The 57,671-nt window shown below is 40.8% G+C and carries 44 protein-coding genes, 1 tRNA gene and 1 pseudogene (2 of these 46 running past the window's edge); 23 read left to right on the top strand and 23 right to left on the bottom strand.

Annotation, left to right across the window (positions count from 1 at the left end):
* Positions 1-1,168 carry the beginning of a family 43 glycosylhydrolase gene (locus BMW86_RS05895; protein WP_089779875.1) on the bottom strand. It extends 1,364 nt beyond the left edge of the window, so the window shows 1,168 of its 2,532 coding nt (coding positions 1-1,168); it begins with the start codon at positions 1,166-1,168; its stop codon lies off the left edge, out of view.
* 206 nt (positions 1,169-1,374) lie between these two features.
* Here BMW86_RS05895 and BMW86_RS05890 point away from each other — a divergent pair, with 206 nt between their 5' ends.
* Positions 1,375-1,845 carry a GNAT family N-acetyltransferase gene (locus tag BMW86_RS05890; protein ID WP_089779873.1) on the top strand — a complete coding sequence of 157 codons (471 nt, stop codon included), beginning with the start codon at positions 1,375-1,377 and terminating at the stop codon, positions 1,843-1,845.
* A gap of 20 nt (positions 1,846-1,865) precedes the next feature.
* Here the strand turns inward: BMW86_RS05890 and BMW86_RS05885 are convergent, their stop codons facing one another.
* Entirely contained in the window at positions 1,866-3,071 is a 1,206-nt protein-coding gene (locus BMW86_RS05885; RefSeq protein ID WP_089779871.1) for a WG repeat-containing protein, read from the bottom strand.
* Positions 3,072-3,078: 7 nt separating this feature from the next.
* Entirely contained in the window at positions 3,079-3,936 is an 858-nt protein-coding gene (locus BMW86_RS05880; protein ID WP_089779869.1) for a hypothetical protein, read from the bottom strand.
* Between the two features lie 140 nt (positions 3,937-4,076).
* Here BMW86_RS05880 and BMW86_RS05875 point away from each other — a divergent pair, with 140 nt between their 5' ends.
* Positions 4,077-5,672 carry a T9SS type A sorting domain-containing protein gene (locus BMW86_RS05875; RefSeq protein WP_143056498.1) on the top strand — a complete coding sequence of 532 codons (1,596 nt, stop codon included), beginning with the start codon at positions 4,077-4,079 and terminating at the stop codon, positions 5,670-5,672.
* A gap of 1 nt (position 5,673) precedes the next feature.
* Here BMW86_RS05875 and BMW86_RS05870 read toward each other — a convergent pair whose 3' ends face one another.
* Complete coding sequence (locus BMW86_RS05870) at positions 5,674-6,174, bottom strand: hypothetical protein (protein WP_143056497.1); 501 nt, start codon at positions 6,172-6,174, stop codon at positions 5,674-5,676.
* A gap of 272 nt (positions 6,175-6,446) precedes the next feature.
* Between BMW86_RS05870 and BMW86_RS05865 the strand changes: the two genes are divergently transcribed.
* Entirely contained in the window at positions 6,447-7,103 is a 657-nt protein-coding gene (locus tag BMW86_RS05865; RefSeq protein WP_089779863.1) for an alpha/beta fold hydrolase, read from the top strand.
* On the opposite strand, the gene BMW86_RS05860 is transcribed toward BMW86_RS05865, so the two are convergent.
* From BMW86_RS05860 to BMW86_RS05845, 4 genes are all read right to left on the bottom strand, one after another.
* Positions 7,100-7,564 carry an acyl-CoA thioesterase gene (locus tag BMW86_RS05860; protein WP_089779861.1) on the bottom strand — a complete coding sequence of 155 codons (465 nt, stop codon included), beginning with the start codon at positions 7,562-7,564 and terminating at the stop codon, positions 7,100-7,102. The genes BMW86_RS05865 and BMW86_RS05860 overlap by 4 nt on opposite strands.
* A gap of 61 nt (positions 7,565-7,625) precedes the next feature.
* On the bottom strand, positions 7,626-9,137 hold the full coding sequence (locus BMW86_RS05855) for a PfaD family polyunsaturated fatty acid/polyketide biosynthesis protein (protein ID WP_089779859.1): 1,512 nt from the start codon (positions 9,135-9,137) through the stop codon (positions 7,626-7,628).
* Positions 9,138-9,219: 82 nt separating this feature from the next.
* Positions 9,220-14,280 (bottom strand): hotdog fold thioesterase, encoded by a 5,061-nt coding sequence (locus BMW86_RS05850; RefSeq protein WP_089779857.1) that lies wholly within the window; start codon positions 14,278-14,280, stop codon positions 9,220-9,222.
* Complete coding sequence (locus tag BMW86_RS05845; protein WP_089779855.1) at positions 14,277-20,852, bottom strand: type I polyketide synthase; 6,576 nt, start codon at positions 20,850-20,852, stop codon at positions 14,277-14,279. Before BMW86_RS05845 ends, BMW86_RS05850 begins: the two co-directional genes overlap by 4 nt.
* Before the next feature lie 352 nt (positions 20,853-21,204).
* On the opposite strand from BMW86_RS05845, the gene BMW86_RS05840 reads away from it, so the two are divergent.
* Positions 21,205-21,750, top strand: a complete 546-nt coding sequence (locus tag BMW86_RS05840; RefSeq protein ID WP_089779852.1) for a dihydrofolate reductase family protein — start codon at positions 21,205-21,207, stop codon at positions 21,748-21,750.
* A gap of 136 nt (positions 21,751-21,886) precedes the next feature.
* A complete protein-coding gene (locus tag BMW86_RS05835; RefSeq protein WP_089779850.1) occupies positions 21,887-22,501 on the top strand; it encodes a hypothetical protein in 615 nt (204 codons plus the stop codon).
* A 35-nt stretch (positions 22,502-22,536) separates the two neighbouring features.
* Here the strand turns inward: BMW86_RS05835 and BMW86_RS05830 are convergent, their stop codons facing one another.
* From BMW86_RS05830 to BMW86_RS05810, 5 genes are all read right to left on the bottom strand, one after another.
* On the bottom strand, positions 22,537-23,160 hold the full coding sequence (locus BMW86_RS05830) for a hypothetical protein (RefSeq protein WP_089779848.1): 624 nt from the start codon (positions 23,158-23,160) through the stop codon (positions 22,537-22,539).
* Between the two features lie 207 nt (positions 23,161-23,367).
* On the bottom strand, positions 23,368-24,180 hold the full coding sequence (locus BMW86_RS05825; RefSeq protein ID WP_089779846.1) for a biotin/lipoyl-containing protein: 813 nt from the start codon (positions 24,178-24,180) through the stop codon (positions 23,368-23,370).
* 27 nt (positions 24,181-24,207) lie between these two features.
* A complete protein-coding gene (locus BMW86_RS05820) occupies positions 24,208-24,840 on the bottom strand; it encodes a pyridoxamine 5'-phosphate oxidase family protein (RefSeq protein WP_089779843.1) in 633 nt (210 codons plus the stop codon).
* 3 nt (positions 24,841-24,843) lie between these two features.
* Entirely contained in the window at positions 24,844-25,029 is a 186-nt protein-coding gene (locus BMW86_RS32455; RefSeq protein WP_143056496.1) for a hypothetical protein, read from the bottom strand.
* A 330-nt stretch (positions 25,030-25,359) separates the two neighbouring features.
* Positions 25,360-26,235 (bottom strand): hypothetical protein, encoded by an 876-nt coding sequence (locus BMW86_RS05810; protein WP_089779839.1) that lies wholly within the window; start codon positions 26,233-26,235, stop codon positions 25,360-25,362.
* 94 nt (positions 26,236-26,329) lie between these two features.
* On the opposite strand from BMW86_RS05810, the pseudogene BMW86_RS32980 reads away from it, so the two are divergent.
* The 3 genes and pseudogenes from BMW86_RS32980 to BMW86_RS05800 form a co-directional block, all read left to right on the top strand.
* Positions 26,330-26,719: pseudogene (locus BMW86_RS32980) on the top strand (PDDEXK nuclease domain-containing protein); the annotation flags it as partial.
* The gene (locus tag BMW86_RS33310) at positions 26,697-26,852 is read left to right on the top strand and encodes a PDDEXK nuclease domain-containing protein (RefSeq protein WP_410492541.1); all 156 of its coding nucleotides are present in this window, start codon (positions 26,697-26,699) and stop codon (positions 26,850-26,852) included. The pseudogene BMW86_RS32980 and the gene BMW86_RS33310, both read left to right, overlap by 23 nt.
* A gap of 427 nt (positions 26,853-27,279) precedes the next feature.
* Positions 27,280-29,481, top strand: a complete 2,202-nt coding sequence (locus BMW86_RS05800; protein WP_255372857.1) for a glycoside hydrolase family 65 protein — start codon at positions 27,280-27,282, stop codon at positions 29,479-29,481.
* 442 nt (positions 29,482-29,923) lie between these two features.
* On the opposite strand, the gene BMW86_RS05795 is transcribed toward BMW86_RS05800, so the two are convergent.
* Both BMW86_RS05795 and BMW86_RS05790 read right to left on the bottom strand, forming a co-directional pair.
* Positions 29,924-30,355 carry a hypothetical protein gene (locus BMW86_RS05795; protein ID WP_089779838.1) on the bottom strand — a complete coding sequence of 144 codons (432 nt, stop codon included), beginning with the start codon at positions 30,353-30,355 and terminating at the stop codon, positions 29,924-29,926.
* A 180-nt stretch (positions 30,356-30,535) separates the two neighbouring features.
* Complete coding sequence (locus BMW86_RS05790; RefSeq protein ID WP_089779836.1) at positions 30,536-31,636, bottom strand: GTP pyrophosphokinase; 1,101 nt, start codon at positions 31,634-31,636, stop codon at positions 30,536-30,538.
* Between the two features lie 807 nt (positions 31,637-32,443).
* On the opposite strand from BMW86_RS05790, the gene BMW86_RS05785 reads away from it, so the two are divergent.
* On the top strand, positions 32,444-32,665 hold the full coding sequence (locus tag BMW86_RS05785) for a hypothetical protein (protein ID WP_089779833.1): 222 nt from the start codon (positions 32,444-32,446) through the stop codon (positions 32,663-32,665).
* 126 nt (positions 32,666-32,791) lie between these two features.
* On the opposite strand, the gene BMW86_RS05780 is transcribed toward BMW86_RS05785, so the two are convergent.
* From BMW86_RS05780 to BMW86_RS05770, 3 genes are all read right to left on the bottom strand, one after another.
* Positions 32,792-33,316 carry a hypothetical protein gene (locus BMW86_RS05780; protein WP_089779831.1) on the bottom strand — a complete coding sequence of 175 codons (525 nt, stop codon included), beginning with the start codon at positions 33,314-33,316 and terminating at the stop codon, positions 32,792-32,794.
* The gene (locus tag BMW86_RS05775) at positions 33,309-34,220 is read right to left on the bottom strand and encodes a DUF6731 family protein (protein WP_089779829.1); all 912 of its coding nucleotides are present in this window, start codon (positions 34,218-34,220) and stop codon (positions 33,309-33,311) included. The genes BMW86_RS05780 and BMW86_RS05775 overlap by 8 nt, the downstream gene beginning before the upstream one ends.
* A 686-nt stretch (positions 34,221-34,906) precedes the next feature.
* Positions 34,907-34,980: transfer RNA gene (locus BMW86_RS05770), tRNA-Lys, on the bottom strand.
* A gap of 114 nt (positions 34,981-35,094) precedes the next feature.
* On the opposite strand from BMW86_RS05770, the gene BMW86_RS05765 reads away from it, so the two are divergent.
* The gene (locus BMW86_RS05765) at positions 35,095-36,270 is read left to right on the top strand and encodes a thiolase family protein (RefSeq protein ID WP_089779826.1); all 1,176 of its coding nucleotides are present in this window, start codon (positions 35,095-35,097) and stop codon (positions 36,268-36,270) included.
* 123 nt (positions 36,271-36,393) lie between these two features.
* Here the strand turns inward: BMW86_RS05765 and BMW86_RS05760 are convergent, their stop codons facing one another.
* The gene (locus BMW86_RS05760) at positions 36,394-36,987 is read right to left on the bottom strand and encodes a hypothetical protein (protein WP_143056495.1); all 594 of its coding nucleotides are present in this window, start codon (positions 36,985-36,987) and stop codon (positions 36,394-36,396) included.
* A gap of 453 nt (positions 36,988-37,440) precedes the next feature.
* Between BMW86_RS05760 and BMW86_RS05755 the strand changes: the two genes are divergently transcribed.
* The 4 genes from BMW86_RS05755 (at position 37,441) to BMW86_RS05740 (ending at position 43,595) form a co-directional block, all read left to right on the top strand.
* Positions 37,441-39,096: a DUF1800 domain-containing protein gene (locus BMW86_RS05755; protein WP_089779822.1), complete on the top strand. Its 1,656-nt coding sequence runs from the start codon at positions 37,441-37,443 to the stop codon at positions 39,094-39,096.
* A gap of 25 nt (positions 39,097-39,121) precedes the next feature.
* Positions 39,122-40,705 (top strand): DUF1501 domain-containing protein, encoded by a 1,584-nt coding sequence (locus tag BMW86_RS05750; protein ID WP_089779820.1) that lies wholly within the window; start codon positions 39,122-39,124, stop codon positions 40,703-40,705.
* Positions 40,706-40,781: 76 nt separating this feature from the next.
* Positions 40,782-41,108: a hypothetical protein gene (locus BMW86_RS05745; protein WP_143056494.1), complete on the top strand. Its 327-nt coding sequence runs from the start codon at positions 40,782-40,784 to the stop codon at positions 41,106-41,108.
* A gap of 51 nt (positions 41,109-41,159) precedes the next feature.
* Positions 41,160-43,595: a TonB-dependent receptor gene (locus BMW86_RS05740; RefSeq protein WP_089779816.1), complete on the top strand. Its 2,436-nt coding sequence runs from the start codon at positions 41,160-41,162 to the stop codon at positions 43,593-43,595.
* A gap of 39 nt (positions 43,596-43,634) precedes the next feature.
* Here the strand turns inward: BMW86_RS05740 and BMW86_RS05735 are convergent, their stop codons facing one another.
* The 3 genes from BMW86_RS05735 to BMW86_RS05725 are packed head-to-tail and all read right to left on the bottom strand — an operon-like array spanning position 43,635 to position 46,356.
* Complete coding sequence (locus BMW86_RS05735) at positions 43,635-44,087, bottom strand: hypothetical protein (RefSeq protein WP_143056493.1); 453 nt, start codon at positions 44,085-44,087, stop codon at positions 43,635-43,637.
* 42 nt (positions 44,088-44,129) lie between these two features.
* Complete coding sequence (locus BMW86_RS05730) at positions 44,130-44,546, bottom strand: DUF983 domain-containing protein (protein ID WP_089779813.1); 417 nt, start codon at positions 44,544-44,546, stop codon at positions 44,130-44,132.
* Positions 44,547-44,586: 40 nt separating this feature from the next.
* On the bottom strand, positions 44,587-46,356 hold the full coding sequence (locus tag BMW86_RS05725) for an ABC transporter ATP-binding protein (protein ID WP_089779811.1): 1,770 nt from the start codon (positions 46,354-46,356) through the stop codon (positions 44,587-44,589).
* A gap of 197 nt (positions 46,357-46,553) precedes the next feature.
* Here BMW86_RS05725 and BMW86_RS05720 point away from each other — a divergent pair, with 197 nt between their 5' ends.
* Complete coding sequence (locus BMW86_RS05720; RefSeq protein ID WP_089779809.1) at positions 46,554-48,683, top strand: elongation factor G; 2,130 nt, start codon at positions 46,554-46,556, stop codon at positions 48,681-48,683.
* Between the two features lie 45 nt (positions 48,684-48,728).
* Here the strand turns inward: BMW86_RS05720 and BMW86_RS05715 are convergent, their stop codons facing one another.
* Positions 48,729-50,477, bottom strand: coding sequence for a DUF885 domain-containing protein (locus BMW86_RS05715; RefSeq protein WP_177189165.1), 1,749 nt, complete (start codon positions 50,475-50,477; stop codon positions 48,729-48,731).
* A gap of 76 nt (positions 50,478-50,553) precedes the next feature.
* Here BMW86_RS05715 and BMW86_RS05710 point away from each other — a divergent pair, with 76 nt between their 5' ends.
* The 8 genes from BMW86_RS05710 to nuoG all read left to right on the top strand — a co-directional run.
* A complete protein-coding gene (locus BMW86_RS05710; RefSeq protein ID WP_089779805.1) occupies positions 50,554-51,381 on the top strand; it encodes an AraC family transcriptional regulator in 828 nt (275 codons plus the stop codon).
* 106 nt (positions 51,382-51,487) lie between these two features.
* Entirely contained in the window at positions 51,488-51,919 is a 432-nt protein-coding gene (locus BMW86_RS05705) for a CBS domain-containing protein (RefSeq protein WP_177189164.1), read from the top strand.
* An 86-nt stretch (positions 51,920-52,005) separates the two neighbouring features.
* Positions 52,006-52,443, top strand: coding sequence for an NADH-quinone oxidoreductase subunit A (locus BMW86_RS05700; RefSeq protein ID WP_089779802.1), 438 nt, complete (start codon positions 52,006-52,008; stop codon positions 52,441-52,443).
* On the top strand, positions 52,424-53,062 hold the full coding sequence (nuoB, locus tag BMW86_RS05695) for an NADH-quinone oxidoreductase subunit NuoB (RefSeq protein ID WP_089779800.1): 639 nt from the start codon (positions 52,424-52,426) through the stop codon (positions 53,060-53,062). Before BMW86_RS05700 ends, nuoB begins: the two co-directional genes overlap by 20 nt.
* 13 nt (positions 53,063-53,075) lie before the next feature.
* Positions 53,076-54,815, top strand: a complete 1,740-nt coding sequence (gene nuoC, locus BMW86_RS05690) for an NADH-quinone oxidoreductase subunit C/D (RefSeq protein WP_089779798.1) — start codon at positions 53,076-53,078, stop codon at positions 54,813-54,815.
* Between the two features lie 14 nt (positions 54,816-54,829).
* Entirely contained in the window at positions 54,830-55,294 is a 465-nt protein-coding gene (gene nuoE / locus BMW86_RS05685) for an NADH-quinone oxidoreductase subunit NuoE (RefSeq protein WP_089779796.1), read from the top strand.
* Between the two features lie 3 nt (positions 55,295-55,297).
* Positions 55,298-56,572, top strand: coding sequence for an NADH-quinone oxidoreductase subunit NuoF (nuoF, locus tag BMW86_RS05680; RefSeq protein ID WP_089779794.1), 1,275 nt, complete (start codon positions 55,298-55,300; stop codon positions 56,570-56,572).
* A gap of 11 nt (positions 56,573-56,583) precedes the next feature.
* A protein-coding gene (gene nuoG, locus BMW86_RS05675; RefSeq protein ID WP_089779792.1) for an NADH-quinone oxidoreductase subunit NuoG crosses the window boundary here: on the top strand, positions 56,584-57,671 show its 5' portion. Its footprint extends 1,606 nt past the window's final position; 1,088 of the gene's 2,694 nt are visible here — the first part of the coding sequence; its start codon is at positions 56,584-56,586; its stop codon lies off the right edge, out of view.

Here is a 57,671-nt window from a genome sequence, read left to right as displayed (position 1 = left end):
TTTCGTCGATATAGGAAAACACAGCTCCAAAGCGGGCTGCATCTCCTCCTCTCTCCATTTCCTTCATGTTAAATTCTGCCGTATAGTTAGCGGCAGAGATAGCCGTTGTAATCTGACGGTACCATTGTGTCGTTGTTCTGGTATCCTGCCACATCAATTCCTGGTTGTACATACCCCAAACACCACCATTGACATTTGTCCAGTTGCTGCCGATAGTTGCCCGGTCAAAGCGGTCATAAAAAGTGGGTAATAAAGGAGCGGGCTGAGTCCAGTTTGTGGGGCCATATACAAGTAACCTGTCCCCATTAAAGCCCATAGGATCGATATTAAGTTTTCTGTTGTAGACAGCTGTCAGGTTATGATAGGTCATGTACCAGGTATCCAGGTCAGGACCAATAAAAGAGCTGCTATGGCCCAGACCAAAGAAACTGCCCTCTGAACTGAGCAAAAGGGGGTTGTTAGCGCCTGGACTATAACTGCCTAATGCTGTTGCTGCAGTGGAATAGTTAACCCGGTATCCCTTGCTTTGAACATGGTTTCCGGTATAGGTAATGTAATAAACGCCATTGCGTTTAAAAATGGTGGGGCCTTCTGTCCAGCCGTTGAGCGATGTACCGGTTAACGTACTTCCTGTGCTGATGGACAAGGGACCGGACATAGTAGCTGCATCTATTCCGCCACCACCTGCATAGGTAAAGTACATTTGTGCATTATCGTCTGTAAATACAGAACCGTCGATACTGTGGCCGAGGTTACCTGTTTGTACGGAGAATGGCCCGGTAGGACTGGCTGAAGACAGAATGTAGTGACCATTGCCACCCGGAGATGTATACATATAAAATGTACCATTCCTGTAAATGACTTCGGGAGCATAGGCTGCGTTGATGGTGGTCTCAGTCACGGGTACACATAGCCCCTCATAGTTCCAGTCAGCAAGGTTCCAGGTACTCCAGCATTTAACACCGTAACCGCCTGAGCTACAGTATAAATAGTATTTGCCTCTGAACCTAAGGATGTAAGGATCTCCAATACCGTCATCCTGGGGGAGTGTACGAGGGTTAATGACCTGGCTGTTAGCTGGCAGGGAATACAGCAATACACTTAATAACAGTAGAGGCAATAGGGATCGGAAAACCGAAGGCATAGGGTTCATAGAAAAGGTCTTCATAACAATGATTTAGAGAATTGGGTTATTCCATTTTAGTTGTTATTAAGTTTCATTTAATAACTTTCATTTATTAAACGTAATCAGGTTGATATTTGATATAAATATAATACCTGTGCGAAAAGAGTTTCTGCAAAGCATTGATTTCTACATCTTCTTCATGGAACTAATTTTTATTTTTGTTTTATCCTTTATAAACAACTCTCCCAATGATTAAATGTATACGAACTACTTCGGACAATAAAGACTTTCAGCAGCTTGTAACAGCACTTGATGCGGATTTAAAAATCCGTGATGGAGAAGAACATTCATTTTATGCGCAATTCAACAAAATTGATGCATTAAAGTATGTAGTTGTTGCATATGATGATGATATAGCTGTTGGTTGCGGGGCGATAAAAGATTATTCAAATGATGCAATGGAAGTTAAGCGGATGTATGTATCAGTAAATAAAAGAGGGCAGGGAGTTGCTTCAACTGTTTTAAAGGAATTGGAGAAATGGGCAGTAGAATTAAAGTATAGTAAGTGTGTGCTGGAAACAGGGAAAAAACAACCGGAAGCAATAGCGCTTTATAAAAAAAGTAATTACAAAATAATACCTAATTACGGGCAATATGAAAATGTGGAAAACAGTGTTTGTTTTGAGAAAAAGTTGAAAGTTTTAGGAGAGGAAGATTGACTTCCTCTCCTAAGAATAAATTAGTCTTTAACACCCGGTATAAAAATCTTTCCGTTTTTCATATCCATAAATCCCTGTTTGCCATCCGGCATTTCTATATACCATGCGTTTATCTGGGAATCTCCCTCGAAAATGTGTTTAAGCACAGGAGGGCGTAGCTGCTTGAGATCGGTCGAGATCACCCCTTCCAGTTTATCCTGTATGGTTTTGTAGAAGTCGCCGTTGTTTTCTATGTCATCGTATACGCATGGCAGTACCTGACTGTTTTCAAGCGTTACCAGGCCGAACTTTCCATATTTCCCCACTTTAAGCAAAGCTTTGGGATTGCTGGATGGACTGTAGTAGAACTTTGCCACAGAATCGTAGCCGTTCAGTTCATAGGAAGGGGGAAGTTGTTCTCCCGGTACATTCTCCCGTGTACGGTATTCATAAGCCGCTTTCCAGGTCTTATCACCTGTTTTGTATACATACAGGTCTACACCGGGGGAGAAATAGTCGTCCTCAAAAATAGGTGGTTGTTCTACGAATGAAGACACATGTTCTGTAGCGGTTAGCCCTGTACTACTTACTAGTCGTGCTTTACCATCAGCTGTATAATTGATAATGGTGTCGCCGGCAATAGCTTCGATCTCTCCGTCATTCTTATAAACAAGGTTGTCGTATTTTATGGGCGCTATTACAGATCCGGTTTTGAGATCGATCACACCATATAGTTCGCCCTTCTTTACCATGCCCTGATAATGGTCCCCTGTTACGAACCCAGCCTCGTCATACCCTTTGGGGTTAATAAAACGGCCGGTCGCTATGTTCAAAAAGTACCATTTACCGCCTTCGGTAACCAGCAGTATACGGGGATCATTGTACCTGTAATTCAGCAGTTTATCAAACAACACAGTTGACAGCTTGCCGGTACTTAAATTAACCAGCCGGTATTTGCCTCCCAGTTTGGCCATCCCCGTCTCCTTTGTAAGAAGGCTGAGCGCTTCATAACGGCAGGGGAGTAATGGCTTCCCATCTGCAGTGATGGCACCATACAGCTTGTCTTTCCGCACAACGGCCATGCCCTCGTAGATCCAGAAGGCAGTATCATATTTCGGTGCGATCAATACTTCTTTGTTTTCATTGGTAAGTCCCCATTTGCTGCCGTCGGAATAGGGAAATTTTCGGTTTTGCGCATATGTAGATAGTGTCGCAAAAAGGAATAGCGAATAAAGTAGTCCCCTCATAGATTAATTATTTTTTCTTTTTCTTTTTTGAAAGTTCCATTGAGCCTGGCACGGTACTATCTTCCGAACCCAACCTGAAATCTCCGGTTATTACCAGTCTGCTTTTTGTTAATTCCTTCACTACAAATTCTTTGGAATCAAGGCCGGCATCAAAAAACAGCATCAATGTACGTTTACCTTTTATGGCAACTTCCTCTAATCTCCATGTAAATGACTGTTCCTCTTTTTTGCAGTCTTTTGTACGGGTACCTTGTGCCCATGATCCTTTATTGTCATCTCCAAGGTCAATCAGGATATCCTGTTGACAGCTGTTTAATTCTTCAGCATAACTGGTTGATGTTACTCCGTCTTTATTTATATCTCTTTTACTGGCAAAGGACAGCGTCATAAATTCGTAGTAACCTGCTATTTTTTCTCTTTCTTCCGAAATATTGATTTTCGGTTCTCCCGGAAATATATATCCAATTGGTGTGATGTTGGTGAGAGGAGTGAACATATACCATTCACCATATCCATTGATCATTGCTACGGTGCGGTCCGGGCCACCAACGCTGGACTCGTTGATCCGGGTGATTCCAATAGCCTTTTCTACTCCATTGAAATCAACGATGTACTTTGTTGCAAAGTCTTTACGAAGCTCAGTCACGCTCTTCACTTTATAACGGTATGTCTTGGTACCAAGATTTGCAATAATGGAATCTGCTGAAACCAACACTTCGGCAGGCTGATTGACAGGCTTCCTGTACATTGAACTGGTGTTTGTTTTATAGTCAAACCAGCGGCTATCCTTAAACGTTGTAACCTGGCTGTAAGATGTAAGGGAAGTCAATAACAGGCAAAGGCTGAATAGTTTTTTAATGCTCATATATATATATTACGGGAATAAATATATACATTTTTTAGTCTATATAAAAGCAGTGCCTCCTCTGAATTTCCATTGCTATGTGTACTGCATCAGAAGATGATATATTTATAGCATTGTATAATATGTAACCCACGTTTACTATGAAAACCCTTATCTGTGCAACAATGCTTGCTTTTCTCCCTTTCTCTGCTTATGCCCAAACACGTGCATTCCCGGGTGCTGAAGGATTTGGCCGTTATGCCTCCGGTGGCAGAGCTGGTGATGTTTATATAGTCACCAACCTGAATGATAGCGGTTCGGGCTCCTTCCGGGATGCAGTAAGTCAGCCTAACCGTATTGTAGTGTTTGAAGTAGGCGGTATTATCCATATCAGCTCACGGGTGGTGGTATCTCCGAACATCACCATTGCAGGGCAAACTGCACCGGGTGATGGCATCGTAATATATGGTAATGGCGTTTCTTATTCTGCTGCCAGCAACTCCATTTGCCGCTATCTGCGGGTAAGGATGGGTGTGGGTGGAGATAGTGGTAAAGATGCACTCGGCGTAGCTAATGGCGCCAATATGATCTTCGACCATGTATCTGTATCATGGGGGAGAGATGAGAACTTTTCCATCAGCTGGGACAATAAAGGTCTGGAGCCCGCCAATATTACCATCCAGCATTCCATTATGGGACAGGGACTCTGGAGCCATTCCTGTGGTGGTCTGATCCAGACCAATGGTGGTGTTTCGTTATACTGCAATCTGTATATCGACAATAAAACACGTAATCCGAAAGTGAAAGGGAAAAATGAGTTTGTAAATAATGTTATTTACAATTGGGGAAATGGCGGTGCTTATATTCTGGGAGACTCTCAGGGTACTTCGGAGGCTAATATCATTAACAACTACTTTATTGCTGGTCCCGCAGTGAATGATAATACAGCTCCTTTTACCAGAGGTAATATCAATTTCGGAGCTTTTGCTTCAGGAAATTATTATGACAGCTCCAGAGATGGTTCGTTAAACGGTTCGTTACTCGTGCAGGATGATTATGGTACCGGCGACAGAGCTATCAACTGGCAAAGCACTCCATATGCCTATCCTCTGATTCCTGATAGCGGCAATGTGTTAACTACTGACCTTGCCTATCAGACGGTATTACAACAGGTTGGCGCCAGCTATCCCCATCGCGATGAAGTAGATCAGTTTATGATCAATGAATTAAGCTCGCTGGGGACAGAGGGGGTTACTATCAACACCTTTACAAATGAGAATCTGTTACCTACAGGCGGCCCCGGCAATGTATCCGGAGGAGTTGCACCTACAGATACTGACAGAGACGGTATGCCTGATCAATGGGAGCTGGCGAATGGCCTTAACCCTGCTAATGCTGCTGATGGTAAAATACTAAATACGGATGGATACACGAACCTGGAGCATTATATTAACGGCATCATGGATTCAGTTACAATGGTTGCTAAGGTAAATGTCAAACCAATGTTGCGGGTAACACCAAATCCTATAGCCAATCAGGCAATTATACAATATATGTTTCCCCAAAAAGGTAACTATGTTCTTGAAATACTCAATATGAAAGGAGTGGTAATGAGAAACATAACAAACAGCAATACTACTGCTAATACCCTATTGACGCATACACTGGATGTCACGAATTTGCCCAATGGGATTTATATAGTGAGACTGGTTACTGCTTATAAAACGGTTAGCGTTAAAATGGTTGTGCAGCACTGATCTATTTCATCTTACTGCGAATCTTTTCCTGCGTGGAAGCAAGGAAGTTGATAGATTGCTGCAGGCGATCATATGGCATGCCATTATCAAGAGCCATATCCTTCTTAGTCACTTCCAGACCGGCCAGGAAAGCTTCAAGGTAGGACAGGAACTGGGTTCCCTCTCCGTTGAGCACGTTATAGATCTGATCGTTCAGGCGATCTCCTTCTGCCCGTAACTCATTATTCGTAAGGTCCGTAACATTGCGCATCTGCCGGATAATTTCTCCCATCTGTGTCTTCAGTAGTTCCAGGTTTTTCGGGTCTTTGTTCCCGGGAGCGATGTTTTTCCGGAAGATACTATCGGAGAGGTTTTTCCTTGTCTTCATATAAAGGGTGAGTGCTCCTTTAAAAGCTTCCAGATTGCGGATAAGTTCGTCTCCTTTTTCGCGTGTGAAGTATTTATCCAGGTTCGTATTGAGGTGTTGCGTCCAGTTGAGCATGCTTTTAGAGACGTCTTCCACGGGCGCGGATTGTGCGGATGCGGAAGTGGCACATAGCAAGGTTATAGTCAGGAGAAGGAGGGGGCGGAACATCATTTTTTTATTTGAAAATACGCAATCTTTTTTTGATGTCGGAGTTGTCAGCCATCCTTTATTTAAACCCATTAAGTTAGCGGAATAATTTTATATACCTTACATCTGAATCTTACTCGTTCAAATGGATTTTTTTATCATTTGACATATTGGAGTTAGCGGAGAAAGAGTGAGAAAGAAAACTATACACAAATTCGCCTATGAAAGCCTATTTTATTAGTGGAATTGGAGCAGATAAAAGGTTATTCTCCTATATTGAATTACCTCCGGGGTTCGATCCCGAATATATAGAATGGATTGCTCCGGGAGAAAAGGAATCGCTGTCAGAATATGCTATTCGCTTATTTACTCCATATTATTCAGATAAGCCATTTATTCTGATAGGTTTATCACTTGGAGGAATTGTGGCTGTTGAGATTGCAAAACAATTTTCCCCGGTTTGTACCATTATTATAAGTAGCGTTCCGGTTAGCAGCCAATTACCCCCGTATTATAGAGTTGCCAGGAAAATGAATTTACAACGCCATATTCCGGCTGGCTTGTTTAAGATAACTGCTACACTAAAGCATTATATTTTCATGAAATCCTGGGCAAATAAAAGGCTAATGCGGCGTGTCATTTGGGAAGGGGATAGCCGATTCATCAAATGGGGGATGAATGCGGTTCTTTCATGGACTAATGATGTATTGCCTTCACCGCTTAATCATATTCATGGTACGCGGGATGAAGTATTTCCCGTTAAGTATGCAAAACCTACGCATGTTATTCATAAAGGAGGCCACATGCTTGTAATCAACCGCGCGGAGGCAATCAACAACATACTTCAGGAAATACTGCTCCCGTATAAATCAATTTAAGGAAAACTATCACCTGATGACGGGATTTCTCCTGTCTCCTCAAATGATCTTACAATCTCACAATATTCCTCAGGATATGTTGTTGGCATTTTAGAGTGAAAATCAAATGCGGCCATTAATGAATGAGCTTTAGCAACAATTTCTGTTTTGTCCTTTTCCCTTCGTACAAACAGATTATGTACTTCAAAACTGCGTGCATCAACATTAAATAAACGTGAATAAATAGTTATGTCATCCCCAAATTCTATTGGTTTGATAAAGTCAATGGTAATTCTTGAAAGCACCGAATTGAAATTAAGACTGGTTTTATCCTGATTAAAGACATCCTGGAAGTATGCAATCCGGGATTCCTCCAGATATGTCTGATATTTGGAATTATTTAAATGACCAACAATATCCAAATCAGAAAAACGAACTTTGATCGGAAAAAGATGCTTGTAATATTTTAATATTTTAGGCATAATGAGTACAAAATTAGTGTGGTTACTTTAATCCTGCTTTGTCATTGGTGTTTTTAGAATGTTAATTAGTCAGGGATTTCAGGATGTTTTCCCTATAATAATAACAAGCTCCTTTCATTATTTCTTCTGCAACTCTCACCACTTTCCTGTTTTCAGTTTTCTCCAGATCTGTTCCCTTAACCCATGCATTAAATGCACCCATTGATGGCCCGCACCATATTTGATAATCCAGTTCCCTGCCTTTTTCTCCGCTATTTGCCCATCGGGAGGACAAACCCAAATACCATCGGAATATCAGCGCCATTTTAATCTTCGGGTCTGCCTCGGCAGAGTTTAATAAATCCATATTTCTTTCTCTGAAAAAGTCTTTAGTATCATCCCATACTTCTTCAAGTGAACGTCTGAAGAGTTGCTTCTCAATCTTTTCTTTTTCTTCTTTAGGTATAGCGTCAATTAAGTTATACGACCTGTATAATTCATACAACTTTTGTGCTCTTCCGGAAAACATAGTTCCTCTTTTTAAAACCTGGAGTTTAACCCCCATTTCAAACATATCCGCCGCAGGAGCCATTATCACATCCGTCATTTCTGCCTGCGCTAAAAGTTTTCTTACAATGTCGGAAGACCCTGACTCTATGCATGCCTGATTTACAGATCCCGTTACTATAAATGAAGCTCCCATCGAAAATGCAGCGTAAGCAGCAGTTGGTGTACCTATTCCGCCGGCTGCTCCAATATGAATTTTATGTTTGTAATCATGTTGCAAGGTAATTTCATCGCGGAGTGCAATGATGGCTGGCAGGATACAAACCAGCGGGCGATTATCTGTATGGCCTCCGGAATCAGCCTCCACGGTTATATCATCAGCAACTGAGATACTGGCTGCAAGTTGTGCCTGCCTGGGTGTTATTTTTTTTTCTTCAACCAGTTTCTCCAGCATTGCAGCAGGTGGTGGCTGCATAAACTTTCTGGCAACTTCCAACCTTGATACTTTGGCTATTACCTTATTTTCAGATTTTATAATTCCATTTTCTTCCGACAGACCAGCAACTTTATACCAAACGATATACGGAGTTAAATCCATATAAGCAGAAGCTTCAACCACCTTTATCTTGTATTTTAAAAACAGCTTTACTCCGTTTATTTCCAGGGCTTCTTCACTTGGGCTATGTATCAGATTACAGGCAAAAGTTTTATTTCCAAGTGCCAGTTTAATTTTTATTATTGCTGCTTCCAGCAGGGAAGGAACAAGACCTGCAGCCCCAAATGAACTTAGTATATCATTTTTCCCCAACTCAATTACCATTCTTTCTGAGGCTATTCCGTTAGCCATAGCTCCAGTCATGTAAGCGTATTTAACATTATAGCGTTCCCTGAATGTTTTGTCGCCTATATTTTCAGGACTTATTGCAGGAAGTTTTCCGCAATAATCTGATTGAGGTCTGTTGGGTGTTATTTTTATTTCTTCTGATACTTCTTCAAAATGTATTTGATTGTTGTTATCTGAAAAAACGTGATAGGCCTGTTTTATATTAAAAATCGCTGCATTGGATGTAGAAAGAAACTCCTTCATTTTGCAATAATATTTTAGTCAGTCAAAAATTTATGTGAGCATTTCCATAAAATGGAATGATTGGAATAGTTAGAAACAGCTTTTAATTTGCTTCTGTAATAGCAAATGCCAGGTTTTTTATTTCGTAAATCCTTATATTTTCTTTCCACAAGCTTCCTTCTCCAATAACAATAGTATGATTGTTATTATCTGTTATGGAAGTAATATGAATTTCAAGGCTCATGCATTTATTATCCGGCACAATTTGCCCTCTGTATTTCCATATTGTTTGATGGTTTTCCAACTGTTTAAAACAAGGGTTAGCATATTTTTTGCCTAAATTTTCGAGTATAGAAAAAGCCTGCATTGCCTGTATCATGGCTTCAGCACCCAAAGAGCCGGGCATTACCGGATCCTGATAAAAGTGGCAATTGTAAAACCAATCGGCCGGGTCAATATCTTTAAAACCATATATATAGCCTCTGCTGTGTTTTCCACCATTTTTTACGTAGGTTAATTTATCGAGGAAATTCAGTTGCCGGGTAGCTAAGCGGAAATGTTTTTTGCCGTTCTGTATCCTGAACAATTGTAATCCAACTTCCGAGGCTAAATCAATATGCAGGATATCTGCCGTTTGGGGCGTTGTTTGGAACCATGCCGGTATTTCTTCACCCCGGTCCAGCCCAACCTGATTTACCAGGCTTGATTTCGGGAACCAGCCGAATGTAGCAGTACCTCTATAAAACGTCTTAGCATCATATATCATTTCGAAGGTGAAATTTTGTATAATGTTGCCTTCATAGGCCGTATGGCTGGTAAGTACAGCTTTATTGGTAATGGTTTTTCCCCGTAAATCCATCATTTCGCTCAAAGTACCTTCTCCATCAAGATTTCTGAAGAACATATCATTTTCGGGATAAATAAATGCACTTCCTAAATATGCTGTTAGCCCACCACATGGTTGTAAGGCCATTTCCATTAAAACAGAATAGGGTATGTTTTCATTATAATACCATGGGGCTATAGGGACATCGTATTCGCAAACGATAGAAGGCTTGTTGTTGAAATGATGTCGTTGCCCACTAACCGACATTATTCTTGAGATAAACTGTAAATCAGTATTTGGAGAACGCGAAAGTGCCCTGTTTTCAAATGCTTCGAACTCACTACCAAAAACAGCCACCGGAGACCCTAACGCAAAATTGGCAATTTGTTCTTCATTAAGCAGGGGTATTGCATCGTTGGTATTTTTCGCCGTAATCAGATGTGAATTATTTTTTTCTTTTAACCGTAATCCCAGGTTTTCGAAATGAACTGCAACAAGCCCGTCTTCTGTCAATATTTCCACATCTGATATTACGTGTAGATCAGGAGTTAAACTTATTTCTTTGATCTCCATACGGTACGTTAGTTTGGTGTTTTCAGGTGTTACCTGTCTTCTGCAACGTACTTTTTGAGATAAGCCTTCTATTGGCTGAAAACGTGCATCTTTAACCAATCCGTGCATACCCAGGTAGAGCATAAAAAACTGCAAAAGTTGTCCTCCCCCTTCAGCCTGTAATGAACCGGCCAGTACTTCATCGTCCTTAAAGTGACAAAGGAAATACCAGTCATTGGGATGAAGGTCTTTTTCTGCGGTTATTAGTCCCAGGCCCCATGGACCACCTTCAGGATCGACTGCCGTTACCCTGTCGAGCATTAATAAATGTTCTGACGGAAGTCGTAATGAAGGGTTTCTCCACTGGTGGTGATATGATTTGCCAAAACACAGTTCTGGTCTGCCATTTACAAGGTGTAGCAAATCCTGCCTGGTGAAAGCAGTTTTAGAAGTGTTTTTTATTGGAACAAATCTTCTTTTTTTAATATTGCTGCGGAGCTCCAACTCTATTTTGGTTTTAACAACACCTTGTCCCTGTTCCAGTTCTTCATCACTAAAAAAACCGGCGCTGCCATTGGTCATCTTCAGGACCATCTTTTCACCTACATAGCAGTTGTAGCTGAAAAAGAATAACAGGTTACCGCCATTTCTTACATATGAATTTATAGAGATGTCGTATCTTAAGGTATCCCCTTCTTTAGGTAGCTCGTCCAGGAAAGTGAGTGTGCAGTCAAGCAGTCTGTAAACCCTTTCACCTTTGTTTTCAAAATCGATACCTAAATAACTTATCAGCATTAAGTCGCATTGACCGGATTCAACCGAAACAGCCCAGGGAATCTGACCATCCACAGAATACCATGCATTATAAGGAATGTCATATTCAGTGGTCATGGTGGATGGCTTGAATTCGCCGGTTTTTGCATTTATCCTGGTTACCCTGCTCACCAGTAAATAAGGAGGCAATGGCAAACGCACCTTTCGCTTATAGGAATCAATTATTGTATAATTCTCTCCAAATACTTTAGAGATACTGCCACCTGCAAAATTCAGCAGATCTTTTTCATTCCAGATAACATCTTCATTATTCTTTCTGTGCACAGGTAATTTTCCGGCGAGGGCTTCTTCAAACGAGTAAACCTCCTGATACGTTTTAGAGTTGGCGTTTATGCCTGAAAAATAATCAGCAAACCGAACCCCTCCGTTTACAATTTTTGTCAATGAAGCCGCTTTGTTCCCTGAAAGCTTATTTCCTTCTAAGGAAACGGGAGCCTTTCCGGCAGAAACAGAGATAAGCCCGGTAGTTGCTGAATGTCTGTTTAATGAAGCAATAATTACCTGATCCTTTGCATTTACAGAATGAGTTTTCAGCTGTATCAAAGCTTTTGCAAAACTGGCAGCAACAGAAACAGCATAAGTATACCCTACATTGGGAGTTACACTTCCTGAGTCTAAGGGTTTAAGGTCTTTTATAATATTTTTTACAAAATCATTGTTATATATGGAACTTCCAGAGAATTCGAGATATGAAACGTCCTTAAAACGTTTAATTTCTTTTTTATTTTCTTCTATTACAACATCATTAAGGTATCCAAACACCCTTTTTTCCGGCGATTCAACCATATTTTCATTTTGCAAAACAAAAGCTGCGGCGCCTTCTCCAACAGGGTAATCTGTTGATTCAAACTTATTGCGTAACAAAAGATGCTCATAACCTCCGGCAAGGTCAACTGCCCCAACAACTACTCCGTCGCAGGTTCCGGCCTCTATCATCAATTTGGCTATATCCAGCACTTTGGTAAATGAATCTTCTCCGCACGAAACGGTAAATGCCGGCCCGGTAAAATCCCATAAGGCTGCAACACGGGAAGCCATAATACTACCGACAATCCCTGTATGAATACTAACCGAAGGTTCTTCAAGAACAATATCATTAATAAAATCCTTGATGTTTTTTTGTACGTTAATCAACTGCTGTTTTGATACATGCTGGTTTTCCGACGCCTCATTAAATTGCCAGTTTAAATCCAGACGGCCAGTATATTTGTGCAAAGCCTGTTCTGGCTGCATAGCAATTATAACACCTATGTTATCTCCTTTTTGCAGACCTGATTGCTGTATGGCTTTGTCGGCAGTTTTTAGTAATAAAAGTTGTTGTGTAACTATTTTAGACGCTTCGCGTGGAGGTATTTTATAACGCAGTATGTCAAAATCAAAAGCATCTACAAAATTTCCTTCGGGAACTTCTTTTAAATTAAACCGCAGCAGCAATTCCTGCATTTCTTCAATGCCGTACCAGCGGTTTTGAGGCAGCCGTTTTTTTACAATTTTATTGGTAGTAACTATTTCGTTAAGTTGCTGCAGCGATGTGATTTCTCCCAAACAAACATCCATACCTGTAATGGCAATACGGCCAACAGGGTGCGATTTTTGAAAAAGCTTAATCTCATTTGCTGTTGATCCGGCGCCAAGAATTAAATGAGCATTTGCTCCTCCAAAGCCAAAGGAATTGATCGCTGCTAAACGGGGGCTTTCCTTTGGCCAGGTAATATTCCGGGTTACTATTTTTTCTTTTAAATCCACCGGACTTTCAATTCCAATAGTTGCAGGAATTATATCGTTATTTAAGCTGTTGATTACTTTCACTAAGCCGGCCATGCCGCCAGCCGTAAGCAAATGCCCGGTATTGGATTTAACCGTTCCCAGATATGGTGAGGATGCTTCTCCAAAAAACTCTTTAATGGATTCCATCTCGGTTGTATCTCCAACGGAAGTACCTGTTCCATGGCATTCGATGTAGGAAATATCTTTTGGTGAAATATTTACATGGCTGTAGGCTCTTTCAAAACATGTTATTTGCCCTTTTTTATTAGGACTTAATATAAACTTGCCTGAACCGTCGTTAGATAGTCCTGTGCTATATATAACCGATAATATTTCGTCGCCGTCTCTGAGTGCGTCTTCGTAACGTTTTAAGAGCACAAAACTTGCACCTTCCCCGGGGATTAATCCTGACGAGCTTTTGTCAAACGGTTTTGATTTTTTCCCCTGAGAAGGAAATGCATTAAAATGCGAAAACCCGATGTTTATAAATAGAGGGTCGGCGGAGCTTATAGCTCCGGCAAGCATCATGTCAGCTTTGCGGGTATTAAGATAATGGGATGCTATTTCGATGGCATGTAATGAAGATGAGCAGGCTGCATCCATCGCAAAATGCCTTCTTCCCAGTCCTAAAGCTTTTGATGTAAGCGCCGAAAGATTTTCAGCGGAAAAGGCATTATAAAAACTCCACAAATGAGGTTCATTAATGCGTGGTAATGAAAAAGAATCAACATTGTAAATGCTTTTTATGGCGTTTTCTGAAATGTCGGTATACAGTTCATTTAGTATAGAACGGGATGCCCTGGTAGGTAAGCAAAGGTTTCCTACAATTAAACCACAGCTTTCGAGTTGGGATTTGTTCCAATAGCCTGCTTTTTCCAGTGCATCACGGCTTGTAGAAAGTGCCCACTGATATGTTTCATCGAGATATGTTAATGCATCCTTATCAATTTTAAATCCTTCCGGATTAAATTTAAAATCTCTTAAGAAGGCTCCGTTTAAGCAATAGCTTTTGTCATTTGTATTGTTTTCGGGATGATAAAAATAATCAGTGTCTTTTCTGAACTCTTTTTCGGTAGGTGTAGAGGTAAGGCTTTGATTGTTTAAAATACACTCCCAAAATTCTTCTGCGTTCTTGTTTTCCGGAAACAAGGCAGAAAGGCCTATAATTGCTATTTTCTCTTTCATAAAGCCACAGTATATTTTTTGTTAGCGAATGCCTCATTCAACTCTTTGCTTAAAACTATTTCGGCTCCAATCAGGACTACACATATATTTCCATCTTTATCGCAGCTACAAATATCCGCGCTCATTATTACACCGTTGGCACTGCGTATTTTATACATCACAAAGTATTCGGTATTAAATTGCAGCGGTTTAAAGAACTCACATTTAATAACTTTAACAGGTAAACTGGCTGAATTAAAAAGGTGCTTTGCCCATACCACCATCCCCTGGAATTTTACATCCATTATAAAGGCATTGGTATCCGATACCGGGAACTGCCCCTGGATCTCCTCGTTTACAGGCTTTATAAGGCATTTTACAATGAGTTCGTTATTGTCTATTTTCAAGACTTCTGTAATACCCTTAAATGAAGGCCCATGAAACAAGGTGCCGTTTTCATATAAAACTTCGCCCTTAATCATCCCGGGTTTATCAATATTTTCAACAGGAATAACCGTTGATGGCTTTAAATATCTGGAGAGCAACACTCGGGTTTTATAGTGCATTAGCTTTTTCCCCGTTTTAGTCTGACTATATAGCGTTCCTTCAAACAAAACCTCATCGTTGTCCTTTTCTAATTCTGTTAATTCAAGCGCAAAATTTTCGCTGAATTTGTCGTCAAACACAATTCCTTTTAACACACGTGAATCTTCAACCGCAGCAACTTTTAATCCCGGATAAAATTGCCTGGTACCATCTATTATCATACCAATGGCATTAAGGGCTGGCAATACAGCATTTCCGGATATTACATGATCGTTGAGGAAAGGATTGTCTTCTAATTTTAATTTTCTTTCAATCGTATATTTCCTGAGTCGGGGCTTTATTTGCGTTGGAGGTAATGGAAGAGGACTTCCAACAATAACCAGCGTATTTCCTGTATAAGTACTGCTTAACTCCGAGACAAAAAGTTGTGCACCATAATCAGGTGGAATGATAGAAACATTCCTTTCTTCAAACGACCTTTTTAACTCGGGGCTCACCATTCCCGCATCCCATGGCCCCCAATTATACGAAACCGTTTTGCATTGCCTGTAACGTGCAGCAATATATAATGCCAGTTTGTTTAATATTTCGTTCGATAAAGCATAATCGGCCTGTCCCTGATTTCCGTAAAATCCTGCAACAGAAGAAAACAGCAACAGAAATTTCAACTTTTCCGGAGGTAATACTTCCAGTACAGACAACAAGCCCCCTACCTTAACAGAAAATACCTGTTCAAAATCCTCTTCTGATTTTTGTTCAATAAGTTTATCAGCAAGTACGCCTGCACCATGAATGATACCCGTTATTTCGCCCATTTTCAAACGGGTCTCTTTTACTATTTGCTCAAGTTGTTTTTTATCACGCACATCTGCCTGGAAATAAATTGCTTCAGATCCATTTGCCTTAAGTTCCGCAAGTGTTTGTTCTATTTCCCGTTTTGAAATAATCTGCTGAAAAATTTTCTGAACTTCGGCAGGGGTAGGGTTTTTTCCCTCATTCTTCAACTGTCCGGCAATTTTCTTTTTAAGCTCTTTCTCATCGGTTTCTCCTTTTGCCCAGGCTGGTTCAGGGAGATTTACGGATGATCTGCCCAACAATATAAATTTAGGCTTGCAATATTGTCCCAGCTTATTGATACAGGTACTTGTTATGCCTCTGCCTCCTCCGGTAACCAAAAATACATCCCCGGAAGTAACCGTTAAATGATGCAGGGAATCGGGATCAGGGGCAATCTCTTCTGCAACAATTGTGTTTCTTGTGTTTTCTGTAAGTGCTACTTCTTTTGTTTCCATATTGGGGTCGAGTAACTCGCCCATAATTAATGAAGCTGCCACCTGTGTATCCATGCCGGGCCGTATATCTATACTTCTGCAGAAAACATCCGGCCATTCCAGGCCAATAGTTTTTATCAGACCGCAGTTACCTCCCTGTATCAACGAAAGGTTGGAATTATTATTAAATCCAAGATAACCGTCTATTTGCGATACCGAAATAAAAAATGGCCTGGCCCCGGTAATATCCTGTTTGTTTAACCGGAGCTTAAAATGTTTGGCAATAAAAAATGCCGCTTTTAAATACAGCTGGTCGTTTATTATGGTATTAAGTGATGAAGCATCATGGTTTTCAAAAGTGCAGATAACACCTGTGATAGTGTTATACTTTTGAGCAGTTTCGTCAAAAGCTTGTTTTATTGCCTCATCAGAAACACTGCTTAAAGATACATGGGTGGCTTTTCCTGGTTTTGTATCAGGTACTTTTTTCCCAAGGCTTTCGGGTAAATGAAGTAATATAACATTTACAGACAGGTTTAAAAGGTTATCAACCAAATCTGTCAAGAGCTTTGAACCATTATCAGTTATGATGACCGTATCGTTTTTACTCCACTCAATTACCAGTTTATCAGGTCTAGGAAGAAATTTCAGGCGGGGCTCAGAACGTTTAACCTTATAATCAGTTAGAATTTTTTTTTCGGGTGCTGATTTTTTTACTTCTGAACTAAAAGAGTTTTCCCGGACTGTTCCATTCGACTTTGCCTCCAGGTAATCCGCAATTTGCCCCAGCGTTTTTAACGCTGCCATTTCCTTAAGATTTGCTCCTGTCATAGTAGGGAAGGCCTGCTGCATGGCACCGAAAATCTCCACGCGTTTTATGGAATCAATGCCTAAATCTGCTTCCATATCCATGCTTAATTCAAGCATCTCTGTTGGATAACCTGTTTTATCACTAACAACTTGTAATAGTGATTGTATGAGGGTATTTATATCAGCTCCGGATATAACGGTTGGTGTCGCCGATGCAGGTGCTGCGACGGAGGCTATACCCATTTTGGTCTCCAGGTAATCTGCAATTTGTCCCAGCGTTTTTAGCGCTGCCATTTCCTTAAGATTTGCTCCTATTATGGTCGGGAAGGCCTGCTGCATAGCACCGAAAATCTCCACGCGTTTTATGGAATCAATTCCCAGGTCAGCTTCCATGTCCATGCTTAATTCAAGCATCTCTATTGGATAACCTGTTTTATCACTAACAACTTGTAATAGTGATTGTACTACAGTATTTAAATCAGCTCCGGATGTAACAGTTGTTGTTTGTGTTGCTGTCGCCGGTGCAGGAGTTGGAGTTACGATGGAAGTCATACCCATTTTGGTCTCCAGGTAATCTGCAATTTGTCCCAGCGTTTTTAGCGCTGCCATTTCCTTAAGATTTGCTCCTGTTACAGTTGGGAAGGCCTGTTGCATGGCACCGAAAATCTCCACACGTTTTATAGAATCAATGCCTAAGTCTGCTTCCATATCCATGCTGAGTTCAAGCATCTCCGTCGGGTAACCTGTTTTATCACTAACAACATTCATCAGGGAATTTATGAGCTCATTAGGTGTTACTGATATTGTTGTTGAAGATGCAGGGGGCTGTTGCTCCGGAATAAGCAGCTTGGGTTTACTTTCTATGTGTTTATCGGTTATTGCATATTTTGGATGCAATGACTCCAGCAGTTTTACCTGCTCTGCCATCAATTGAGAAATGGCTTTAAAACCTTCTAATTGTTTTAGGAAAATATCACTGTAAAATGCATTTGTCTCTGGTCCGGTATCTCCGATACTTACAGCCGCAGCTTTTACTGGTTGTTGACTGTTTGCTATTTCCGGAGTATATTCTGTTTCTGCAGCAGCCTTTAATTTTTTTACTTTCTCAAGGCCTTCATTATAATATTTAATTGTAGCCTCGCTTTGATAATTAGCGGAGCTTAATACAACATTTAGCTTGTCGGCAACGATATTTTTTTGCGCCGGTATTTTAAATACGTCCGGCTCAGTAACAGGCAACCCTGCTATTTTCATTTTAATGACTGCATCCTTAAACTGGTATTCGCTGCCTTTTTCTTCCGATGGATTTATAGCAATGGCAATGAATTCTCTGCCGTTTAATATCTTCTTTACAAGATTGGTTAATATTCCTTTAGGTCCAAATTCAACAAATACCCTTGCATTATCCTTATACATTTGTTCTATTTCGTCTTTAAACAAAACAGGTTTCAGGATATGTGAAGATAATGTTGCTTTAATAGCCTCAACCGTTTCAGTGTATTTAGCGGCGCTCGTGTTGCTGTATACCGGAGTTTCGGGAGCTTTGAATTTGGTTTTGGCAACTATTGCAGAAAATGATCCTGCGGCATGTTCAACAAATGAAGTATGAAAAGCTGCTGAAACGGGTAGTTTAACGGCCGAAATTCCCAACCGCTGAAATTCGGCCAATGCTGTTTCTATTTCTTTAGTATCCCCCCCAAGTACAATCTGGTTATCCGAATTAATGTTGGCAACAACAAGTTTTTCGAAGTTGGTAATGATTTCCTTTACGCGTTTCAGCTCTGCACTAACGGCCAACATAGCGCCACGCTCTTCACTTGTATTAGTGCCCATAAAGCGGCCTCTTTCTTTGGCCAGTAAGAGATAGTCTTCTTCAGTTAAGGCTCCGGAAGCCCAAAGGGCTGTAAGCTCACCAAAACTGTGGCCTGCAACCATATCCGGCGAAAAGCCTGACTGCTTAAGCAATTTGTAATATGCCATGCTGATTGCTCCTATCGCTGGTTGTGCATATTGAGTTTGCGTAAGTTCCTGTTTCTGTTGAGCTTTGGTTTCTTCGTTAAATGCAGGTATTGGATATACAACTTTTGAAAGTGCTTTTTCCCCGCTTTTAACAAATAATTCGTCCAGCTTACCCAATACTTCTCTGAAAGGAGGGAAGAAACAAGTCATATCATTTGACATATTTACATACTGAGATCCCTGTCCGGAGAAGAGTGCAGCAGTTTTTCCTCCTTTTACCAAATCGTCTTCGGAATAATAAAATCCTTTAGGATGTTCAAAAAGAGGTTTTGCTGTACTGCTGATATATTGTATTGCTGCTGATAGTGTAGAAATTGCTTCCTGAACATCCACTGCTACAAAACCCAGTTTAGGTTGATCTCCTTTTAATTTGATCTTTAAAGCATTGTCCGAAATATCGGCTAATATTTCGTTTGCGTTAGGGGCATTCAACTGCTCAAGCAATTGGCCGGCGTTATGTATTAATTCGTTTTTTGTATCAGCCGTTAATACCACTGCATAAGAAGAAGTATAAGAACGGTATGGCTTAGTATGTTCGGATTGGTATTCCTCAAGTGTAACATGAAAATTAGTGCCACCAAAACCAAATGCGCTTACAGAAGCTCTGCGTGGTGTATGCAGAGGGTTTATCCATGGGCGTGTAAAGGTATTGATATAAAATGGCGTATTCTCAATATCAAACTTACGGTTCGGCATTGTTACGTTGATAGTACCGGGCAATATCTTATTGTATAAAGCCAGAGAAGCTTTTATAAATCCGGCAGCTCCTGCCGTTGATTTTGTATGCCCTATTTGCGATTTAACGCTGCTGAGTGCGATACTTTGTTTTTCGCTTGGTTGGTGGGCCATCTCTATTTTCAGCGAATCAAACTCTGAGGGATCGCCGGTAGGAGTGCCGGTTCCGTGGCATTCAATCAATCCTATGGTATTCATTGAATAACCAGCCTGTTCGTAAGTACGCTTTAAAGCCAGCGATTGCCCTGATGATTGGGGGGCATAAATGCTTTTATTTTTTCCATCACTGGAACTTCCGATACCTTTTATTACAGAATAGATTTTATCTCCATCACGTACAGCATCTGAAAGGCGTTTTAACACTACTAATCCTATCCCTTCACCGATGACTATCCCATCCGATTTATCATCAAATGGTCTTATCTGATTCTCTTTTGAGAAAGCCGGCGTTTTGCTGAATGAAAGGTACATTACGGGCGAGGTATCGGTATCTACTCCGCCTGTAATAATCATATCCACATGCCCCAGTTGCAATTCCATAACAGCCATTTTAATGGCAGAAAGGGATGTTGCACAAGCTGCATCAACCACACAATTGGTGCCGCCAAGATCAAAACGGTTTGTAATTCTGCCAGCTATAACATTACCAAGCAGACCTGGAAATGAGTTTTCTTCCCATTTTACAAATGCCGATTTAATATGCTCAATTACTACTGTCAGATCTTTTTCGGGAATTCCGTAAGCTCTTAAGGTCTTTTCCCAAATAGGGTATTGTAATCTTGAAATAAGCGTACCCAGTAGCTTTTGTCCACCCCCAACACCTAAAACAACTCCGGTGCGTTGGCGTACTTCTTTATTAAACTTTTCGTTTTGCCAATAGCCTGCATCTTCCAACGCGGCTTTGGCTACTACAAGCGACAATAGTTGTGATGAATCAGTAAGCTCTAAGATATTTGGGGGCAGCCCAAATTCCATAGGGTTGAAATTTATATCCGGAATAAACCCGCCAACTTTACTGTAGCTCTTGTCGGGATCGGTTGGATTGGAAGAGTAATAATCGCTTATTTTCCAACGATTTTCCGGGACTTCCGTAATGCAATTTATTTCTTCAACAATGTTTTGCCAGTATTCGTCAAGGTTTTTTGCTTTTGCGAACAATGAAGACATTCCTACTACTGCAATGTCTTTTTCTATTCCAATTGGTTTATTCATATGGTTATCAATTATCGTTTAATGAAGGGTTTTGTTTACGAAGGTTTAGGAGATATATAAAGCTTATGGTAAGACAAGTTTACCCTAAGTTTTAATCAGGATTTATAGAAAAGTTTCTAGTTTGGAGATAGCTTAAATGAAAAAAGCGCATTTTGATACGCGCCATCATACAGATAATTGTTATTTTAGTAGAATAGCCGTTAGTAACCCATCATGAAAGAATCAATTAAGAGTACTAAAAAAGGATGGATATGACAGTCACAGATAAAGTTCTGATGAATGCTTCCTGGGAGGTGCGAGGCCTGGGTTTGTAGAAAATGACAAGCGAAAAAATAAAGTAACAAGTTATTTAATGAGAAAAGTAATTTTAGATTTAGCAGTAACCCTGGACGGATTTATTGAAGGACCAAATGGAGAAATTGATTGGTGCATTATGGACGATGATATGAATCTGGATGATTTTATATCAGGTATAGACACGATATTTTACGGCAGGGTGAGTTATGACGCCTGGGGGAATTTTCAACCAGAAGCAAATGCCAGCCCGATGGAACAAATGATATGGCAGGGAGTACATTCGAAGAATAAAGTTGTTTTTTCCAGCCAGAATAGACAAGATGAAAAAGCTACTTTCATAAGTTCTGACATAGCTAATAAAGTAGTTGAAATTAAAGAACAGGAAGGAAAAGATATTTGGCTTTATGGTGGAGCAAGCCTTATCAAGACTTTTATCAATTTGGGTCTTATTGATCAATATAGAATATCGGTACACCCAATAGCTTTAGGAGGTGGAAAGCCGTTGTTTGATAACTTAAAAGAACGTATAAAATTGAATTTAATCAAAACCAATGTGTTCAAATCTGGAGTTGTACAACTTATTTACGAACCTGAAAAATAAAAGAACAATGGTTTTTGATGAAAAGACCTTTGGAAAGCGGATTTAACCGACTTAGACGATCAACTGATTTATCATGTTTACGATTGTTTTTTTGTAGTTTTAGGCCTTAGTGCATAAATACATAAAATACGCTGCAATGTCCCTGATTAAACCTCTGTTGGCCTTTTTCCCTTTGATATGTTGTATAACTGCTTTCGCACAAACACAACAGGATATACCAGCTCCTTCATTCACCCAAAAGGATACGACCTATTGGGTTTACAATTTCCGGCAGTTCAGGGATGCGGTTTATCAAAATGACATAGCGAAAGCAAAATCATTTATGGACTTTCCATTCATAGATGACAATAACGAAATATGGTACCTGGCATACGACTTCAATGAGCCGCTTACCAACAAACTGGGAAGTAATGTAAAGCCCTTCACCGAAGGGGACTTTTACAAATATTTCAACAGGTTGTTTCCAAAAAGTTTCATTAACTGCCTCTTAAAGATCAAGACAGATACACTCTATAAAGAAGCCCGCTATGAGACCAGAACATTTGAAGACAGCCTCGCCTCAAATAGCTATATGATGTATGTAACATTAGACAGGTCTGAAAGTACATTGACATTAAATCTTGCCTCACAACCTGTCTACGGTCATAAGGAAGATGAAGACCAGGATGGAGGTGAATTTAACATTATTTACCTTTTTAAAATCACCAGGAAAGGGCATATTAAACTTCAATCGGTAAAGCTTGCAGGATAATGCGTGTCCCAGTTCCGATATTATTTATTCTCATTTTACAGCTTATTACAATTAAAACTCTCTCTTAGTTCTTTCAGTTTTGTCCAAACCGGATTAGTGAAAGGTTGTGGTGAAAGCTGATGGAAAACGATTGTATTAGTCATTCCCGGACATTTGATAACGTGTACTATACAATTTAGCACCATCGGTTTTTTAGCCATATAATCAAGCATGCTGACAGTACCAGAGTAGGTGGCTGCATCGCTGCCCTGTGGCTTTTCAAGTTTCTTTATCCGGGTATCTGTTTTGGTGATCATACTCGCGGGAATGTTCCGTTTTTCAATGTTCCGGCCGATCAAGCCATCGTAATAGGCATTTAAATTTTTATCAATGATTTCAGCATTGATCTTCTGTGCTCCTTCTATATACCATAAAAAGGAATAAGACCAGTATTCCTGATTACCAGATTCGCCCCAGCCCAGAGCAAAACGGATATCTTCTACGCCTTTATAAGGAATAGCGGGTGCAAAGTCAATCGGCATCGCGAAACGTTCAATTTGCCATCCTTCGACAGGCAAATAGTATGGAGCCTTCCATGTTTCAGGATTGAAGCTGGTTTGTTCCTGTCCAAACGAATGCAGGGACCAGAGAGAGAGCAGTAAAAGAAAAGTTTTTTTCATATTTATTGGATTTATGCCTGGGTGAGCTTGTAAACAACAATGACTATGCCTGTCTTAAAGAATCACGGTAGCAGCCAATGTAGGCGGTATTATGCCAGCAAAACTGTTCATGAGTGAACAGTTTCTGTTCGTATTCGTACGATGCTGAATCGGATAGCAGTTACCTCGTCCCGAATAAACTCAAATGATTCATCATGTTCACAGAATTTAATAGCTGGATTGTGGATCAAGTAACGCGATGCAGGTTGGGAATTTAAATGGAATACCTTCTTCCAGTAACCATACAAGCTGACCTGTCTGGGGGGCAAAAATTTCAACCGAAACTTTGTCAGTACTTATCTCACAAATTACTTCATCTTTCATAACGATCTCATTCAATTCTATTTTCCAATTGGTAATGATAGCTTCATATTGCCCGCTTAATAAAACTTCTTCATTCAATACTACTTCAAAGCTATGTGGGAATTTATCTTTAATACTGCTATATGTTGATAACAACGGACGGTTTTTTCGCCAGATCTGTTCTCCAAAGGGGGAATCAATTTTCAAATAACCTTCAGCAAGTTTTCTGGTTGATTCGGCCTGCATGGCTTTCCATGCATTTTCTTTCTCTTGTTTTATCAATGCTTCCTGCTGATTGAAAAAAGCGGTTTCGCCTTGTAGAATATCCGTAGCATAGGTCATCAGGTAATGAGCATATCCGAAGAGTTGATCAATCTGATTGCCGGTAATGGGTCTTTCAGGTTTTCGTTCTTTTATCAGTTGCAGAATGCTATATAAGTAATTACCATTGGTATTAACCCCCAAATGAATATCTGTATTCATGCCCCAGTTAATACCTGTCACTACGATCCGGATTTTACTATTCGAAAACGTTACCTGAAATAAATTATCTGTATCTGTCAGGATAACATTTTCTTCCTGTAAACCGAAGCTGCTACAGATAGCTGCAAAGGCTTTTCGTGCTTCATTTTTGAAGTAGTGAAGCGCATCAGCATGTAGTTTATAATAATCTTGCATACCTATCGAAGATAGAAATTTTGATAATTAAGGTTTTATTCCATGTTTATGTAAAGTGGCTTTTAATTTTTCTATTTCATTCTCCATTTCTGTTATTTGATTTACCTGTGTTGCAAATGCGTCTTCAATTTCTTCTATGGTATATCTTGGAGTGATATGTTGAGGGCAATTCCAGTCGTATGCTTCTATATCTAATGTTATCATGCGCTCCGGCTTAAATGCATAGTCCGGTAAATCAAGCAGTTGATAAAGGGCAGGATCATCTTTCAATTCTACGATGGTTACTTTTCCCAGGATTTTCAACCTGGCTCTGGAAGGATAATCAACCATAATAAGTGAGACATTATTATTGGTTTGAATATTCCCTACGGAAATATATTGCATGTTTCCCCTGAAATCTATAAAACCGATTTTTTTTGTATCCAGCACTTTTACAAACCCTTTAGGACCGCCACGATGTTGTATATATGGATATCCATTTTCTCCAATGGTTGCCATGTAAAAGCTATCTCTGTCAGCAATAAAGTCTATTTCATGCTGAGTCAATCCATCTACGTAGGTTTCTTTTTCAAGTCTAGCGTAGCTTTTCCTGCTACCCAGTTTCTCCTGCATTTCTTTAACGGCAGCAGTAAATGCTAACGAAGCGAAATTCTTTGCCATATTTTAGTCGTTATTTTCTTTGACATCGGAAGCAGTATCTGTTTCTTTCTTTTCTTCCTGTTCCAGGACTTTGTCCCACAATGTATCGCCACATTCATCCGGAATAACTACATCTTGATCTTGTTTTTTCCGGTTTTGCAATGCGGCGGCTAATAAAGAAGCAGGATTTTTTGGAGCATCTTTTTCCATTATTACAGTTTTTATAAAAATAACGTTTTCAAAACTTACTATGATATTGTCTTCATATAGGTTGTTAATCGCAGCATAAGAATTTGCAATTGAGATAAAGCGAAAGCCCGGCATCGAATGTAGCTTGCTTAGGAACGGTTAAATTATTGCTGGTTTAGTTTAACCTAAAGAACCTCGAATCAACCTAATGATTGATAATTAGTCTACTATACAAATTTACCCAAAATCAAAAAGCTTCAAACATTGAATTTGAAGCACGTAGTTTCTGTGAGTTTGTTTGTTGAGTCTGTTAACGGTACCAGTAACATTATCATCAAGTTTTACAGAAATTTATAATTTGGGCTTGCTCCACGGCACCCAGAATCCCTGCCAGCAATTATGATTTGGATAGTGATAATAGGTTAGTACCTCCTTCCAATAAGGAATATCTGTATCGTCCAATCTGATTGTCTGCAGCGCATCCAACTCAGGAATACCTTTTACAAGATCTATATATCCCTGCGGATAATCTTCTTTATCATCATAATATATCTCTGTAAGGCCGAGTTCTGTATCAAATTCCCTCATCAAAAAATGACGGAGACTCCATGCCATGATAATCGTATCAAAACCGTAAACAGACAAGACAGGCCTCAGACCATGCCCACCATCATCCATCAGGAATGTATGTGCAGTAATAGGTAATAAACAAGGAGCTTTTTGATACCACTCTCTGAATATCCGAACTTTTTCTTCATCGGATTCCGGACGCGGACCCCATGAACGTAACCAGGACTTACTGAGCCCTAAAATGTTACTGACATAGAAGTCATCTATCCACGCAAGTCTGCTTTCGATCCATTCCTTTTCTGTTATCCAATTATAAAAGAAAGAAGGACGGTATGGCGGAGTCACAAACACTCTTCTCTTCCTTTCTTCTTCAGACTCTTCATATTTTCCTTCTTCTTCACTTATAAATTCCTCTTCCTCCTCTTCATAATGCTTATCTATGGTGTGCAATATTCTCAGAAACGTCCTGTGTTCAACGCCAAATTTTATAGTATACTTTAGCTCCAGTTCATCGATCTGCTGATCTGTGAGTGGCAGCCATTTTGCCCCATGAATTAGCTTATCATGCGGTACTTTGCTCCAGTATGATTCTGTTGTTTCTTTTACCCAGTAAAGAAAATCGGATAGGTTCTCAGGAAATGTTATTTCTCTATTCAACGGTATTTCTAATTTTAGTAGGAAAGCCTGAATATAAATAATAAAAGCGAATATCGAAGCCAGTTATTTGATCGGCTTTCCAGGGACCTGACTCATACTTTATATAAAATTCCCAATTATCCAGACGCTGTCTGGACAACTGACATGGAGCCATTATGTAGAGATATTAAAAACGGAGAATGAACAGGAAATAGGTTTTTATGCCAAACAAGCTGAAAGGGACAAATGGAGTGTACGGGAACTAAAGAGACAAATGAAAAGCATGTTGTTCCACAGACTTGCCCTAAGTACAGATAAAGAAGGAGTGCTAAAACTGGTAAATGAAGGTCACGAAATACAGCACCTTGAAGATTTAATTAAAGATCCGTTTGTGCTGGAATTTTTAAATATACCAGAACAGCATCAATATCTGGAAAGCGAACTGGAAGAAAAGTTGATTAATAACCTGCAACACTTTTTACTTGAATTGGGAAAAAGGTTTTCCTTTTATTGCCAGGCAATATCGTATTCGTGGCAAACATTTCCGATTGGATCTATTATTCTATCATCGCATACTGAAATGTTTTGTTCTTATTGATTTAAAGAATCGTGGTAGCTGCGAATGTGAGCGGTATTAACTCAGCAAAACTGTTCATGAGTGAACAGTTTTGCTGAGTTAATACTTCTTTTTAGTTTACAGGTTTCATAATCTTGTTTTCTGGTTGTTGAGAATTGAAGTATCCCCTCTTTTGTTAATTGGGTTGTGAGAATGTTCGGGAAGTGTTCGGGGAGTGTTGTAGACTTGACCGGGGTTTGGTCGCCCTTTGATCGCCCTTTGGTCGGGGTCTGGTCGGCTTCAGCCGATCAAACCCCGACCAAAGGGCGATCAAAGGGCGATCTATCTATAGAGACTTATACAACTTACTCCGAACAGTCACTACACAGATTAAAAATTCTGTTAAATATTGGATCTGTGCAGATAAGTTACACGTATTGGTCTTAATTTCGCAACATGGACAGAAGGAAGGCAAGAGCCCTTACCAATTGTTGAAAAACACCTCCACTTTGTATCAATTAACTACAGTTAACCTTGATTTAACCCACGTAGCACAATTATTGGTAAAATTTAAGAACAACAATATGGGAACACAATTAAAAGGACCGTTCGGTGGCTTTTGGGGGAGTCAAATTTCTGGCTTACTTTACCTTAATATCAGAAAAACGATTAGTATGAAAATAGGATTACTTTTTCTCCTGATTATTTGTTTCACGGTACATTCCAATGCTCAGGATCCATGGAAGATTAAGGCTGAAAAAATAGATCCCAATAACTATTATGGAGTAACTGTGGCAAATGGTATTATTGGTATCGTATCGTCGCCCCAACCGTTTAAAGTTAAAAACGTGGTTTTAGCCGGTGCTTATGATACTTACGGGCGCGGCCGTGTAAGTAACTTCTTAAATGGCTTTAACCTGCTTAATATGTATCTTGAAATTGATGGTATGCGGCTTGATGAGCGAAATACACAACAACTGCAACAGGAGCTGGATATGCATCATGCTTCATTTACAACGCAACTCCTATACGGCAAAAAAGCAACTGTAAAATATACCTATTATGCATTGAGACATCTTCCTTTTTCAGTATTAATGGATGTAACAATAACGGCAAAAGAAGATCTAAGAATAACTGCGGCCAGTGTGATGGAAACTCCTGAAGCTTTACGTGACGTTCAAAATTATTATAATGAAATTGACAGACCACATGTAACCCTGAGCTTACTTACTTCTACGGCAAAAAGCCCTACAGGAAAGCTACAGCTCTGTGCATCAAACAGTTTTCTGTTTGCAGAGCAACACGGAAATGAACCTAAGATTATCCATGAAATGTGGGATAATAATAGTCATTTAATGAAATTTAATAAAACTTTAAAGGCTGGAGAAAGTTATACCTACTCGGTTATTGGGAGTACAATTAGCTCTGCACAGCATGCCGATCCGCTCAATGAAGCAGAAAGGATGACCATTTTTGCGAAGCTCGAAGGAAGAGACAGGTTAATTAAATTTCATAATGCCGCCTGGGATGAAATTTGGGAATCGGATATTACAATAGATGGTGATCCGCAGGCTCAACAAGATGTACATAGCATGTTATATCATTTAACATCTTTTTCAAGATCAGGCACTTCTTATTCGCTTTCACCAATGGGATTATCAGGTTTAGGTTATAATGGTCATATATTTTGGGATACTGATATCTGGATGTTCCCTGCATTACTGGTCCTTCATCCCGAAATTGCAAAATCTTTAATCGAATATCGTTTTGAGCGACTGGAACAAGCTGAGAAAAATGCTTTTTCTCATGGTTATAAAGGTGCAATGTATCCTTGGGAAAGTGCAGATACAGGGGTCGAAGAAACGCCTGTATGGGCGCTGAGTGGACCATTTGAACACCATATCTCAGCAGATGTTGCATTAGCTGCCTGGAACTACTATTGTGTTACACAAGATAAAACCTGGCTTAGAGAAAAAGGTTGGCCGATTTTATCTCAAACAGCCGATTTTTGGGCAAGTAGAGTGGAAAGAAACGGATTAAATCAGTATGATATTAAAAATGTTGTAGCCGCAGATGAATGGGCAGAAAATGTAGATAATAATGCTTACACAAATGCAGCGGCAAAAGTAAACCTGCATAATGCAAATTTAGCTGCATTAATTTTAGGGATCCCTCTAAATAAAGATTGGGAACTGGTTGAAAAGAATATTCCGATTTTGAAATTTGATGATGGTGTAACAAAGGAACATGCATCTTATAATGGTGAGGGAATTAAGCAGGCAGATGTTAATTTACTTGCTTACCCTTTAAACATAATAACGGCTAAAGATCAAATTGAAAAAGACCTGGCTTACTATGAAACCAGAATACCTGCAGAAGGAACGCCAGCAATGACTCACGCTATTTTTGCACTTCTTTATGCCAGAACAGGCAACCCAAATAAAGCCTATTCATTTTTTAAAGAAGCCTATGAACCTAATTTAAATCCACCATTCAGGGTAATCGCAGAAACTAAAGGAGGCACAAATCCCTATTTTGCAACAGGTGCAGGAGGTGTCCTGCAAAGCGTACTGATGGGCTTCGGAGGATTGGAAATTTCGGCTAAAGGAATTGTACAAATCCAGAGCTCATTACCTGGAAATTGGAAATCTCTTAAAATTTCCGGCGTAGGTACGGACAAAAGGACCTATACAATAAACCAGAAGAATTGATATAGCTAAATGTCCATAATGGCAGTCGGCAGGTACTGATTTTATAGGGGAATCATGATCAATAAATTAATTAGTTTACCTGTATTCGAATAATCACCGTAAAGTGGGGCAACATGCCTCAGAGTTTACACGCAATTGTATCGTAGCTTTTCCCGTCAGTAGTCTGTCGGATTTTCCGACAGACTGAATTTCTTCCAGTTCGCTTTCTTCAAAGATATGTCGAATATCCTGCGTAATGGTTGTTCTACCTTTACCCAGTAAAGGTGCTATAATATTGTTTAGCTGTTGGATTATCTATCATTAAATTATATCTTAATGTATTCGGGTGAATTCGGGACGCATTGCGTCCCGAATTGGAGAAAATTGATGAAACTGTCTCATCCGATGTAATTCTCCTGATAGATTTGGTACGCACTGCGTACCAAATTAGGGTTAACACAAATCAACTTTGAAATTTAATAAAGCTTTGAAGAACCTTTTTCGTTTCATTATCTACAGTGGGATTTCCTACAAGAGATTGCATAACATAAATTAAATCGCTTTTAGCCTTTTCATCATTCTCTCCATTAATCATCCTATTTAGCATCCAAACTGTCAGAGGGATAGGTTTTCTATTTAAAGATTCGAATAAGTATCTCTCGTACTTCCCCCTAAATTTCTCAAGAGTATGAACCAAAGGACCAGGAGTGCCAAAATCAGCATGGGGCCATTTCTCCATTAACAGGAATATAGATTCTATAGCATTTTCATAGTCCGGATTATCTTTTAAAGAATCCATAGCTTCGTATAGAAAAGACTCATTATCATTCTCAGGATCGGTTACCTCAAATGGAACGAATTCGGAAAGCAGTTTGATGATGTTGTTTGTTGTCATTTATTATAAAGTAATATCGATTATAGGAGATTAACAAGATAATACATAAAATTAGGAAAGATCATCGAACACAAAAAGCCTTCATTATTCACGTTTTCTGTCAGCTGGATATAAAAATGTCAGGCTTAAATAGACATAAACAAAAAAAGATGCGAATAATCAGGACCTTACTGATTTATATTAAACCTCCAAACCGTTGTCAGCATCATTGTGCAACTTTATAAAATCAGTGACTTCTTTGACTTTACCATTGTTGCCTTCCGAGCCATATGTTATATATTCATCAAGGTATTGACGATCACGTGCAGAGGCTAAATAGTGGAGGAAATAATCTAGTGGGGACTGTTTTAAAAGAAATTGTCTCTTATCTCCTCTTCTTTTATACAGTAATCTCGTGAAATTTTTCAGAGGTTCTTTTTTCTGAATTAATAGGTCATTTAATATTTGAATATCTTCAATTCCAAGATATTTAAGTTTACTTATAGTGTACCTAAGGTCTATTGTACCAATAAGTTTTATTCCAAATTCCTGCGTCAATATCTGTTGAGCTTCTTGGATTGCTGGGTTTTCGTCAATTAGGACAGATAATGATAAAGAGTCAATAGGTATCTTAAGTTTCGTAGGCGGTTTTGTTGTTGTGGTCGTTGTCAATTCATAATTAATTTTCTTCTTATACTCTTCCTTCAACTTTACCAGTCGATCAAATTCTATATCAGCACTTTCTAGTCCAGCGGCCAGTCTATTGAAACCTCTTTTTAAATCGTAGGGAACAGGTTCGGTACTTTTGTATCCTAAGTCATGTTCAATTTCGGCCCAGGCATGTTGTAAAATAGACCTAATTTGTATTTCTGATTTTAATCCTCTGCATGACTTATAAATAGGATTGCTTAGCCAATTCTCTTGCAATGTAGAAACAAGATGCAATGACTTATAGCCAAATTCATTAGCTTCTTTTCTACGCTTATCTACAGAGTTACTTTCATCAATTATTAAATGTGTTCTTAATATTTTTTCGACTTTTTCAACGTCACTTTCCAAATAGGTAATAACTCGCAAACCACTCAGGTCGGTAATTTCTTCAAGGGTAGAATATTTATTATCCTTCGACGCAATTTTTCCAATTAAGCTATCAAGATCTTTTGCCCGATGATAAATTGCATGAACTTTAATATTTTCGTCCTGAAGTATTTTGCTAATTGCTTGTACCAGTAATTTGCCTAACTCGTCATATTGCTTATACTTTTCAGGGTAGGATGACTTCAACTCCTCAGAATCAATCATAAATGAAGTTTTTAATTACTTAAAAAAAGGTATTTTTATAAAAGGAAATTTACAGGAACCTAAATATAGCTTATACGAAATATGCGTAGTCTTTGTAGCAACTTCAATAACGCTAAATAACTCTACTAGCGAAGTTTTCTAAACATTAATTAATACGCGCCTCAAGATCATAATTTATTATTTGTGACTAGTTAATTTTTAGTTAACAGCCTGGTAAATTTTAAGAGATTTTTTAAATTTCTTGCTTGGATAATAAGTTATGGAAATAAAAGGTAAGGTAGACCTCGAGTATGACTAAACTATCAAAAGAAGAGTTATCATAAAATAAAAAGCCCTGTCAAACATACCCTGATAGAACTTTTATTTATTCTTTAATCTCGGTGGTATAGACTTCAGAGCGGATGTTTTACTACTTTACTGAAAAGGATACAACTATTACCGTACCTAAAGACTTTATATCTCTTGTATTCAATGCGTGGGAGAATCGTGAGATACATCCAGATGATTTTCATTCTAATAATATAGACTCTATAGCCGGTTTAGACAATTCATTTTAGTTGCTCGTAAATAACGTTTTAAACTCCATTTATGACCTCCTTTAACAGAATGCGCATATTATTCATTAAAACCGGAAAATTGATTTGTACGGGGGTAGATAATAAGTACTAATTGCTAATGGGAGTTGTTAGGATTGGAACCTAACAAAATAAATACATAATAAATAATTGGAAATGAATCATTTTACTGTCCTATTGGCAGTCGTTACCCTTAGGAACGATCTTTGCCCACAATCCTCAAACGTTATGTATGAAAAAAAATGATCTCATCAAAGGATTAACCGATAGTATTGCACTACAGGGGGAATTGGAATATTTTACAGATGCACAGATTGCACATGTGATTGAGGATAAAGAGAAGTTGGAGCAAACAACCCATATGAAGGTTAAACTTCTTGAAGTTAAAAAATTAACCTCAGACAGCATTCATTACTCGTTTGAAGTACCCTTTAATGTAATGGAAAAGAATTAATCCCTAAAAAATTGGGGTTGGTTGTTAGCCGTCAATCCCAATTTAGATTATAACTATCTGTAAGTTTTACCAACCGGTTATATCATATAGTGTTGGTTATAAAAGCGGTTAGGGAATTTAATAATTCTATTCATCCTCTTGTTCTGAGTCTACTTGTTGATCATCCTGGATACTATTTTGGGGAGGGTCGGCAAGTAGGGATACGAACAATTGAGTAAAGCGAATACTTATAAAAATGGTAAGGATAAATAGAAATACATAGGCGTTATCCACAATATTAATCCCCTTGATATACATCATCTGAGAAGCTCTATGTTCAACGTACTTTATAATGAATGACGCCAATAACAAAGTTATATTGAATTGAATAGCATGTTTAAGATACATTAATAACAAAGGTAAACCACCTCCATCTACTACAAAGGTCATTCTTCTGGTTGTAATACTTTTTATCAAAGTAAGGATTGTTAAGAAGAATCCCGCTAATGTTACAGAAAGAGAGATTCCATTGTCACACATTTGATCAACCATTTTATCTATAGCAACAAACCTGTGCCTGCATATTATAAATGAAATGATAGCCAGTCCAGATAGGATAACTGGATAAAACCGCTCTATCAGATATCGCCAAGTATATTTATTATTACTCATCTAAATCCGAATTTCGTCTTACTTTATATGCAGTGTCTATTTCGGGCTTTATTTCATTATAATTTGCAATTCCATCTCTGATAATTCTTTCGATTGTAGCCAAAGTAAAATGCCGTGAACGAGGAAGAGTTACTTCAACAATTACTTTATTAGTAATAAAGTCAATTGTCTCTAAAGCACCTTCGTCTGATTCTTTGCCAGTAATCTCCATTTTTTTAATGTCTCCGTGAGTGTCTGCTCTTAATAAATTCCCAAATATTGCTGCAATACGGTTTCTTCTAAGCGTACCCGGGGTATGGCCCATAGTCAATTTTATTGAAATGCTATCTGCATTCGTTTTATCTGCGATACTTCTTAGTTCACCCACAGATCTACTAACACCGTCATTTGCTAAAATACCTCCACCCCTTACGCTAGCAACTGACAACTCTAAGCTTCTCACTTCTCCCATTCTTCGCAATCGTTCTATTTCAGAAGGGTTAATTACCACATTGAACTCAATTTTCCTTATTTCTGTTCTGAAATTTCTTTTGAAATACTTTGCAATTCCGGACGCTGTAATCCCATTTCTATTATATTGAATCAAAATTATGTCGTTAGTAGAATCAAAAAAGAAAGACGTATAATGTCCTAATCCTTCACCTTCATCTAGCTCCAAGTCTTTAGGCCTTTCTCCAAGTTTAGCGCGTGGGGGCAAATCGCTATTTTGAACTAAACAAAAAGTTCCATAATAAATAATCCTCCTTTTATTAACCCCATCAATTAGGTCAAAATCATCACCATCTTTTCTCATTACAACCCTTGGATCAGGCATGTTGTCTAACATGTTTTGAAAACTCGTTATTTCAGAATCTATTTTAGGAGTAATTCTCACCTGAAACATTTGAAATTTTGTGCTACTCATGACATCTTTTTAAATTGGGATAATTAATTATGAATTATGGGGTTTTTAATACGTGGTTAAAATCTGGAAGAATCAGTATATCCCTATCTTTCACTATTCTGAAGGAATATATGAGATATTCGAGAATTCGCTTTAGCACATTTAATGATGTAAATTCAATTCTTTATGACAAAACGTGGATATATTATATAGCTGATTACTAAATATACGAAACCTGTTCAATACTGAGAAATTGGATACAGGTATTTAAATTCTAACGATATAAGGATGTAGTTGTTAGATTCAGTAATCTCCGTTGATTTACTAGTAACGACTTCTGCTTTACGGTCAAATTTTTCTGGTTTACGTGGCAGCATAGTGAAAATCCGTTATCTGGGTTTCCCCGGATGGTATTTTCATTATAAACTTCTTGTTAGCTATTTTAGTTTCGAATTTCCTTAGCCAAAATGAAATAGGAAGCTCCTCACTTACTTTCATTGTAATTTAATTTGGTTTATCCTTTGTAAATGCGGTGTAGTAAAGCATCTAAGAGAAAAAAGGTTACATTAAAGTAGAGATTTTTGATGTAACCTTTTTTGTAACCATTTGGAGTGGTTTGAATTAGATCAACATTGTAGCTTAAAAACAGAAAAGCCGCGTAAATCATGTGATTTATGCGGCTTTGATACTGTTTGATGATCTTAGTGTGACCCCTCAGGGACTCGAACCCTGGACCTACTGATTAAGAGTCAGTAGCTCTAACCAGCTGAGCTAAGGAGTCATCGTTTTACCGTTGAACGGGCTGCAAATCTAACACCTTGTTTTATAATTCGCAAAACTTCTTTAACTTAAATAAAAAAAATCGGGCGAAATGCCCGGAAAAGGAGTCTTAAGAATGGAAACAGCTTACATAGTAGCCGGGTATAGAACCGCCGTGGGCAAGGCCAAGCGTGGCGGATTCCGCTTTTCCCGGCCTGATGATCTGGCCGTAGAAGTAATTACAGGATTATTGAAAAGTGTCCCGCAACTCGATCCGAAACGGGTGGATGACCTCATTGTAGGTAATGCCGTCCCCGAAGCAGAACAGGGTTTGCAGATAGGGCGCATGATATCCGTAAGAGCTTTGGGAATAGAAGTTCCTGGCATGACCGTAAACCGGTATTGTGCTTCCGGGCTGGAAACAATTGCTATTGCCACTGCTAAGATTCAGTCTGGCATGGCGCATTGTATCGTTGCCGGTGGTACCGAAAGCATGAGCCTAGTACCGGTAGCCGGTTGGAAAACCGTTCCTAATTATAAAGTCGCTACCACTACACCTGAGTATTACCTCGGCATGGGATTGACAGCAGAAGCTGTTGCCCGTGAATATAACGTCTCAAGAGAGGACCAGGATACATTCTCCTTCAGATCTCATCAGAAGGCCTTAAATGCCATTCAAAATGGGTATTTCAAGGAAGGTATACTGCCTATCTCAGTGGACGAAGTGTATGTAGATGAGAAAGGGAAAAAACAACAACGCACCTATGTTGTTGATACTGATGAAGGTCCGCGTGCAGATACTTCCTCAGAAGCCCTTGCTAAACTGAAACCGGTGTTTGCTGCCGGCGGCAGTGTTACCGCAGGTAACTCATCTCAGACATCCGACGGCGCTGCCTTCGTGGTAGTAATGAGCGAGACGATGATGAAGGAACTGGGTCTTCAGCCAATAGGCAGGTTGGTAGGCTGCGCTTCTGCAGGTGTTCACCCGCGTATTATGGGCATAGGACCTGTGGCTGCTATTCCTAAGGTATTGCAGCAGGTAGGTAAGACATTGAATGATATAGATTTGGTAGAGCTGAATGAGGCTTTTGCTTCTCAGTCAATAGCTGTGATAAGAGAACTAGGGATTAATCCTGATATCGTAAATATTAACGGCGGAGCTATTGCACTGGGGCATCCTTTAGGATGTACCGGAGCTAAACTTACTGTACAGATTTTAGGTGATCTGAAACGCCTGAATAAGAAATACGGTATTGTAACAGCATGCGTAGGTGGTGGCCAGGGTATTGCAGGTGTTATTGAAAGATTTTAATGATAGAGAGTCGTTTAGCAGATAGCAGCTAAACGACTCTTATAAAAAAATACCTCTCTGTTAACCAGCATATAATCAGGAAACAGTTGCTGCTAAGCAACTCCTAAATGAAAGAGGTTGAAGCTAATAGGCAAAAGCCACCTGCCTGTTATAACTATACCCAACACTCTTATCAAACACTTCTTCCTCTGTCAGCTTTTTACTAATCGCATACATTCTATAAACCTCATCCTCAAGCAATAACGGATCTGTTGTAAACAAATCTTTACCATCTTTCGTCACTACCAGGTACTCTTTATCAGCTACCACCTTAGAAGTAGCTTTACAAATAATAAACCCGTCTCCCACGCGCAGGCAAATAGATTTCACTTCCTCTCCGGCATAAACGATCTTAAACGCAGGCTGAACATAATACTCCCCATAAATGACATCTTGTATAGTGTTATACATATACACGGGGATATTATAATGTAATGCCGGGTCTTTTAGCGCCTGCTGCATCTTAGAAAAGTTATCATAACAGATCTTATTTTTCCTGATAGAGGCAGGAAGGTTAACGCCTAATTTCTCCTTGTACAGTTGAAGGAAGGATGCACTGAGATTGTATTGATTGCTTTCATAAGCGATATAAGTAGACGCAGGTATCTTCAGATATTTATACATTCTCATTACACTTACACCTAATAGTTCACGAACCATTAATAACGGAGTAACCATATATTTAGGGGATTTATTTATCTTTATGTCATATTATGATAAAACGTAATAATGAGATATTCAATCTGATTACCATAATATTTCTCTGCAAAAATAACTGTATTTGAATATAATTCGCAAATAAAGTTAACTATGTTATAAATTGATAAATAGTGTGTTATGGTGAATATATCAGTCTTAAAATGATAAAAGCATTATCAGAATGATACGTAGTTAATTAATTTAGGAAAGATATACTGAGGATAATGATCTTGATATCAAAATCCTTTATCATGATATCAATAACGCTGATAATCACCGGATTCCGGCCAAACTCAACGAATTACAAATAAAATAATCCCAATGAATTAAACTTTTTACTAATTTGCTATCGTAAAAACTTTAGGGGACCCTGTGCAAAAGCCTATATCAATCCAGAATTCATCCCTATAATTATATAACCATATCATTTTTATGGATCGCAGACAATTCCTTACGCTTTCTCCTGAAAGCAGGCAAACAGTGAAAGCGACTACCACCGGCGCTCGTACAGATTCCGGTACCACCGCCTACACAGGAGCTTTCGATACCGCTCAGGTCGTACACCTGCTCAAACGTACCATGTTCGGAGCCACCCCCGCAGATATTGCATGGGCCAAAGGACTAGGTATGGACGCTGCAGTTGAAGCCCTCATCACTACCACCAGCACTATAGCTACCTCTCCGTTAAATACCTACGGCGACGATGTTACCGGTATCGCCCCCGGCGCTACCTGGGTAAACTCAACACCTCCTCCTGTAGCAACAGACGATCTCGACCTGGACAAAATGCGCCGCCCTACCTACCAGGCATGGTGGGTTAGCATCATGCTCTCTCAGGGACGCAGCATCCAGGAAAAAATGATGCTCTTCTGGGCTAACCACTTCTCTATCGAAACCGATAAAGTACTGGATGCCCGCCTCGTATACAGGTACAATAATATGCTGCGCGCAAACGCCCTCGGTAACTTCAAAACACTCGTGAAAGAAGTTACACTGGCCCCCGCCATGCTGATCTACCTCAACGGTAACCTCAATGGTAAAGAAGCCGCAGACGAAAACTACGGCCGCGAATTACAGGAACTGTTTACCGTAGGTAAAGGCCCGGATTCTCATTACACCGAAGAAGATGTAAGAGCCGCCGCCCGCGTCCTGACCGGCTTCAGAGTAGACCCGGTTACTATGACCAGCTACTTTGAAACCACTCAGCACGACATCACCAACAAAGAATTCTCTGATTTCTATCTCAATAAAAAAGTATCAGGAAAAACAGGACAAGATGGTGCTACAGAACTCGATGATCTGTTAGCTATTATCTTCTCCGCTAACGAAGTGGCTAAACACATCGTGCGGAAAATATACCGCTTCTTTGTATACTACCTGATAGATGATGCCGTTGAAACGAACGTAATCACCCCATTGGCTGCGATCTTCGTTGCCAACAACTATGATATCACTCCGGTACTCAGAGCATTATTCAAAAGCGAACATTTCTACGATCCGTTAAACATGGCCTGCCTGATTAAAAGTCCGGTAGACTTCACCATAGGAATGTGTCGCGAATTTGATGTACAATTCCCTACTGCTTACATGGACGCATACACCGCCTGGGATACCATGCGCGATACTATGAAGAATATGTTGCAGGACATAGGTCAGCCTCCACTGGTGGCCGGTTGGGATGCTTACTACCAGGAACCTCAATACCATGAGCTGTGGATCAATACCGATACACTGCCTAAACGTAATATGCTGAGCGATATGCTCATCAGCACTGGTGGTTTTGCCAATCTGAAAATAGATGTACTGACCTTCGCAGATAAATTATCCGATCCTTCAAATCCTGTTACACTCGTAAATGATTCACTGGATCTGATGTACCGTATCGAAGTATCTGATGCTACACGTGCCTTCTTAAAAAATACCTTGCTGCTCAGCGGACAAAATCCGGATAGTGATTACTACTGGACTGACGCCTGGAATGCCTACAAAGCAAATCCCGGTGATGCCGCTACGCGTCAGGTAGTAGAAAGCCGTTTACAATCGCTCTACAAGTACCTGATGGACCTGTCTGAATATCAATTAGCCTGATCTTAGAAAGACCTAACCTATTACTATGAAACGCAGAGACTTTCTTAAATATACCGCGCCAGCCACCGTACTACCCACTTTTATAAATGGGTTTGCCGTAAAAGCTTTTGGCTCATCATCTTCGCTTCTGGCTGCGCTGGAAGCTTCTGCCACAGATAATGACCACGTACTGGTTATGATCCAGTTGGCAGGTGGTAATGACGGCCTTAACATGGTGGTGCCACTGGACATATATGGTAAATACCAGGCTGCACGCCCCAACATTGCCATCGCGGAAGGCAAGGTGCTGCCACTCGTTAATAATATTAAAACCGGCCTGCATCCTGCATTAAAAGGGATCCAGGAATTATACGATGATGGAAAAGTATGTATCGTACAAAGTGTAGGATACCCTTCTCCGGATTACTCCCACTTCCGCGCTACCGATATCTGGTTAACCGGTTCCGATCAGAACCAGGTATTAACTACCGGCTGGGCAGGACGTTATCTGTCTACAGAATATCCTGATTTCCCGGATAACTATCCGAACGATAAGGATACTGATCCTTTGGCTATTCAGATAGGTTCTATCGTATCGCCAGCCTTCAACGGTACCAATGCCAACATGGGTATCGCCATCACCAGTGCTACGGACTTCTACAATCTGATTGATGGTGTACAGGACCCCGTTCCCAACACCCATGCCGGTTTAGAACTGGAATATATCCGTACCATCGCCCGTCAGACTAACAAGTTTGCAGATTCTATCAAAGCAGCTGCGGCTAAAGTAACTTCTCAAAGCCCTTATCCTGATAACGGTCTGGCAGAACAACTTAAAATAGTAGCACGCCTTATCGCCGGTGGACTCAAAACCCGCCTCTATATGGTAAGTCTTGGCTATTTTGATACGCATGCAAGTCAGACTCAGGGTGGAGATAATACCACCGGTTACCACGCAGAACTGCTGGGCCGACTGTCAACTTCCATCAAAGCATTCATGGACGACCTTACCAACCTGAAAGTATCCCGCCGCGTGGCAGGTATGACCTTCTCAGAGTTTGGCCGTCGTACCAAATCCAATGGTAGTATGGGTACAGACCACGGTGCTGCTGCTCCAATGATCCTCTTCGGGGATTATGTACTGCAAGGTGTACTGGGTGCTTCTCCTACCATCCCGGATGCTACTTCCGTGAATGATAACATGCCAATGCAGTACGACTTCCGTTCTGTATACGCGTCCCTGCTGGAACAATGGTTCTGCGTGGATAACACCACCCTGCAGACCATCCTGCTAAAGGATTATCAGCGACTGCCAATCATAAGCGGTATCGCCTGCGGTACCATCACGGCTATCGATGATGTCAACAATGGCAGCACACACCTCATCACCAATTACCCGAATCCTTTTGTGGATACTACCACATTAAAATATAAGTCCAAAGGCGGTCATACCATGATCCAGATCTTTGATACCATGGGCCGCCTGATAGGCGTACCGGTAAATAAGGTACTGGCAGTAGGGGAGTACACCACTTCTTTTGATGCCAGACAACTGGCCACCGGAACATATTATGCCCGACTTCAGAACGGGCCTTACCAACAGGTAAGAACAATGCTGAAAGTGAAATAAAAAAGATGCTCCTGGTTCAACCAGGAGCATCTTTTTTTAAACGGTGTTGCAAATTCATTTATCTTTGCTTTCGCAGGTGAAGAAACAGTTTCTATATAAAATATTAGCGATAACGCTCTTGGGTGTATTTACATTTAATACTATCCCCAGGGAGTTTATTCACCAGTTCCTGGACCATCACGATACAAAAGATATCCCCGTATCACATGATGGCCCCGCATTTTCCGTTAAGCACCAACACTGCGCATTCCTGCAGATAGAACCAGAACCGTATGTACACGTAACTGCTTTCTATCATGCACTGATACAAAATATCATCTGGAATTACGCTTCCCCATACATGCCTGTTATCAGGTACACCCCCTTCAGGGCATTATCCCTTCGTGCACCCCCGGTAGCATAAGCCCATACATACTACTCTCACAAATCATTATTGAATAATTAAGAAATTATTATGCACTATTTACGTGTTTCTATATTCAGCGCCATCGCTGTTTTGATACTCTCATCTGCATTTGCCAATGATGCCGATAATTCATTAAGCGGAAACATCACTGATAAATCATCCAAAGCTGCTTTACCCGGGGCCACCATATATCTGCCGGACCTGCACGTAGGTGCTTCTGCAGATGCACAGGGGCATTACTCCATTAAAAATCTGCCTAAAGGAAGATACCTGGTAGAAGTACATTACATAGGGTATGCTGCTTTTACACAATCAACACTCATCAGCGGCGATACCAAACTGGATATTTCCCTGTCAGAAACACTGATAGAAAAGAACGAAGTAGTGATCACCGGTGTGAACCTCGCTACTACACTTAAAGAAACGCCTACGCCCGTAAGTATCGTAAGAAGGGATTACCTGGATGCAAATATCTCTACCAATATCATAGATGCTATTGCAAAATTACCGGGTGTTAGTCAGCTGACTACTGGCCCTGCTATCTCCAAACCTTTCATCCGCGGACTTGGTTACAACCGTGTTGTAGTGGTAAGTAATGATGTAAGACAGGAAGGACAGCAATGGGGTGATGAACATGGTATCGAGATAGATGATTACAATGTAAGCAAAGTAGAAGTACTGAAAGGCCCCGCTTCTTTAGTATATGGATCTGATGCTATTGCAGGTGTGGTAAACATTGTTCCTCCCGGCCCGGTACCGGAAGGGCATATCAAAGGAAATGTGGCCGCCAACTATCTTTCCAATAACGGTCAGATAGCTTATCATGCTGATATTGCCGGTAATCATAATGGCTTTAACTGGAGTTTGTACGGTACACAGAAATGGGCACACGACTACCAGAATAAATATGATGGTTATGTATATGGTTCCGGTTTTAATAACACCAACTTTGGCGCTGCTATAGGTCTCAACAAAAGCTGGGGTTCATCCACTTTAAGCTTTACCTCTTTTAATCAACACTTAGGTATTGTAGAAGGAGAACGTAATGCCGCAGGTCAGTTCCTCAAACCTATCAATAACAATGGTACAGAAGATGAAGCAGTAGCTACCAACAGCGATTTTAAATCATACAGCCTGGGTTTACCCCGCCAGCAAATCAATCATCAGAAGATTGTCTGGGACAATAATATTTACCTGAATAACGGAGGACGCTTAGGGTTAACATTGGGCTACCAGTTAAACCGTCGCCAGGAATTTGAAGATGTACTCGCTCCGGATGAAGCAGGCTTATATCTTAAACTGAATACATTCAACTACGCACTGAAATATTATTTGCCGGAAATGAAAGGCTGGCAAACAACTGTTGGTGTAAATGGTATGCAGCAGCATAACGATATTTCTTCCAGTAAGGAATTCCTGATTCCCGGGTATGATTTATTTGATGCAGGTGTTTTTGCCGTTACCAGTAAAACTTTCAACAAGCTGACATTAAGTGGTGGATTAAGGTTTGATAACCGTTCCATGAATGTAAAAGGACTTTCTTTAGATGCTGATGGCAAACCTGTGACTACAGGTGGTGACACCAAATTCACCGCTTTCGATAAGAACTTCTCAAACATCTCCGGAAGTGTTGGTATCAGCTACGCTGCCAGTGATATGGTAACATTAAAATTAAACGCAGCGCGTGGTTTCAGGGCTCCTAATATTTCAGAACTGGCGGCTAATGGTGTACATGAAGGCACCATCAAATATGAATACGGGAATAACGATTTGAAACCTGAAGTAAGTACACAGGGAGATGCCGGTATTGATTTTAGTTCTGAGCATGTATCATTTGCTGCCAGCGTATTCTACAATCATATTACCAACTTTATCTTCAGTCGTAAATTATTCAATGCAGCAGGTAGCGATTCTATTCCTGCTGTAGATAATGATGAAGGATACAGCGCTTTTAAATATCAGCAGACTACCGCCAATTTATACGGTGGAGAATTTACAGTGGATATTCATCCTCATCCGATCGATTGGTTACATTTCGAGAACACAGTTTCCTATGTAAGGGGTGTAATCCCTAATGGCACTGATTCTACGAAGTATTTACCTAACATTCCTGCTGGCCGCTGGTTATCAGAATTAAAGGGAAGGTTTAAAAAAGTAGGTGGAGTGATGCAGAATGCATATATCAGTGTTGGAATGGACATGACGTTTGCACAAAACGATGTTTTCTCTGCCTATCAGACAGAGACAGCTACACCTGGTTATACATTGTTTAATGCAGGGTTGGGAACTGATTTTGTGAATAAGAATAACAAGGTATTATTCTCATTACATCTGGCAGCTAACAACATCACAGATGTTGCCTATCAGAATCATTTAAGTCGTTTGAAATATGGGCCTGAAAATGATGTAACGGGTCGATTTGGCGTATTTAATATGGGGAGGAACTACAGTGTGAAAGTGACTATACCAATTGATTTCAAATAATAATAAAAAGGGAGGCTTTCATCAAAAGCCTCCCTTTTTTTATGGACAATGTTGTCTTAAAGCGCTGATCAGTGTTTTATCGTAAGTAAGCAGGGTTGGTTTGTCCGGATCTATCGTAATATCTTCCAGTTTCTCATTCGCCTTATCCAGCCTTAACCATCCTATAGTAGATTCATGATCTTTCTCATTGGAAAAGAGTTGTATAAACAGTTTACTTTTTTCCTGACGATCTATCCTCACTTTGATATTTTCCTTTTTAGTACCATCAGATTCAAAGTTGGAACTGAGAACGATATCAGTAATAGCTTTATAACATTCGGGGGGATAATGCCCCACCTGTGGCCTCAAAGTATCTGAAGTGGGGATCATAGACGCGGTATCTGCGCCTATATCCTTAATGGCTGAAGTGTCTGCCTTGTTTTCCTGTGAGGCAGATACGCAACTGCTTAACAATACTACAGACAGGATGTACAATAGATGTGATGGTTGCATGATAGATCTTTTGGGATGAGTATCACAAAAGTCGTGCAATGATTATTTTTCAGGAAGGTCTTCCGTACTCTCATCATAATAAACAAAGAAGTACAGGTAGATAACCCTGCTGACACGCATGAGCCATGGCTGTAAAACTACCAGTAATGCACCGTTTATTCCCAGCCATATAAAGATGCTGTTATCCTGCCAGGAGATGCCGATCAATACCCAATAAGCAACAAGGGTAGCTACAGAGAGGGCTACACTTAATGCATAACTCACATAACCGGTACCGAACCAGAAACCTTGTTCCAGTTCGAATTTCTGAGCGCAGACAGGGCAACGTTCAGGCATATCGAAAATTTGGGATAAGCGCCAGTGAAAAGGGTTTTTGTCTTTGTACATGTGGCCTTTACGGCAACGTGGACATTTCATACCTAACAGGCTGAGGAGATAATTCGGTCGCTTTTTACTCATGCTGCAAAGATAAAGAGGAAAACCGGGGTTTTCCTCTTCGTTAATGTTGTACTTCTCTTTCTCCTATTTGCTGTCTCCACATAGCGTAATACAATCCTTTCTCTGTCAGCAGGTTTGCATGTGTACCGGTTTCTATGATGCGTCCTTTTTCCAGTACATAAATCCTGTCGGCATGCATAATAGTAGATAACCTGTGTGCGATCATCACGGTAATATGCTCACGGGTAGAAGTAATTTCCTGTACAGTGGTGGTGATAGCCTGTTCTGTGATAGAATCCAGTGCGGAAGTGGCCTCGTCAAATACCAGCAAACGCGGGTGACGGAGCAATGCACGTGCAATGGATAAACGTTGTTTCTCTCCACCGGAAATCTTCATTCCGCCTTCACCTATTACAGAATCAAGTCCATGATCTGCCCTGGCAAGCAGGGTGTCACAGCTGGCCTGCCTCATGGCATGCAGGATTTCATCATCTGTAGCACGGGGATTCACGAATAACAGGTTCTCTTTAATAGTACCGGAGAACAACTGTGTATCCTGTGTTACAAAACCTATCTGGTAACGTAACTCTTCGATATCTATTTTCGTGCTTTCTATCCCGTTATACTTAATACTTCCTTCAGGTGGGTTGTATAAACCTACCAGCAGTTTTACCAGGGTAGTTTTACCGGAACCGGATGGACCTACAAAGGCAATTGTTTCACCGGTCCTTACCTTAAAGGAGATATGGTCCAGTGCTTTGGTAGAGGCGGTCAGATGTTGAAAACCTACATTCTCAAATGACAATGTATCGATCTGATTTATTGTAACAGGATTTGCCGGCATTTCTTCTACCGGAGTGTTCAGTATGCCTTCAAAATTCAACAGGGATACCTGTGCTTCCCGGTAGGAGAGGATAATATTTCCCAGTTCCTGTAACGGGCCAAAAATAAAGAAGGAATATAACTGTAAGGTAAAGAGCTGTCCTACCGTTACGGTGTCCTTGTAAATCAGGAACAACAACATGAAGAGGATCACCTGGCGCAGGAAGTTCACAAAAGTTCCCTGTACAAAGCTGATACTACGGATGCTGCGTACCTTTTTCAGTTCCAGCATCAGAATACGGATGGTGGTAGAGTTGAGCCTGCGGATCTCCTGGTTGGTCAATCCAAGGCTTTTTACCAGCTCTATATTACGGAGCGATTCTGTAGTAGCTCCTGCCAGCATGGTAGTTTCCTTTACGATAGTCTTCTGAATGGTTTTGATTTTGCGGCTTAGTACATTCATGAGCCAGCCCAGTAGCAGACATCCGCCGAAGTATACAAATACCAGGCTCCAGTGTACCCGGAAAGCGTATACCATCACGAATACTACCCCTACCAGGGCCACAAACAGTACATTCACAAAAGAAGTGATGAACTTCTCACAATCCACCCTTACTTTCTGCAGAACGGCCAGTGTTTCGCCGCTTCGCTGATCCTCAAACTGCTGGTAAGGCAGCCTTAATGAGTGACGTAACCCATCCGTATACACCCTGGCCCCAAACTTCTGAATGATCACATTCACAAAGTAGTCCTGAAAAGCTTTGGCAATACGGGAAATCATGGCCACACTGATGGACGCCAGCAATAACCACAACACACCATTAATATAACCCGACTGACTACGCGGTAATGCCTTTGCATCAGTATGCGGATGCGAGGCAAACATATCTATGATCTTGCCGAAGATATATGGGTCCAATAAGGAAAATACCTGGTTAATGGAGGCTAAAAACAGCGCCAGCACGATCAACCACTTATAACTCTTTAAATAATGCAAAAACAATTTCATGCTTGAATATGGTCTAGGTTGCAAAGGTACATTAAGTTGATGTTGCAACATATTATTATGATAGTTGTACTCAGAAAAATACAGTAACTTAATAGGAAGAACAGGTCACACAGCTATTTCGCACCGGCAAAGTTCACCAAAACGGCAATTTCCACGTTTCCCAAAATTATCTGCGCTCATCTCTTAATCTTTTCATTATGAAGGCCTACGATGAAAAACACATCAGGAACATCGTACTGTTAGGTGCCGCCAAGAGCGGCAAAACTACCCTGTGCGAAACCATGTTATTTGAAGCCGGCATTATTCCACGCCGCGGTACGGTTGAAGAACGAAATACCGTATCTGATTACCACGATATTGAACACGAAAGAGGTAGCTCCGTGTATGCTACCTGCCTGCACACTGAATGGCGTAATTACAAGATCAATATTATTGACACACCCGGACTGGAAGACTTCATCGGTGAAGTCATTGCTTCCATCCGTGTATGCGATACCGCTCTTTTACTGCTGAACGCCCAGCATGGGGTGGAAGTAGGAACAGAGCTGATATGGGATTATGTAGATAAATACCGGAAACCTACTATATTGATTGTCAATCAGCTGGATGCTGAATTTGCCAACTTTACGGCTACTGTGGATGATGCCAAACGGGTATTCGGCTCTGCCGTTACCATCATGCAATATCCTGTTAACCAGGGTGTTGGTTTTAACAGCGTGATAGACCTGCTTAAAATGACTTTATACCGTTTCCCTGAAAACGGAGGAAAACCCGAGAAACTACCTATCCCTGATAGTGAAAAGGAAACGGCTGAACGCCTGCATAATGAACTGGTGGAAAAGGCAGCGGAAAATGATGATACCCTGATGGAACAGTATTTTGAAAAAGGGAATCTGGATGAGGATGAACTGAGAGAGGGATTGAAGATAGGGATGCTGAAACACCAGGTATTCCCCGTGTTCTGCCTGTCTGCTATAAATAATATGGGTAGCGGCCGCCTGATGGGGTTCATAGACAACGTTGCCCCTGCGGCAGTGGAAATGCCACCGGAACAGAGCGAGGAGGGGAAACCTATCCCTTGCGATCCTGCTGCTTCTCCGGTGTTGTTTGTTTTTAAGACCCTGCTGGAACCTCATATAGGCAGATTATCCTTCTTTAAAGTGATTGCCGGTGAGATAAAACCAGGCGTAGAACTCTATAATGAGAAAGGGAATACTTCCGAACGTCTGAACCAGTTGTTCATTGCTGATGGGCGAAACCGTAACCCGGTGGAATTGTTGCGATCGGGGGATATAGGGTGTACGCTTAAACTGAAGAATACTTTAACAAATCATACTTTAAGTGATAAGCAATCCGGTAAACAGGTGGCTCCTATAGACTTCCCGTTACCTAAAGTACGGGTAGCGATAGAGGTAATTAATAAGGCAGATGATGAGAAACTGGGAGAGGTACTGGCAGAGATTCACATGGAAGACCCTACACTGGAAATAGAATACAACAAAGAACTGAAACAGGTTATTCTGCATGCACAGGGTGAATTACACCTTTCATTAATCCGCTGGCGACTGGAACATATCTATAAAATGCCTGTCGAGTTTCTTCCGGCCAAGATTCCTTACCGGGAAACTATCCGTCAGTCTGCCATGTCTAATTACCGGCATAAGAAGCAGTCGGGTGGGGCAGGGCAGTTTGGAGAAGTGTATATGAAGATAGAGCCTTATTATGATGGGATGCCTACACTAAAAGAGTTCCCTGTAAGGGATACGGATTCGATAGACCTGGCCTGGGGTGGTAAACTCGTGTTCAACAATTGTATTGTCGGCGGAGTGATTGATAACCGTTTCCTGCCTTCTATTTTAAAGGGGATCATGGAAAAGATGCAGGAAGGCCCCCTGACAGGTTCCTATGTACGTGATATACGCGTAAGCGTGTATGATGGCAAAATGCATCCTGTAGACAGTAATGATATCTCTTTCAAAATAGCAGGTATGATGGCATTCAAAGATGCTTTTCACCAGGCAGATCCTCAGCTTCTGGAACCCGTTTTTGATGTAGAAACGACTGCACCGGACAGTATGATGGGAGATATTATGGGTGAGTTACAAACCCGGCGTAGCATTATTACGGGGATGGATACGCTGAATGGTTACCAGGTGATCCGCGCCCGTACACCACAAGCTGAATTGGACAAGCTCTATGCAGCATTGCGTAATGTTACCCAGGGGAAAGCAAAGATCAAAGCTGTATTTGCTGAATACGCGCCCGTTCCGGGAGATTTACAAAAGAAATTAACAGAAGAGTATAAGAGAGAAGAAGTGGCGGTATAATATTATTATATATGGCCTCCGCAATATGCGGAGGCCATATATAGGTTACTGTCTGGAACACCAGTCGTTGATATAGTTTTCAAGTACAGTCATTGGCATATCTCCCTGAGCCAGTAATGCATCATGAAATTTAATGATACTGAATTTCTTCCCCAGTCGTTTTTCACACATTGCCCGCAGGCGTAAAATCTCCAGTTCTCCGGTCTTATAGGAAAGTGCCTGCCCGGGCATCGCCATATATCTTTCGGTAGCACTGGTGGCATCTGCCTCACTGGTAGACAGATTTGCCATGATATAAGCGATACTTTGTTCGCGTGTCATCTTACCGGTATGAAGACCAACATCAGTAACCAGCCTGATTGCCCGCATCATTTCATTGTTAAGCGCCGCCATTTCCTGGTAAGGATCTGTATAACAACCCAGTCTGCTTCCTAAAGATTCTATATACAGCGCCCAGCCTTCCGTAAATGCATTAAAAGAAATACTTCTTCTGAAAGTAGGCAGTGCATTATTTTCCTGCTGTAGGGATATCTGGAAATGGTGCCCTGGTACTGCCTCATGAATAAAAGTAGCTTCCATGGCAGAGCTTACAGTATTGATTTTCGTTGCATCCGGTACCGGCACATAAAAGACACCGGGCCTCTTACCATCTATTGAGCCAAGTGTATAAGAAGGCCCGTTCTGGCCTGCTTCCCGGAAAGACTCTACTCTTCTGATCTCGAAATCTGCCTTGGGGAAAATGCTGAACAGCTCCGGCAAATGTGGCTTTATTTTCGCGTATACGTCCCGGTAGGCCTGCAATACCTGTTCAGGAGTTTTAAAAGGCATGAACTGAGGATCTGATTTCAGAAATGTGAAGAACTCATTAAGTGTACCGGAAAAGCCTGTCCGGGTTTTAATCAGTTCCATCTTTGCCCTGATACGAGAAACCTCATCCAATCCTTTTTGGTATATCTCTTCCGGACTGGAATCAGTTGTAGTGTAGTACTTTACATAGTATCTGTACATTGCTGCTCCTCCCACGATGCCTGATAAACCTGAGGAATCTGTCGCTTTTGCCAGGTATTCATTTTTAAGATAATCCGCCAGCTGTTGGTAAGCGGGCAATAATTGTTCACGGATAGCTTTTCCCAGTTCATCGCTAATCTCTTGTTTAAATTCAGCTGGCAGTGTTTTCAGCGGAGTATAAAATACATTCAGGGAATCATCTTTTCCAAGCGCTTCCATCTGCGGAATGATTTTCATTACCAGTACTTTGGGTAGAACGGTCCCAGCCGAGGCGCCTTTTTTCATATTAAGAATGGCGGTGGCTGCCCATATTTTAAAAGCGGCAATACGTCTTATCCAGTTACGATAATCCTGCACGGTCTTAAATGGCTGGGCCGAACTTCCCGAACCTAACTGACCAATAAATAATGGAATGGAATTGAAATGATTTAAAGGAAGATACTCCAGGTGGAGTTTTCTGCTTTCCAGATCTCTCGATAATATTTTCTTTAAAACATCGACGGAAATACGGTCAGCAGGTGTTAGTTGCTCTTTATCAAAAGAGGACAACAATTTCAGATATTTCTCATCAAACCGGGAAACCTCAGCAATATATGGTGCTGAAATATCATTGGCCAGTTGATCATCATATTCATGGTATCCTAAAAAAGTAGCATCCAGTGGCTGGAGTTGTAGAGATTCCCGGTAGTAATTTTCAAATAACTGTTGAAGTTTTTTTTGCTGTGCAATGCTGCTTTGTGTAATGAAAAGGCTGCTTGCCATCAGCATGAAACATTTGAGATTCATATTTTGCATGCTGTAAAATTAGATGGACTTTAAGGTTTAAAATTGTACAGGATTAGCTTATTTATTATTTTTACATATGATGATAACTGATGACTCAAAAAACGCAGAGTGCTTTTCAAATGGTCGTTATGTAGGTCCTGCCAAGAAGGAGTTACATTTTGGAGACATCATAGCCAGTGAGAATGAATATGCTAAGGGAATCTCATCCGTATGGCATTACCATGAGAACCCGCACTTTTCACATATACTCAATGGTGGAAGTATTGAAGTGGGTGAATACAATACGGCCTACCAGACAGAAGGGGACTCGTTGTTCTATAACCCATGTATGTTGCATAAAAACACTGACTACAAAGAAAATACAAGGATTTTTAACCTTGAATTACAACCCGGATTTTTCACTAAGAATAAATTGAAATATTCTGCAGCGGATAATTACTGGTCATATTATGATGAGCATTTAAAAAAGGTATTGGTAATAAAGGTTTTAAAAGAGTATTTATTGAATGATACCAATTCCGGACTCTCAATAGAACAATTATGTGTACTGCTCTGCCAGCAGGATGCGGTGAAGCAGAAACCTGAAAAGAACAATCACTGGTCATCATTACTAAAGGAATACCTGCACGAGAAATGGAATACCCCGTTTAGCCTTAGTGAGCTGTCTGAAGAAGTGCAGATTCATCCGGTAAATATTTCAAAATACTTTTCAAGATACTTCAACTGCACATTAGGAGAATATATAAGGAGGATCAAAATTGAAAAATCCCTTCCATTAATCAGAAATAAGAAATACAGCCTTACGGAAATAGCTTACGAATGTGGCTTTACCGACCAAAGCCACTTTACCAAAACCTTCAGGAATATCACCGGGATGCTGCCAAAAGACTACAGGCAATTTTAGTGGAAAAGGGGCAGGAGAGTTGTCTAAATTAAAAATGGCAATTTCTGTTTTTTAGTTAAAAAAAGCCTAACTTAATAGTGTATTAATCTCCTTAAATATTTGTATTATGGATACTGTAAGAGATATCCTGCAAATAAAAGGAAATATGGTGTACACAATCTGCATCACATGCTGTGTGTACGAAGCACTGGAAGTACTTGAAGAAAAGAATCTAGGCGCACTTGTAGTAGTGGACGAAGGTGGAAAACTGATAGGTATATTCACTGAACGGGATTACGCACGCAAAGTTGTCCTCAAAGGACGTTCTTCTAAAGAAACATTAGTCAGGGACATTATGACTGACAGACCGGTATTCGTTACTCCTGATACAAAGATTGAGTATTGCATGCAATTGATGACGAATAAGTTCATCCGCCATCTCCCCGTTATTGAAAACAATGATTTGATTGGCCTTATCTCCATCGGTGACATTCTCAAATATGTCATCAGTAACAAAGACTTCATTATTCAGAATCTCGAACATTACATCGTTAGCTAGTAGCCCTGGATTTAACACCATCTTTCTTTTTTATTAAAGAGTAGAATACACATCAGTATTCCTCTTCAGGAAAAAAAATTTACGTTATGGGAAACGAAATACTAAGTATTCCCCTGTGGCCCCTTTTGCTCTATACAAGCCTGGTAGTGGTATTGATAGCTGCCATCCTTGCGTTATCCTATATATTAGGACAACGACACAACGACCGTGCTACCGGTAAACCTTACGAGGGCGGTATAGAGCAGACAGGGAGCGCACGTATTCGCTTCTCTACACAATTCTATCTGGTTGCCATGTTATTTGTCATCTTCGATGTCGAAGCTGTTTTCATTATGCTTTGGGCGCTGGGTTTATATGACCTGGGATGGCCCGGTTACATTGGTGCCGGCCTGTTCATCGCACAGCTGGTAGTTGTGCTGATCTATGAATGGAGCATTGGAGCACTCGACATAGGCGCAGATGCAAAAAAGATATTAAAAGCTCACAAACTAAAACAACAGCAAAATGAAATGGTGGCTAAGTAAAACAGGCGATCAGTCCGGCCATATCTCGGGCACCGGTAGCATGGAGGATGCCGTCAGCAGAAGTATTATGCTGACTACTGTACAAGACCTGCTGGCATGGGGACGCAAAAATTCTATGTGGCCATTCCATTTTGGCTTGAGTTGTTGCTTTGTAGAAATGGCTACCAGTATCACCAGCAAATATGATGTAGCAAGATTTGGTGCGGAAGTGATCCGTGGTACACCAAGGGAAGCTGATGTGATGGTCATCGCAGGGACCGTCTTTATTAAAATGGTACCTATCATCAAACGGCTTCATGAACAGATGATGGAACCCCGCTGGGTTATTTCTATGGGTAGCTGTGCCAACAGCGGAGGTATGTATGATATATATAGTGTGGTACAGGGAGTGGATAAATTCCTGCCGGTAGATGTATATGTGCCGGGCTGCCCTCCCAGACCAGACGCCTTTATGCAGGGATTGATGCTCCTGGCAGATGCGGTGGGTAAAGAAGCCCGTCCGCTTAGCTGGGCTATTGGTGAACAGGGGGTAATAAAACCAGACATGCTTTCAATGAAAGAGAAAAAACGTGAAGAGCGGACAAAGATGACCTCTTTCAGAGGAATCGACGAAATATAAAATTGGTATAGATATGCAGACTGTTGATCATATTCCCCCTTATTTAATACAACAATTCGGCCCCAACGCTTTTCAACAGCAGATAACTGCCGACGGGGTACTTACACTATGGACCAGTAAGGATATTATTGTGTCTGTTATTCAATATCTGAAATCAAACTCCTTTCCATTCCTGTACGATCTATGTGGCATAGACGAACGGGACCGGGCCGGAAAAGAGCAGTTACCCGTTGCCGACTTTTCCGTTGTTTATCACCTGTTATCATTTAAGCAAAATACTTTCATACGGCTCAAAGTAGCATTGGTTGGCGAATATCCCGCTATACCTTCCATCACCGCCATTTTTAAAAATGCCAACTGGTACGAACGTGAAGTATATGACATGTTTGGTATCCGCTTCGAAGGCCATCCCCACTTACAACGTATCCTGATGCCCCTTACCTGGGAAGGTCACCCACTCCGCAAAGAACATCCGGCAAGAGCAACAGAAATGGGACCATTTCGCCTCTGGGATGAAAAACAAGACATTGAACAGGAAGCCCTGCGCTTCAAACCGGAAGAATGGGGATTACAATCATATAATGAGGACTCCGATTTTATGTTTCTGAACATCGGGCCTCAACACCCCGGTACCCATGGGGTACTGCGTATCATCCTGCAACTGGATGGAGAAGAGATAGTTGATGCGATACCGGAAATAGGCTTTCATCACCGCGGAGCAGAAAAAATGGGAGAACGCCAGAGCTGGCATACCTACATCCCTTATACGGACCGTGTAGACTATCTCGGTGGCGTGATGAATAATCTCGCCTACCTGCTGGCAGTAGAAGAAATGGCAGGCATAAAAGTGCCTGAAAGAGTCAAAGTGATCAGGGTCATGTTATGTGAATTATTCCGTATTAACAGTCACCTCGTTTGGTTTGGAACATTTGCACAGGATCTCGGGCAACTATCCCCCGTCTTTTATATGTTTACCGAAAGAGAAAAAATATTCGATATCATTGAAGCCATCTGTGGCGACCGCATGCACCCCAACTGGTTCCGCATTGGCGGAGTAGCCCAGGACCTGCCCACAGGATGGGATAGACTTGTACGTGAATTTGTAGACAATTTTCCGAAGCAGCTGAAGCAATACAATAATATGGTATTGCGCAACAGTCTGATAAAGGCCCGTACCAAAGGCATTGGTATCTATACCCTGGAAGAAGCCATTGAATGGGGCATAACAGGCCCCGGACTGAGAGCCTGTGGTTTCGAATGGGACTTCCGCAAAAAACGTCCTTACTCCGGTTATGAAATGTTTGATTTCGATATTCCCATTGCACAGCATGGCGACTGCTACGACCGCTCTGTTGTGAGAGTAGAGGAAATGAGGCAGAGCCTGCGGATCATAGAGCAATGTCTGAATAATATGCCCGAAGGGAGTTACAAGGCAGACCATCCCTTAACCACTCCTCCCATTAAAAAACATACTATGCAGGATATAGAAACCCTCATCACCCACTTCCTGAACGTAAGCTGGGGGCCAGTTATCCCCCCGGGAGAAGCCATGAGTTGCATAGAAGCTACTAAAGGAGCAAACAGCTATTACCTGACCAGTGATGGTAATACTTCATCATATCGCACACGTATACGCACCCCCTCATTTGCACACATGCAGATGGTACCGTATATCAGTAAAGGTTATACAGTGGCAGACCTGCTTTCCATCCTCGGAAGCGTGGATTATGTACTGGCAGATATAGATAGATAGTGAAATAAAATTTTATGCTTACAGCAATAGAAAAAAAAGCAATAGATCACGAAATAGAACTGGTGCCCTATAGAAAAGCATCGGTGATTGAAGCATTGAAAATTGTGCAACAACACCGTGGTTGGATCAGTGATGAAAGCGTTGAAGAAATTGCTGCCTATCTGGAAATAAGTCCTGCAGAAGTAGATAGCGTGGCTACCTTCTATAATCTCATCTTCCGTAAACCGGTAGGCAGACATATCATTCTCCTGTGCGACAGTATCTCCTGTTATGTAATGGGATACCGGCTGTTACATAAGGCGCTGGAAGAAAAACTGCATATACGTATGGGCCAGACAACTGATGATAACCGTTTTACATTGCTCCCAAATGTATGTCTCGGTTGTTGTGATCACGCTCCTGCTTTAATGATAGATAAAGATTTATACAGAGATATAGAACCGGCGCTGCTGGATGACATTTTAAAAAAATACGCATAATAAATGGAACGTCCGCTTACCAGTAATATTTACCCCGATCGTCCGCCACTCAATCTGAAGGAATACGAAAAAGCAGGTGGATATATTGCCTTACGCAAAGCATGTAGCGGGATGTCTCCGGCTGCCCTGCAAAAGCTGGTACAGGACAGTAATCTGAAAGGACGTGGTGGAGCTGGCTTTAACACTGGTATAAAATGGAGTCTCGTTCCAATGGGAGATGAGGCACCTCATCCTAAATACCTGATTGCAAATGCAGACGAAATGGAGCCAGGCACTTTCAAAGACAGGGTGTTACTGGAAGGCAATCCACATCAACTGATAGAAGGAATGATTCTGGCCGCCTACGCTATCCAGGCAGACATCGCTTATGTATTCTTACGCTGGGCTTATCATGAAGCGGCAGCACTATTGCGTAAAAGTATTCAGGAAGCATATGATGCCGGATACCTTGGCAAAGATATCCTGGGAAGCGGGTTTCACCTGGATATGCACCTCCATACCGGAGTAGGCCGCTATATGTGTGGAGAAGAAACTGCTTTACTGAATGCGCTGGAAGGCAAACGTGCTACCCCCAGGGCCAAGCCTCCTTTCCCGCAAGTCAGTGGATTATTTGGCAAGCCTACTATCGTGAATAATGTAGAAACACTTTGTTGTATCCCACATATCGTAAACAATGGAGCCGATTGGTTTAAGGGTTTGAGTTATAGTGAAGACGGTGGTACAAAACTATATGGTGTGAGTGGTAAAGTGAAAAAACCGGGTGCCTGGGAACTGCCCATGGGCATTACTATGCGCGAACTGATAGAAGAACACGCAGGAGGTATGAAAAGCGGCTTTCAGTTAAAAGGGGTATTACCGGGCGGAGCATCCACAGACTTTCTGACGGTACAGCATCTGGACATCAAACTGGATTACAAATCTGTTGCAGCAGCAGGCAGTCGTTTAGGTACCGGAACAATGATCGTAATGGATGATGGCACCTGTCCTGTTGGTTTTGTACATAACCTGCAGCATTTCTTTGCACAGGAAAGTTGCGGATGGTGTACTCCCTGCCGTGAAGGGTTACCCTGGGTAGAAAAGATCCTCCTGGCCATGGAAAAAGGTGAAGGCCGGAAAGAAGATCTTGAACTACTGCAGATGCATACACAATTACTGGGACCAGGTAATACTTTCTGCGCACTGGCACCCGGTGCGATGGAACCATTACAGAGTGCCTTAAAATATTTCCGTGATGATTTCGAAAAACATATAGACCATAAAAAATGTCCGTATGACTAACAATATTCACCATGCCTACAATTTATATTGATAATAAACCCTTCGATGTAAAAACAGGTAAAAACCTGTTGGAAGCCTGTCTGAGTCTGGGCCTTGATCTCCCATACTTCTGCTGGCATCCTGCCATGGGCAGCATCGGCGCCTGTCGCCAGTGTGCCGTAAAAGTATTTAAAGACGAAGAAGATACACGTGGACGGATCGTGATGAGTTGTATGGAAGGTGTGAAAGACGGATTACGTGTATCTATAAACGATGAAACAGCCAAAGCCTTCCGCTCACAGGTGGTAGAATGGCTGATGACCAATCATCCCCATGATTGCCCGGTATGCGATGAAGGAGGTTCCTGCCATCTGCAGGATATGACTGTGATGACAGGCCATAATTACCGGCGTTACGAGTTTAAAAAACGGACCTATACCAATCAATACCTCGGTCCCCTGATCAATCATGAAATGAACCGTTGTATACAGTGTTACCGCTGTGTACGTTTTTACAAGGATTATGCAGGAGGGAAGGATCTCAATGTTTTCTCCGCACATAATCATGTTTATTTCGGCAGGGAAAAAGAAGGGATATTACAAAGCCCCTATAGCGGGAATCTTGCAGAAGTATGCCCTACCGGGGTCTTTACAGATAAAACATTAAAAGAACATTATACCCGGAAATGGGACCTCACCAATGCGCCTTCTGTTTGTCAGCATTGTAGCCTTGGCTGTAATGTAATTGCCGGTGAACGTTATGGTCAACTGCGTAATATTGTAAACCGGTATAATGGTGAGGTGAACGGTTATTTCCTGTGTGATAAAGGACGTTTCGGATATGAATTTGTCAATAGTGAAAACCGGATCACACAACCACTTATCCGCAATCAAACTATAGAAGCAACAACCCATGATAAACTGATACAACATGTGGGCAAACTGGTGTCCGGACATACCCTGATAGGTATTGGCTCGCCAAGGGCTTCTCTGGAAAGCAACTATGCCCTCCTTGAACTGGTAGGTAAAGAAAACTTCTACCAGGGCATACCGGATGACCTGGCATATGTTGAACAAAAAATAGTGGACGTTCTGCAATCCGGCGCTATCCACACGCCTTC

The organism is Chitinophaga sp. YR573, from assembly GCF_900110995.1.
In the GTDB taxonomy this organism is placed as follows: Bacteria; Bacteroidota; Bacteroidia; order Chitinophagales; family Chitinophagaceae; genus Chitinophaga.
This window is presented reverse-complemented; position numbering and strand designations above follow the sequence as displayed.

What these genes read in the sequence shown, in the direction of transcription:
- BMW86_RS05825 (WP_089779846.1), bottom strand. Translation starts at nt 24,180, where the DNA reads ATGCAAGATTATTATAAACTACATGCTGATGCGCTTCACTACTTCAAA.
- BMW86_RS05755 (WP_089779822.1), top strand. Translation starts at nt 37,441, where the DNA reads ATGGATCGCAGACAATTCCTTACGCTTTCTCCTGAAAGCAGGCAAACA.
- BMW86_RS05835 (WP_089779850.1), top strand. Translation starts at nt 21,887, where the DNA reads ATGTCCCTGATTAAACCTCTGTTGGCCTTTTTCCCTTTGATATGTTGT.
- BMW86_RS05890 (WP_089779873.1), top strand. Translation starts at nt 1,375, where the DNA reads ATGATTAAATGTATACGAACTACTTCGGACAATAAAGACTTTCAGCAG.
- BMW86_RS05760 (WP_143056495.1), bottom strand. Translation starts at nt 36,987, where the DNA reads ATGGTTACTCCGTTATTAATGGTTCGTGAACTATTAGGTGTAAGTGTA.
- BMW86_RS05705 (WP_177189164.1), top strand. Translation starts at nt 51,488, where the DNA reads ATGGATACTGTAAGAGATATCCTGCAAATAAAAGGAAATATGGTGTAC.
- BMW86_RS05865 (WP_089779863.1), top strand. Translation starts at nt 6,447, where the DNA reads ATGAAAGCCTATTTTATTAGTGGAATTGGAGCAGATAAAAGGTTATTC.
- BMW86_RS05855 (WP_089779859.1), bottom strand. Translation starts at nt 9,137, where the DNA reads ATGAAGGAGTTTCTTTCTACATCCAATGCAGCGATTTTTAATATAAAA.
- BMW86_RS05880 (WP_089779869.1), bottom strand. Translation starts at nt 3,936, where the DNA reads ATGAGCATTAAAAAACTATTCAGCCTTTGCCTGTTATTGACTTCCCTT.
- BMW86_RS05730 (WP_089779813.1), bottom strand. Translation starts at nt 44,546, where the DNA reads ATGAGTAAAAAGCGACCGAATTATCTCCTCAGCCTGTTAGGTATGAAA.
- BMW86_RS05750 (WP_089779820.1), top strand. Translation starts at nt 39,122, where the DNA reads ATGAAACGCAGAGACTTTCTTAAATATACCGCGCCAGCCACCGTACTA.
- BMW86_RS05735 (WP_143056493.1), bottom strand. Translation starts at nt 44,087, where the DNA reads ATGCAACCATCACATCTATTGTACATCCTGTCTGTAGTATTGTTAAGC.
- nuoF (WP_089779794.1), top strand. Translation starts at nt 55,298, where the DNA reads ATGGAACGTCCGCTTACCAGTAATATTTACCCCGATCGTCCGCCACTC.
- BMW86_RS05845 (WP_089779855.1), bottom strand. Translation starts at nt 20,852, where the DNA reads ATGAATAAACCAATTGGAATAGAAAAAGACATTGCAGTAGTAGGAATG.
- BMW86_RS05785 (WP_089779833.1), top strand. Translation starts at nt 32,444, where the DNA reads ATGAAAAAAAATGATCTCATCAAAGGATTAACCGATAGTATTGCACTA.
- BMW86_RS05715 (WP_177189165.1), bottom strand. Translation starts at nt 50,477, where the DNA reads ATGAATCTCAAATGTTTCATGCTGATGGCAAGCAGCCTTTTCATTACA.
- BMW86_RS05740 (WP_089779816.1), top strand. Translation starts at nt 41,160, where the DNA reads ATGCACTATTTACGTGTTTCTATATTCAGCGCCATCGCTGTTTTGATA.
- nuoE (WP_089779796.1), top strand. Translation starts at nt 54,830, where the DNA reads ATGCTTACAGCAATAGAAAAAAAAGCAATAGATCACGAAATAGAACTG.
- BMW86_RS05725 (WP_089779811.1), bottom strand. Translation starts at nt 46,356, where the DNA reads ATGAAATTGTTTTTGCATTATTTAAAGAGTTATAAGTGGTTGATCGTG.
- BMW86_RS05840 (WP_089779852.1), top strand. Translation starts at nt 21,205, where the DNA reads ATGAGAAAAGTAATTTTAGATTTAGCAGTAACCCTGGACGGATTTATT.
- BMW86_RS05700 (WP_089779802.1), top strand. Translation starts at nt 52,006, where the DNA reads ATGGGAAACGAAATACTAAGTATTCCCCTGTGGCCCCTTTTGCTCTAT.
- BMW86_RS05780 (WP_089779831.1), bottom strand. Translation starts at nt 33,316, where the DNA reads ATGAGTAATAATAAATATACTTGGCGATATCTGATAGAGCGGTTTTAT.
- BMW86_RS05820 (WP_089779843.1), bottom strand. Translation starts at nt 24,840, where the DNA reads ATGGCAAAGAATTTCGCTTCGTTAGCATTTACTGCTGCCGTTAAAGAA.
- BMW86_RS05860 (WP_089779861.1), bottom strand. Translation starts at nt 7,564, where the DNA reads ATGCCTAAAATATTAAAATATTACAAGCATCTTTTTCCGATCAAAGTT.
- BMW86_RS32455 (WP_143056496.1), bottom strand. Translation starts at nt 25,029, where the DNA reads ATGGAAAAAGATGCTCCAAAAAATCCTGCTTCTTTATTAGCCGCCGCA.
- BMW86_RS05830 (WP_089779848.1), bottom strand. Translation starts at nt 23,160, where the DNA reads ATGAAAAAAACTTTTCTTTTACTGCTCTCTCTCTGGTCCCTGCATTCG.
- nuoC (WP_089779798.1), top strand. Translation starts at nt 53,076, where the DNA reads ATGCAGACTGTTGATCATATTCCCCCTTATTTAATACAACAATTCGGC.
- BMW86_RS05850 (WP_089779857.1), bottom strand. Translation starts at nt 14,280, where the DNA reads ATGAAAGAGAAAATAGCAATTATAGGCCTTTCTGCCTTGTTTCCGGAA.
- BMW86_RS05765 (WP_089779826.1), top strand. Translation starts at nt 35,095, where the DNA reads ATGGAAACAGCTTACATAGTAGCCGGGTATAGAACCGCCGTGGGCAAG.
- nuoB (WP_089779800.1), top strand. Translation starts at nt 52,424, where the DNA reads ATGAAATGGTGGCTAAGTAAAACAGGCGATCAGTCCGGCCATATCTCG.
- BMW86_RS05775 (WP_089779829.1), bottom strand. Translation starts at nt 34,220, where the DNA reads ATGAGTAGCACAAAATTTCAAATGTTTCAGGTGAGAATTACTCCTAAA.
- BMW86_RS05795 (WP_089779838.1), bottom strand. Translation starts at nt 30,355, where the DNA reads ATGACAACAAACAACATCATCAAACTGCTTTCCGAATTCGTTCCATTT.
- BMW86_RS05790 (WP_089779836.1), bottom strand. Translation starts at nt 31,636, where the DNA reads ATGATTGATTCTGAGGAGTTGAAGTCATCCTACCCTGAAAAGTATAAG.
- BMW86_RS05710 (WP_089779805.1), top strand. Translation starts at nt 50,554, where the DNA reads ATGATGATAACTGATGACTCAAAAAACGCAGAGTGCTTTTCAAATGGT.
- BMW86_RS05885 (WP_089779871.1), bottom strand. Translation starts at nt 3,071, where the DNA reads ATGAGGGGACTACTTTATTCGCTATTCCTTTTTGCGACACTATCTACA.
- BMW86_RS05875 (WP_143056498.1), top strand. Translation starts at nt 4,077, where the DNA reads ATGAAAACCCTTATCTGTGCAACAATGCTTGCTTTTCTCCCTTTCTCT.
- BMW86_RS05720 (WP_089779809.1), top strand. Translation starts at nt 46,554, where the DNA reads ATGAAGGCCTACGATGAAAAACACATCAGGAACATCGTACTGTTAGGT.